This window comes from Pseudomonas sp. URIL14HWK12:I5, assembly GCF_900176445.1.
GTDB classification, from domain to species: Bacteria; Pseudomonadota; Gammaproteobacteria; order Pseudomonadales; family Pseudomonadaceae; genus Aquipseudomonas; species Aquipseudomonas monteilii.
Genome location: NZ_FWXQ01000010.1, coordinates 229,702 through 285,273, shown reverse-complemented (window position 1 = coordinate 285,273; position 55,572 = coordinate 229,702). Strand labels below are relative to the sequence as shown.

Annotated in this window: 58 protein-coding genes and 1 pseudogene (2 of these 59 cut by a window edge); 35 read left to right on the top strand and 24 right to left on the bottom strand. The window is 57.1% G+C overall.

The features are described 5' to 3' along the window. Positions 1 to 518: the 5' portion of an amidohydrolase family protein gene (locus B9A31_RS22660; RefSeq protein WP_027615614.1), read on the bottom strand. Its footprint begins 880 nt before the window's first position; 518 of the gene's 1,398 nt are visible here — the first part of the coding sequence; it begins with the start codon at positions 516 to 518; its stop codon lies beyond the left edge, outside the window. 139 nt (positions 519 to 657) lie between these two features. On the opposite strand from B9A31_RS22660, the gene B9A31_RS22655 reads away from it, so the two are divergent. Next, positions 658 to 1,563 (top strand): LysR family transcriptional regulator, encoded by a 906-nt coding sequence (locus B9A31_RS22655; RefSeq protein ID WP_027615613.1) that lies wholly within the window; start codon positions 658 to 660, stop codon positions 1,561 to 1,563. A 222-nt stretch (positions 1,564 to 1,785) separates the two neighbouring features. Here B9A31_RS22655 and B9A31_RS22650 read toward each other — a convergent pair whose 3' ends face one another. From B9A31_RS22650 to B9A31_RS22640, 3 genes are read right to left on the bottom strand one after another with little or no spacing between them, the layout of a single operon-like run. After that, positions 1,786 to 2,121 carry a LysR family transcriptional regulator gene (locus B9A31_RS22650; protein ID WP_084297385.1) on the bottom strand — a complete coding sequence of 112 codons (336 nt, stop codon included), beginning with the start codon at positions 2,119 to 2,121 and terminating at the stop codon, positions 1,786 to 1,788. Beyond that, positions 2,118 to 2,741 carry a TetR/AcrR family transcriptional regulator gene (locus tag B9A31_RS22645; protein WP_158285999.1) on the bottom strand — a complete coding sequence of 208 codons (624 nt, stop codon included), beginning with the start codon at positions 2,739 to 2,741 and terminating at the stop codon, positions 2,118 to 2,120. The genes B9A31_RS22650 and B9A31_RS22645 overlap by 4 nt, the downstream gene beginning before the upstream one ends. Continuing rightward, entirely contained in the window at positions 2,734 to 3,519 is a 786-nt protein-coding gene (locus B9A31_RS22640) for an IclR family transcriptional regulator (RefSeq protein ID WP_050591046.1), read from the bottom strand. The genes B9A31_RS22645 and B9A31_RS22640 overlap by 8 nt, the downstream gene beginning before the upstream one ends. A gap of 177 nt (positions 3,520 to 3,696) precedes the next feature. On the opposite strand from B9A31_RS22640, the gene B9A31_RS22635 reads away from it, so the two are divergent. From B9A31_RS22635 to B9A31_RS22620, 4 genes are all read left to right on the top strand, one after another. Further along, entirely contained in the window at positions 3,697 to 4,824 is a 1,128-nt protein-coding gene (locus tag B9A31_RS22635; protein WP_027615610.1) for an efflux RND transporter periplasmic adaptor subunit, read from the top strand. A gap of 13 nt (positions 4,825 to 4,837) precedes the next feature. Beyond that, positions 4,838 to 7,984, top strand: coding sequence for an efflux RND transporter permease subunit (locus B9A31_RS22630; RefSeq protein ID WP_027615609.1), 3,147 nt, complete (start codon positions 4,838 to 4,840; stop codon positions 7,982 to 7,984). Then, positions 7,974 to 9,389, top strand: a complete 1,416-nt coding sequence (locus tag B9A31_RS22625) for an efflux transporter outer membrane subunit (protein WP_027615608.1) — start codon at positions 7,974 to 7,976, stop codon at positions 9,387 to 9,389. Before B9A31_RS22630 ends, B9A31_RS22625 begins: the two co-directional genes overlap by 11 nt. A 206-nt stretch (positions 9,390 to 9,595) precedes the next feature. Further along, entirely contained in the window at positions 9,596 to 10,357 is a 762-nt protein-coding gene (locus B9A31_RS22620; RefSeq protein ID WP_027615607.1) for an IclR family transcriptional regulator, read from the top strand. A gap of 91 nt (positions 10,358 to 10,448) precedes the next feature. Here B9A31_RS22620 and B9A31_RS22615 read toward each other — a convergent pair whose 3' ends face one another. Beyond that, positions 10,449 to 11,390: an aromatic alcohol reductase gene (locus B9A31_RS22615; protein WP_027615606.1), complete on the bottom strand. Its 942-nt coding sequence runs from the start codon at positions 11,388 to 11,390 to the stop codon at positions 10,449 to 10,451. Between the two features lie 96 nt (positions 11,391 to 11,486). On the opposite strand from B9A31_RS22615, the gene B9A31_RS22610 reads away from it, so the two are divergent. Both B9A31_RS22610 and B9A31_RS22605 read left to right on the top strand, forming a co-directional pair. After that, a complete protein-coding gene (locus B9A31_RS22610; RefSeq protein ID WP_033694697.1) occupies positions 11,487 to 11,921 on the top strand; it encodes a winged helix-turn-helix transcriptional regulator in 435 nt (144 codons plus the stop codon). 278 nt (positions 11,922 to 12,199) lie between these two features. Beyond that, positions 12,200 to 12,934: an IclR family transcriptional regulator gene (locus tag B9A31_RS22605; protein ID WP_081741873.1), complete on the top strand. Its 735-nt coding sequence runs from the start codon at positions 12,200 to 12,202 to the stop codon at positions 12,932 to 12,934. Positions 12,935 to 12,976: 42 nt separating this feature from the next. Here B9A31_RS22605 and B9A31_RS22600 read toward each other — a convergent pair whose 3' ends face one another. Continuing rightward, entirely contained in the window at positions 12,977 to 13,729 is a 753-nt protein-coding gene (locus tag B9A31_RS22600) for an SDR family NAD(P)-dependent oxidoreductase (protein ID WP_027615603.1), read from the bottom strand. A gap of 396 nt (positions 13,730 to 14,125) precedes the next feature. Beyond that, complete coding sequence (locus B9A31_RS22595; RefSeq protein ID WP_050591045.1) at positions 14,126 to 15,505, bottom strand: MFS transporter; 1,380 nt, start codon at positions 15,503 to 15,505, stop codon at positions 14,126 to 14,128. 292 nt (positions 15,506 to 15,797) lie between these two features. Between B9A31_RS22595 and B9A31_RS22590 the strand changes: the two genes are divergently transcribed. Next, entirely contained in the window at positions 15,798 to 16,727 is a 930-nt protein-coding gene (locus tag B9A31_RS22590) for a LysR family transcriptional regulator (protein ID WP_027615602.1), read from the top strand. Positions 16,728 to 16,770: 43 nt separating this feature from the next. Here B9A31_RS22590 and B9A31_RS22585 read toward each other — a convergent pair whose 3' ends face one another. Together B9A31_RS22585 and B9A31_RS22580 are read right to left on the bottom strand one after the other, a co-directional pair. Beyond that, on the bottom strand, positions 16,771 to 17,454 hold the full coding sequence (locus B9A31_RS22585; protein WP_027615601.1) for a hypothetical protein: 684 nt from the start codon (positions 17,452 to 17,454) through the stop codon (positions 16,771 to 16,773). A 12-nt stretch (positions 17,455 to 17,466) separates the two neighbouring features. Further along, positions 17,467 to 17,991: a flavin reductase gene (locus B9A31_RS22580; protein ID WP_027615600.1), complete on the bottom strand. Its 525-nt coding sequence runs from the start codon at positions 17,989 to 17,991 to the stop codon at positions 17,467 to 17,469. Positions 17,992 to 18,243: 252 nt separating this feature from the next. Here B9A31_RS22580 and B9A31_RS22575 point away from each other — a divergent pair, with 252 nt between their 5' ends. After that, positions 18,244 to 19,413 carry an acyl-CoA dehydrogenase family protein gene (locus B9A31_RS22575; RefSeq protein ID WP_027615599.1) on the top strand — a complete coding sequence of 390 codons (1,170 nt, stop codon included), beginning with the start codon at positions 18,244 to 18,246 and terminating at the stop codon, positions 19,411 to 19,413. 278 nt (positions 19,414 to 19,691) lie between these two features. Next, entirely contained in the window at positions 19,692 to 20,300 is a 609-nt protein-coding gene (locus B9A31_RS22565; protein WP_050591044.1) for a flavin reductase family protein, read from the top strand. Between the two features lie 174 nt (positions 20,301 to 20,474). Here B9A31_RS22565 and B9A31_RS22560 read toward each other — a convergent pair whose 3' ends face one another. Next, complete coding sequence (locus B9A31_RS22560; protein WP_027615596.1) at positions 20,475 to 21,380, bottom strand: LysR family transcriptional regulator; 906 nt, start codon at positions 21,378 to 21,380, stop codon at positions 20,475 to 20,477. Positions 21,381 to 21,494: 114 nt separating this feature from the next. On the opposite strand from B9A31_RS22560, the gene B9A31_RS22555 reads away from it, so the two are divergent. From B9A31_RS22555 to B9A31_RS22485, 15 genes are all read left to right on the top strand, one after another. Then, entirely contained in the window at positions 21,495 to 23,108 is a 1,614-nt protein-coding gene (locus B9A31_RS22555) for an ATP-dependent acyl-CoA ligase (protein WP_027615595.1), read from the top strand. 90 nt (positions 23,109 to 23,198) lie between these two features. Beyond that, the gene (locus B9A31_RS22550) at positions 23,199 to 24,563 is read left to right on the top strand and encodes an MFS transporter (RefSeq protein ID WP_081741870.1); all 1,365 of its coding nucleotides are present in this window, start codon (positions 23,199 to 23,201) and stop codon (positions 24,561 to 24,563) included. Further along, a complete protein-coding gene (locus B9A31_RS22545; protein WP_027615594.1) occupies positions 24,560 to 25,741 on the top strand; it encodes a thiolase family protein in 1,182 nt (393 codons plus the stop codon). The genes B9A31_RS22550 and B9A31_RS22545 overlap by 4 nt, the downstream gene beginning before the upstream one ends. Further along, entirely contained in the window at positions 25,729 to 26,043 is a 315-nt protein-coding gene (locus tag B9A31_RS22540; RefSeq protein WP_027615593.1) for a Zn-ribbon domain-containing OB-fold protein, read from the top strand. Before B9A31_RS22545 ends, B9A31_RS22540 begins: the two co-directional genes overlap by 13 nt. A gap of 132 nt (positions 26,044 to 26,175) precedes the next feature. Then, on the top strand, positions 26,176 to 27,519 hold the full coding sequence (locus B9A31_RS22535) for an OprD family outer membrane porin (RefSeq protein ID WP_033694688.1): 1,344 nt from the start codon (positions 26,176 to 26,178) through the stop codon (positions 27,517 to 27,519). A gap of 58 nt (positions 27,520 to 27,577) precedes the next feature. Beyond that, on the top strand, positions 27,578 to 28,813 hold the full coding sequence (locus B9A31_RS22530) for a dienelactone hydrolase family protein (protein ID WP_027615591.1): 1,236 nt from the start codon (positions 27,578 to 27,580) through the stop codon (positions 28,811 to 28,813). Then, the gene (locus B9A31_RS22525) at positions 28,810 to 29,529 is read left to right on the top strand and encodes an SDR family NAD(P)-dependent oxidoreductase (protein WP_218186626.1); all 720 of its coding nucleotides are present in this window, start codon (positions 28,810 to 28,812) and stop codon (positions 29,527 to 29,529) included. The genes B9A31_RS22530 and B9A31_RS22525 overlap by 4 nt, the downstream gene beginning before the upstream one ends. A gap of 376 nt (positions 29,530 to 29,905) precedes the next feature. Beyond that, entirely contained in the window at positions 29,906 to 31,366 is a 1,461-nt protein-coding gene (locus B9A31_RS22520) for a 2-hydroxymuconic semialdehyde dehydrogenase (RefSeq protein WP_027615589.1), read from the top strand. Between the two features lie 15 nt (positions 31,367 to 31,381). Further along, positions 31,382 to 32,191 carry a 2-keto-4-pentenoate hydratase gene (locus B9A31_RS22515; RefSeq protein ID WP_027615588.1) on the top strand — a complete coding sequence of 270 codons (810 nt, stop codon included), beginning with the start codon at positions 31,382 to 31,384 and terminating at the stop codon, positions 32,189 to 32,191. 12 nt (positions 32,192 to 32,203) lie between these two features. Continuing rightward, complete coding sequence (locus tag B9A31_RS22510) at positions 32,204 to 33,136, top strand: acetaldehyde dehydrogenase (acetylating) (RefSeq protein ID WP_027615587.1); 933 nt, start codon at positions 32,204 to 32,206, stop codon at positions 33,134 to 33,136. Next, positions 33,133 to 34,161, top strand: coding sequence for a 4-hydroxy-2-oxovalerate aldolase (gene mhpE, locus B9A31_RS22505; RefSeq protein WP_027615586.1), 1,029 nt, complete (start codon positions 33,133 to 33,135; stop codon positions 34,159 to 34,161). Before B9A31_RS22510 ends, mhpE begins: the two co-directional genes overlap by 4 nt. Beyond that, the gene (locus B9A31_RS22500) at positions 34,158 to 34,952 is read left to right on the top strand and encodes a 2-keto-4-pentenoate hydratase (protein ID WP_027615585.1); all 795 of its coding nucleotides are present in this window, start codon (positions 34,158 to 34,160) and stop codon (positions 34,950 to 34,952) included. The genes mhpE and B9A31_RS22500 overlap by 4 nt, the downstream gene beginning before the upstream one ends. Further along, positions 34,945 to 35,370, top strand: a complete 426-nt coding sequence (locus tag B9A31_RS22495) for a RidA family protein (protein WP_027615584.1) — start codon at positions 34,945 to 34,947, stop codon at positions 35,368 to 35,370. The genes B9A31_RS22500 and B9A31_RS22495 overlap by 8 nt, the downstream gene beginning before the upstream one ends. Positions 35,371 to 35,389: 19 nt before the next feature. Continuing rightward, positions 35,390 to 35,962: a 3-hydroxyanthranilate 3,4-dioxygenase gene (locus B9A31_RS22490; protein WP_027615583.1), complete on the top strand. Its 573-nt coding sequence runs from the start codon at positions 35,390 to 35,392 to the stop codon at positions 35,960 to 35,962. Beyond that, entirely contained in the window at positions 35,959 to 36,945 is a 987-nt protein-coding gene (locus tag B9A31_RS22485) for an amidohydrolase family protein (RefSeq protein WP_027615582.1), read from the top strand. The genes B9A31_RS22490 and B9A31_RS22485 overlap by 4 nt, the downstream gene beginning before the upstream one ends. Before the next feature lie 34 nt (positions 36,946 to 36,979). Here the strand turns inward: B9A31_RS22485 and B9A31_RS22480 are convergent, their stop codons facing one another. After that, complete coding sequence (locus B9A31_RS22480) at positions 36,980 to 37,492, bottom strand: RNA-guided endonuclease InsQ/TnpB family protein (RefSeq protein WP_256204592.1); 513 nt, start codon at positions 37,490 to 37,492, stop codon at positions 36,980 to 36,982. Between the two features lie 31 nt (positions 37,493 to 37,523). On the opposite strand from B9A31_RS22480, the gene B9A31_RS22475 reads away from it, so the two are divergent. Next, complete coding sequence (locus B9A31_RS22475; protein WP_027615581.1) at positions 37,524 to 38,480, top strand: LysR family transcriptional regulator; 957 nt, start codon at positions 37,524 to 37,526, stop codon at positions 38,478 to 38,480. A gap of 38 nt (positions 38,481 to 38,518) precedes the next feature. On the opposite strand, the gene B9A31_RS22470 is transcribed toward B9A31_RS22475, so the two are convergent. Then, a complete protein-coding gene (locus B9A31_RS22470; protein ID WP_027615580.1) occupies positions 38,519 to 39,127 on the bottom strand; it encodes a cytochrome b in 609 nt (202 codons plus the stop codon). Continuing rightward, positions 39,124 to 40,242 carry a catalase family peroxidase gene (locus tag B9A31_RS22465; RefSeq protein WP_143512081.1) on the bottom strand — a complete coding sequence of 373 codons (1,119 nt, stop codon included), beginning with the start codon at positions 40,240 to 40,242 and terminating at the stop codon, positions 39,124 to 39,126. The genes B9A31_RS22470 and B9A31_RS22465 overlap by 4 nt, the downstream gene beginning before the upstream one ends. 35 nt (positions 40,243 to 40,277) lie before the next feature. On the opposite strand from B9A31_RS22465, the gene B9A31_RS22460 reads away from it, so the two are divergent. Then, entirely contained in the window at positions 40,278 to 40,688 is a 411-nt protein-coding gene (locus tag B9A31_RS22460; RefSeq protein WP_050591043.1) for a winged helix-turn-helix transcriptional regulator, read from the top strand. 245 nt (positions 40,689 to 40,933) lie between these two features. On the opposite strand, the gene B9A31_RS22455 is transcribed toward B9A31_RS22460, so the two are convergent. The 5 genes from B9A31_RS22455 to B9A31_RS22440 all read right to left on the bottom strand — a co-directional run bounded on the left by B9A31_RS22455 (position 40,934) and on the right by B9A31_RS22440 (position 44,479). Then, positions 40,934 to 41,821: a c-type cytochrome gene (locus B9A31_RS22455; protein WP_050591042.1), complete on the bottom strand. Its 888-nt coding sequence runs from the start codon at positions 41,819 to 41,821 to the stop codon at positions 40,934 to 40,936. Between the two features lie 149 nt (positions 41,822 to 41,970). Continuing rightward, entirely contained in the window at positions 41,971 to 42,405 is a 435-nt protein-coding gene (locus B9A31_RS27115; RefSeq protein WP_143503498.1) for a hypothetical protein, read from the bottom strand. 12 nt (positions 42,406 to 42,417) lie between these two features. Further along, complete coding sequence (locus B9A31_RS27215) at positions 42,418 to 42,585, bottom strand: hypothetical protein (protein WP_155953457.1); 168 nt, start codon at positions 42,583 to 42,585, stop codon at positions 42,418 to 42,420. A 439-nt stretch (positions 42,586 to 43,024) separates the two neighbouring features. Next, complete coding sequence (locus tag B9A31_RS22445; RefSeq protein WP_027615576.1) at positions 43,025 to 43,825, bottom strand: SIR2 family NAD-dependent protein deacylase; 801 nt, start codon at positions 43,823 to 43,825, stop codon at positions 43,025 to 43,027. Positions 43,826 to 44,017: 192 nt separating this feature from the next. After that, positions 44,018 to 44,479, bottom strand: a complete 462-nt coding sequence (locus B9A31_RS22440) for a hypothetical protein (RefSeq protein ID WP_177325374.1) — start codon at positions 44,477 to 44,479, stop codon at positions 44,018 to 44,020. A gap of 142 nt (positions 44,480 to 44,621) precedes the next feature. Between B9A31_RS22440 and B9A31_RS22435 the strand changes: the two genes are divergently transcribed. Continuing rightward, positions 44,622 to 44,897 carry a helix-turn-helix domain-containing protein gene (locus tag B9A31_RS22435; protein ID WP_027615574.1) on the top strand — a complete coding sequence of 92 codons (276 nt, stop codon included), beginning with the start codon at positions 44,622 to 44,624 and terminating at the stop codon, positions 44,895 to 44,897. A 357-nt stretch (positions 44,898 to 45,254) separates the two neighbouring features. On the opposite strand, the gene B9A31_RS22430 is transcribed toward B9A31_RS22435, so the two are convergent. The 5 genes from B9A31_RS22430 to B9A31_RS22415 form a co-directional block, all read right to left on the bottom strand. Then, positions 45,255 to 45,620 (bottom strand): hypothetical protein, encoded by a 366-nt coding sequence (locus tag B9A31_RS22430; protein ID WP_177325373.1) that lies wholly within the window; start codon positions 45,618 to 45,620, stop codon positions 45,255 to 45,257. 294 nt (positions 45,621 to 45,914) lie between these two features. Further along, positions 45,915 to 46,151: a hypothetical protein gene (locus B9A31_RS22425; RefSeq protein WP_371262246.1), complete on the bottom strand. Its 237-nt coding sequence runs from the start codon at positions 46,149 to 46,151 to the stop codon at positions 45,915 to 45,917. 143 nt (positions 46,152 to 46,294) lie between these two features. Next, on the bottom strand, positions 46,295 to 47,575 hold the full coding sequence (locus B9A31_RS22420) for a tyrosine-type recombinase/integrase (RefSeq protein ID WP_027615571.1): 1,281 nt from the start codon (positions 47,573 to 47,575) through the stop codon (positions 46,295 to 46,297). Between the two features lie 277 nt (positions 47,576 to 47,852). Continuing rightward, positions 47,853 to 49,052: a hypothetical protein gene (locus B9A31_RS27110; RefSeq protein ID WP_143503497.1), complete on the bottom strand. Its 1,200-nt coding sequence runs from the start codon at positions 49,050 to 49,052 to the stop codon at positions 47,853 to 47,855. Positions 49,053 to 49,510: 458 nt separating this feature from the next. Continuing rightward, a complete protein-coding gene (locus B9A31_RS22415; RefSeq protein WP_084297384.1) occupies positions 49,511 to 50,077 on the bottom strand; it encodes a hypothetical protein in 567 nt (188 codons plus the stop codon). 157 nt (positions 50,078 to 50,234) lie between these two features. On the opposite strand from B9A31_RS22415, the pseudogene B9A31_RS22410 reads away from it, so the two are divergent. After that, positions 50,235 to 50,622, top strand: a pseudogene (locus tag B9A31_RS22410) (site-specific integrase); the annotation flags it as partial. A 71-nt stretch (positions 50,623 to 50,693) separates the two neighbouring features. On the opposite strand, the gene B9A31_RS22405 reads toward B9A31_RS22410, so the two are convergent. Beyond that, positions 50,694 to 51,581 carry a MerR family transcriptional regulator gene (locus B9A31_RS22405; protein ID WP_019097372.1) on the bottom strand — a complete coding sequence of 296 codons (888 nt, stop codon included), beginning with the start codon at positions 51,579 to 51,581 and terminating at the stop codon, positions 50,694 to 50,696. Positions 51,582 to 51,735: 154 nt separating this feature from the next. Here B9A31_RS22405 and B9A31_RS22400 point away from each other — a divergent pair, with 154 nt between their 5' ends. The 6 genes from B9A31_RS22400 to B9A31_RS22375 form a co-directional block, all read left to right on the top strand. Then, positions 51,736 to 52,182 carry a PAS domain S-box protein gene (locus B9A31_RS22400; RefSeq protein WP_019097373.1) on the top strand — a complete coding sequence of 149 codons (447 nt, stop codon included), beginning with the start codon at positions 51,736 to 51,738 and terminating at the stop codon, positions 52,180 to 52,182. A 102-nt stretch (positions 52,183 to 52,284) separates the two neighbouring features. After that, on the top strand, positions 52,285 to 52,707 hold the full coding sequence (locus B9A31_RS22395; protein ID WP_084297383.1) for a nuclear transport factor 2 family protein: 423 nt from the start codon (positions 52,285 to 52,287) through the stop codon (positions 52,705 to 52,707). Continuing rightward, positions 52,704 to 53,456 carry an SDR family NAD(P)-dependent oxidoreductase gene (locus B9A31_RS22390; protein ID WP_019097375.1) on the top strand — a complete coding sequence of 251 codons (753 nt, stop codon included), beginning with the start codon at positions 52,704 to 52,706 and terminating at the stop codon, positions 53,454 to 53,456. The genes B9A31_RS22395 and B9A31_RS22390 overlap by 4 nt, the downstream gene beginning before the upstream one ends. Positions 53,457 to 53,462: 6 nt before the next feature. Beyond that, positions 53,463 to 54,710 carry an NAD(P)/FAD-dependent oxidoreductase gene (locus B9A31_RS22385; RefSeq protein WP_084297382.1) on the top strand — a complete coding sequence of 416 codons (1,248 nt, stop codon included), beginning with the start codon at positions 53,463 to 53,465 and terminating at the stop codon, positions 54,708 to 54,710. Further along, positions 54,707 to 55,516 (top strand): DUF1365 domain-containing protein, encoded by an 810-nt coding sequence (locus tag B9A31_RS22380; RefSeq protein WP_084297381.1) that lies wholly within the window; start codon positions 54,707 to 54,709, stop codon positions 55,514 to 55,516. The genes B9A31_RS22385 and B9A31_RS22380 overlap by 4 nt, the downstream gene beginning before the upstream one ends. Further along, positions 55,491 to 55,572, top strand: the 5' portion of a protein-coding gene (locus B9A31_RS22375; RefSeq protein WP_084297380.1) for an SAM-dependent methyltransferase. Its footprint extends 1,181 nt past the window's final position; 82 of the gene's 1,263 nt are visible here — the first part of the coding sequence; its start codon is at positions 55,491 to 55,493; its stop codon lies beyond the right edge, outside the window. Before B9A31_RS22380 ends, B9A31_RS22375 begins: the two co-directional genes overlap by 26 nt.

Sequence of the window (55,572 nt, the reverse complement as noted above, 5' to 3'; positions counted from 1 at the left end):
TCCCCGGAAACAGGCGCGCCGGAAGCGTGTACCGATCGAATACCTGCATCAATCAGCGCCTCGACTGCTGCATCGGAGTGGGCACCCGTTCGGCTGTTGTGCGAATTGTCGACCACAGTAGTGATGCCCGCGTCGATGCACCCCAAGGCAGTCAGCAGGTTACCGATATACATGTCTGCGGGACGATAGTATTTCGCAAACGAGAAGTGCGTTGCGTTGCAGTAGTCCTCTAGCGTTTCGGCATTAGGATTGATTCGGCGTAGTTGGCCTTCCCATGAATGGCGATGAGTATCGACCATGCCAGGCATGGCGATCATGCCGGATGCTTCTACCACCGTGGCGTCGCCGGGCTCGATATGTTCGCCAACCGCCTTGATACTGTTGCCTTCGATGAGAATGTCGCCGCGCACCAGGTTGCCTATGCCATCGTCCATGCTAAGCACGGTCGCCCCTCGAATAAGAGTCCTGGCGGGATGCTTCGCTGCTGTCTGCACGATGCCGCGATCGTATGCTGTCATTTCTGTACACCTCGATGAATGTCGTTGAGGAAAATGTACGCAAAGCGATAATCCCGAAAAAGACAGATTGATTGTTTTAATCATTCAGAAATCGCGAATAATGAGCGATTCGCTAATCGCAATTCAGTAGGGAAAAATCATGGATCGTCTCCAGGCTATGCAGGTTTTTGTTCGTGTGGCGGAGGCGGGGAGCTTTGTCCACGCGGCACAAACGCTTTCCTTGCCGGCTTCAACGGTCACAAGCAGTGTTAAAAGCCTCGAAAAGCACCTGCAGGTGCGGCTGCTGAACAGGACAACGCGGCGTGTCAGCCTGACATCAGAGGGTGCAACCTATTTGGCTCAATGCAGGGAGATCCTCCAGCTGATCGAACACACCGAATCCAACCTTCTCGATTCGGGAAAACAGCCTCGGGGGCGGTTGAGAGTGGATATGCCCGGGGGCATTGCGCATTTTATTGTGATGCCGAATCTGAAAGATTTTTACCAGCGCTACCCGGACATTTATCTCATGATCGGCGTCAACGATCGCCAGGTGGACCTTATCCAGGAGGGTGTTGATTGTGTCATTCGCACTGGTGAGCTCCTTGACTCGACGCTAGTTGCGCGCCCGCTCGGCCGGTTTCGCTGGGTGACTTGTGCCTCAGCAACCTATCTCCAGGAGAATGGCATTCCTCAGACGCCGTACGATGTAGCTCATCACAAGGCCATTCATTATTTTTCAGGCAACGCCAGGCGCGCAGCCGAGATGACTTTCTGCAAGGAGGGTGAACGAATTACTGTCCCGGTGCAGGGAGGAGCGGCTGTCAACGAAACAGGTCTGTACATCAAGCTGTGTCTGGAAGGATTCGGATTGGTCCAGTTGGCGGAGAATGTCATCTCGGACCATCTGCGGGAGGGGAGACTGATCGAGGTTCTGAAGGACTGGCGCCCTGCGTCCGTTCCGGTGACGTTGCTCTATCCTCATCAGCGCTTTCTTTCGCCCGCTGTACGAGCATTTGCAGATTGGATGGCTGAGATTGTTTGTAAGCACAATCCGAAAACTTAGTCTGTAGAAGTTTTTTTGCTCTGGTGTATACAGTGCCATGGGTGATTTGAACGGCCCATGCATCATGACTGCTGATTAAAGGTTGGCGAAAAAAAAGCCGCCCGGGGAAGGCGGCAACTCAAAGGGCAGATGGGTAGGGGCGGGAGGGGAGCCCCTGCCCATCGACAGTAATGATAAGGGCGAGTAACGAAAGAGTAAAATCAACGAACGTGATAAGCCCTATTAACGATCCAAGGAAGATGTTTCGGTCAGGTTGATGGGTTTAAAAGGATGAGATTGGGGGCGCAGCTGTGAAGATAATGCGCGTGTGAGTTCGTCAAGTGCCGGCGTGATCTCTTGATAGACCTGGTAGGCTCTGGCTGTGGGCTCGATGCCTTGACCATTCAATATGAAAAGTGGATCTTCTAAAATTCGCCGAAGTTTGTTAAGAGCAGCGGTCACGGTGGGTTGGCTTATACCAAGCGACTTTGCAGCTCTTGTCACATTCAGTTCCTGCATTACACGTTCGAATATGACCATTATGTTCAGGTCGACCTTTCTAAGCTCCTGTCTGTTCATGGATTGCTCCGAAGTGCAGAGGGGTCAGGATTGCCTAGGGTGGTTGCCCCTCGAATCCACAACAGGAATAGCGTCAGCGTTGAATCCAGCAGTTCGGTAAATGAATGTTGCTCCAGGCCGTACGAAAATAATCCTAACAAGGCACACTGCAACCACTTTGCTGCCTGTTCTGTGTTCAAGCTATTGTCCAGTTCGCCTTTATTTTGGGCATCCTCCAGCATGTGACACAGCTTGCTGTTGAGGCGATCCTGGATTTGCTTGTTACGCTGATCAATGCGCGGTTCCCATTTGCACATCAGTAGCGCTTTGGTGACTAACATGAATTCTTGGCGGTTGGCCGTTTCCATCAATGCGCGTTTGAGATGGGAAAGTCCGCTGGATAATGTTTCCGGTGCTTCGAGGTAGGCTTCCAATGGCGTACTGTATTCGTTCAGGATCTGTTCAACGAGCATCGCCTTACCATTGTGATGCCAATAAACAGCGCCCCGTGATACGCATGCCTCTCGCGCGATAGCTTCCAATGTCGCCGCTTCATAACCATCTCGTACAATCACAGACAGCCCGGCCTTCAGAATTCTTTGACGGGTCAGTTCAGCCTCGTCGCGAGTTTTCCTAGCCATCCGCTGGCTCCCCGCCTGAGGTCGGCGCATGGCAGCACCCGCCTCTTTCAATCTTGTTTTTAGCGGTCTTCAACGCATCAATCAATTGGTTTTCGCGCCTTGCCGCTCTGCTAACAGGAGCGATCACCGTAATAGCGTAGCTCCCATGCTGGGCGCTAATGTCAATTGACGCCGAATAAACGCCTTCGATGTACTGCTCAGACTCGGTTGCGTAGCCAAGCTCCCGTATTTCCTCTAAGTTTCTGATCAACTCCTGGCGGCCTAGCGTAAGTGGCGTGTGGCTAGGCAGGGTTTGCGGGATCAGTTTCTCAAGGGTGTCAGCCGGGTGTTTTGAAAGGAAAAGCCTCCCGACTGAGGTTGAATATATGCAGCCGTAGACGCCTAACGGAAAGACGATTCGCAGCTCTTTTTTTGCGACTGCGCAATAGATGGTCAGAATTTTCTCGCCCATCAGCGATGATAAAGCAACTGACTCGCCGATCTTTTCTGACATCTCTTCGATAACGGGTGCTGCTTTAGAGACGATGTCAAATTGCGTCAGCGTCATAAGTTCTCCCAGCGCTGAACCCAGGCGGAAGCCCGCGCCTCCCCTTGCTTGTTCAACAAGCTGCTCTTCTTGTAGGGCATTCACAATTCGCTGAACTGTTGATCTTGGCAGGCTGACTTGCTTTGCGATTCCGGCCAGGCTCAACCCCCGGGGGTGATACCCCAAGGCGCGCATGATCGCTGCGGCTCTCGCAATTACCTGGATGCCTGGGTGTCTTTCGAATTCTTCCACCAGATTTCCCCTTCTTCTGCACGAATCGCCTGGCCTTGCAGGCTCATATCTACCCACCCCATCGATCTTGATATCCCCTTTTGGAGAAAAGGCCATTGCGGATGAGTGACACCATCATGGTACACTGATCCGCATCGCGGTACATGCAATTGCCTTTTTTTTTTTCAGGAGACCACCATGCGAAGGCCCACAAACCTTTGGATTCCCTTGCTTTTTCCGCTGTCAGGCATGCTTCTGTTATCCGCATGCAATGCAGAGGCCCCGCACACTGCTGCACAGCCTGTCGAGGTAGGCGTCTATACCGTGCAGGCTGCTCCGCTCACACTCACCACCGATCTACCCGGTCGTACAACGGCATTTCGCGTAGCGGAAGTGCGTCCGCAAGTAAACGGCGTTCTCCAGCAGCGCCTGTTTGTTGAAGGGTCTGAGGTCAAGAAGGGGCAGCAGCTTTATCAGATCGATGCGCGCACCTACCTTGCCCAGCAGGCGCGAGCAGAAGCGAACCTGCACAGCGCGAAGAACCTGGCAGAGCGCTATGAGCGGCTTTTGCAAACCAAGGCCATCAGTCGACAGCAGCGAGATGACGCCGTTTCGGCATGGAAGCAAGCAGAAGCGGACAAGCGCGTTGCAGACATCAACGTGCAGTACACAAAAGTCTTGTCACCGATCTCAGGCCGAATTGGCCGCTCGGCCGTGACTGAAGGTGCACTGATGACTGAAGGGCAAACCGCGCCCATGGCCACGGTCAATCAGCTTGACCCGATCTATGTGGATGTTACGCAGCCAATCACTCGGATTCTCGCGCTCAAGCGCGCCTTGAAATCGGGTGACCTGGTCAGTGCAGGTGAAGATCAAGCACAAGTAAACCTCACGCTTGACGATGGCAGCGTCTATCCATTGGCCGGGACTTTGAAATTTTCAGAGGTGAGCGTCGATCAAGGAACCGGATCTGTCACGTTAAGGGCGGTATTCCCGAATCCTGATCGCGCTTTGCTCCCCGGCATGTTTGTGCATGCCCAATTGAAAGAGGGCGTAAAAGAACGTGCGATGATCGTTCCGCAGCAAGCGGTAACCCGTGATAGTCGTGGTGTGGCCACTGTTTGGGTGGTGAAGCCGGATGGTCGCTTGGAGCATCGCGATCTCTCCACAGTCCGGACCGTGGGCAACGGCTGGCTGATCGATGGGGGGCTTGAGCCTGGTGAGAAAATCATCACCGAAGGGCTGCAGCGTGTGAACGCGGAAAGTGTTGTGAAGGCAACACCTGCGCGCAACGTGAATCTTGGCGCATTGGCTGTGTCAAGGTAAGGATCTCTGTCTAATGTCTCGTTTTTTTATTGACCGTCCTATTTTTGCCTGGGTGATCGCGCTTGTGATCATGCTGGCCGGAGCGCTTGCCATCAAGAGCTTGCCAGTCAACCAGTATCCCAATATTGCAGCCCCGGCGATCCAGATCAGTGTGACCTATCCCGGTGCCTCGGCGCAGACCGTGCAGGACACCGTAGTTCAGGTGATCGAGCAACAACTCAGCGGCCTTGACGGCCTGCGTTATATCAGCTCGGCGTCAAACTCCGATGGTAGCTTGCAAATTACAGTGACCTTCGATCAGGGAACCAACCCTGATATCGCGCAGGTTCAGGTGCAGAACAAGCTCCAGCTTGCAACTCCCCAGTTGCCAGAAGAGGTACAGCGTCAAGGTATTCGCGTCGTGAAGTTTCAGATCAACTTCATGCTCGTACTGGCGTTGGTTTCAACCGATGGACGCCTTTCCAACTTTGACCTGGGCAACCTGATCGTTTCTCAACTTCAGGATCCCATCTCGCGTACCAAAGGTGTCGGCGACTATCTCGTACTAGGCGCTCAGAACGCCATGCGAATTTGGGTTGATCCTGCCAAGTTGAATGGGTACCAGCTCGAACCCTCGGATGTGGTATCGGCCATCTCGGCGCAGAACGTTCAGGTCTCCACCGGATCGATTGGTGGTCTACCGACCCGAAAAGGCGTCCAGCTCAATGCCACGGTGATTGGCAAGACGCGCATGCGCACGGTCGACGAGTTCAAGGAGATCTTGGTCAAGGTCCAGCCTGACGGCTCTCAGGTGCGACTCAAAGATGTTGCGGACGTGGCGTTGGGCAGTGAGAACTATTCCATCAGCGCTGAATACAACGGTAAGCCTTCGGCGGGCATTGCGTTGCGTCTGGCTACAGGGGCCAACCTGCTCGACAGCGTTGCAGCCGTAAAAGAGGCAGCAGAGCGCATCAGGCCTTATCTGCCAGAAGGCGTCGAAATCCAGTATCCGTACGAGACAAGTCCGGTGGTTAGCGCCTCGATAGAGGCGGTCGTGCATACGTTGTTCGAAGCCATCATTCTCGTGTTTGTGGTGATGCTGCTGTTCTTGCAAAACTTGCGCGCGACCCTGATACCGACTTTGGCGGTTCCCGTGGTGCTGCTAGGCACGTTTGGCATCTTGTATGCCTGTGGCTTCACCATCAACGTGATGACCATGTTTGCCATGGTGCTCGCGATAGGCTTGTTGGTCGACGATGCCATCGTGGTGGTTGAGAACGTCGAACGCCTCATGACCGAAGAGCGCTTGTCGCCTAAAGAGGCCACGTACAAATCGATGGAGCAGATCTCCGGCGCTCTGGTTGGTATTGGGCTGGTCATCAGTGCTGTGTTCTTGCCAATGGCTTTCTTCGGCGGATCGGCAGGGATTATCTATCGTCAGTTTGCTATCACGATCATTTCCGCGATGGGGCTGTCGGTGTTGATCGCGCTGATCTTCACGCCCGCGTTGTGCGCCACCCTGCTCAAACCACACTCACCTAAGCCTGGTGGCCAGAAAGGCTTCTTTGGGTGGTTCAACAGGGTGTTTGAAACCAACACAGATCGATACGAGGGCGGTGTCAAGCGTCTGTTGCGTAATCCGAAGCGGTCTCTTGTGGTTTATCTGCTGTTGATCGCCGGCGTCGCTTTGCTTTTCCGGCAATTGCCAACAGCCTTCCTGCCGGGAGAAGACCAGGGCACCATGATGGTGCAGATTCAGACCCCGCCGAATAGCAGTGCTGAACGAACGCAACAAGCGTTGGATCAGGTTCGTGATTACGTACTCGAACACGAGCAGGAAACCGTTGATTCGGCATTTGCCGTGAATGGGTTCAATTTCGCAGGCCGCGGTCAGAGTTCGGGCATCTTGTTCCTCGGACTTCGAACGTTCGACGACAGAAAAACCCAAGCTCAAAGCGTCTTCGCCCTTGCTGAGCGAATTGGCCAGTTCATACCGAGTGTCAAGGATGCGACGGTAATTCCGATCGTGCCTCCAGCGATCATGGAAATGGGTAATGGCGTGGGATTTGACTTGTTCCTTCAAGACAACAGCGCCCTGGGTCATGAAGCGTTGATGGCGGCACGGGATCAGTTCCTTAGTTTGGCAGCCCAAGAACCTTCCTTGCAGTTGGTACGACCTAACGGGCTGAACGATGAGGCGCAGTATCAGGTGACCATCGACGATGAAAAGGCTCGTGCATTGCAGGTATCGATCGAGTCCATCAACGACACCATGTCCGTTGCGTGGGGCTCTGCCTATGTCAATGACTTCATTGACAAGGGACGGGTCAAGAAAGTCTATGTTCAGGGTGAGCAGGATGGACGGATCTCACCTGAAGACTTCGATAAATGGTATGTGCGCAACGCGGTAGGGCAGATGGTGCCATTCTCCGCCTTCGCGACTGGGACGTGGGTTTATGGTTCACCGAAAATGGAGCGCTATGGTGGCATCTCTGCTGTAGAGATTCTCGGTGAACCGGCGCCTGGCTTCAGCTCGGGTGATGCTATGGCCGCAGTGGAACGCATTGCTTCACAGTTACCTGCTGGTATCGGCATCTCCTGGACGGGATTGTCCTACGAAGAGCGGGCGGCGGGCTCTCAAGCACCGATGTTGTATGCGCTTTCTTTGATCATGGTGTTCCTGTGTCTTGCCGCGATGTACGAAAGTTGGTCGGTGCCTGTTTCTGTTTTGCTGGTGGTACCGCTCGGTGTTCTCGGCGCGGTTGCAGCGACGCTTGGACGGGGCCTTTCCAATGACGTTTTCTTCCAGGTTGGCATGCTCACCACCATGGGGCTGGCGGCTAAAAATGCCATCCTAATCGTCGAGTTCGCCAAGGAGTTGTATGAAAACCAAGGACGCAGCCTGACCCAGGCGGCTGTGGAAGCCGCCCGCTTGCGGTTGCGTCCGATCATCATGACGTCGATTGCATTCGTCATGGGCACCCTGCCGCTGGCACGAGCGCACGGCCCGGGAAGCGGAAGCCAGCACTCCATTGGTACCGGCGTTGTCGGCGGTACCTTGGCTGCTACATTCTTGGCGATTTTCTTCGTTCCATTGTTCTATGTGGTCGTCATGAAAATCTTTACTTATAGCCGCTCTAAGAAAGCTGAACGGTTGCAAGGAGTTGGCGATGAGGCTTGAAATATTAGGGTTTGCGATAGTTGCAGCGTTGGGAGGGTGCAGCTTCATACCAGACTATGTAAAGCCAGAACCGCCGGTGCCTGCGGTATGGCCCCAGGGAGACGCTTATCAAGCCTCTTCCATGAGGGCAGCTGCGCTCGTGGGCTGGAAGCAGTTCTTCAAGGATCAGTCGCTTCATCAGCTCATTGACATTGCTCTGGAAAGTAACCGTGACTTGCGCAAAGCCGCTTTGAATGTTGCGGCGTATCGGGCTCAATATCAGATACAGCGTGCTGAACTGGCCCCCGAAGTCGGGCTGGATGGGGGGGCAGGGCGGTCGCGAGTTCCTGCCGACCTGTCGCCTACTCAGCGCCACGAGACGACGGGTAACAATAGCGTTGCAATAGGTCTCACCAGTTATGAGCTCGATGTGTGGGGTAGGGTTCGCAGCCTCTCAGCCAGTGCTGCCGAAAGGTATTTGGCGACTGAAGAAGCTGAACGCAGCGTACTGATTGGTTTAGTCGCTGATGTTTCAACGGCCTACCTTACCTGGCAAACCGATAACCAGTTGCTCGCTGTCACAAAGGACACCTTGGCAAACTACCGGCATAACCTGGACTTGATCGAACAAAGTAGCGCTGTTGGCACTGCGTCAGATTTGGATGTGCGTCAAGCAAGAACCTTGGTCGACAGTGCCCGAGGGCAGGTGCAGGCTTACAGGCGTCAGGTGGCCCAGGATATGAACGCCCTGCGTTTATTGCTGGGTGCTGAGATACCTACTGGTTTGAACTCGAGTGGGCTCGATAGCGACATGCTGGCTGCGCTACCGGTAGGTCTTCCGTCAGATCTGCTGCTGCAACGGCCGGACATTCAAGCGGCGGAGCATGCGCTACAGGCCGCCAACGCCGATATTGGCGCTGCAAGAGCCGCTTTCTTGCCGCGGGTGACCTTGACGGCGAATGCCGGCACTGCAAGCAATCAATTAAGCGGTCTGTTCGACAGTGGCTCTGAAAGCTGGAGTTTTATACCGCAGATTAATTTGCCTATCTTTACCGGTGGCCGCCTCAAGGCCAGTTTGGATTACGCGAAAATTCAGAAAGATATAAATGTCGCCAACTATGAGCAGACCATTCAGGTTGCCTTCAGGGAGGTCTCGGACGGGCTTGCTGGAACGGGAACCTGGCAGGAGCAAGTTCAAAGTCAGCGCGACCTGGTCAGGTCCACAGATGAATACACGCAGATGGCACAGCAACGCTATGACGAGGGAGTCGATAACTATTTGACGCTGCTGGATGCGCAACGTCAGCAATTATCCGCCCGGCAGAAGCTGTTGACTGATCAGCTTGAACAGCTGAAAGCACAAATTCAGCTGTTCAAAGCCCTTGGGGGAGGATGGAACGCTTTGGAGGTTGTCACCGCGCATTGATATAACGGGTAGCAAAGGCGGCGAATCAGAGGTTCGCCGTCACCCCGAAGGGGGCCGGTGAAGGCTGTTCGGATGTTTCGCTGCGCGCTATTTGCCCAGTACCGGCTCATCACCGGTGCATCGCCTCCGCCTGGTATGAGGATTGCCAAACTGGTGCTAACCTGCCCCGCTGACTGAGTTTTGCTCCACGGTAGACGGGAATAGCGATGATTGATCAAGAAAAATCAGGTGGCATACAGGTGATCGCAAGGGCTGCCGCCATCATGCGCACGTTGGGAGATCACCCCAAGGGACTGAGCCTGGCCGGTATCGCAAGGGCGGTCGGCCTGGCTCGCTCTACGGTGCAAAGAATCATCAACGCCTTGGTGGACGAGCGACTTGTAGAGCCGCTTGGCCCAGGTGGGGGGTTCAGACTTGGATCGGCGCTTGGTCAACTGCTGAATCGCACTCAGTCAGACATCATTTCCGTTGTTGGTCCGGTACTGCAGGCTGCATCGGAACGAATGCAAGAAACAGTCATTCTTGCTGCGTTGGCTGGCGATAAAGTGTTTATCTCCTACTGTGCCGTTGCCCAGAGAGAGCTACGTATTGTATTCCCTGTGGGTATGCACGTACCTCTCCATGCTACTGCTGTAGGAAAAATCTTCCTCGCGCAACAGTCGGAAGAAATGTTATCTACGCTGCTACCGGAGCAGCTGGAGCGCTGTGCCCCAATGACGCTTGATCGATCTTCTCTGTTGAAAGAAGTCGAAGAAGTTCGTATGAAATCGTTTGCCACTGATGATGAGGAATACGTTGAGGGCGTGTCCGCCCTGGCCTTGCCAGTTTATACCTATCTTGGCAATTACGCAGTCGCGATTTTAGCACCTTCAACTCGAATGGGGCGTCGTCGGAAGGAATACATGGATGTCTTGCAAGGCATCAAACTGGAGGTCGAGAAAAATATCGGGACAGGGTGTTCAGTATAATTGATTGCCCATGTCCTCTTCTGGGTATGAAAAAGGTCGAGCTATGTCGACCTTTTCTTGCGGATAACGCAACCGTTTTAGCGGTACGTTACTATTTACCTTGCAGGTTTTCCTTCGCCCAATCACGGGCGGTGGTCACGGCAAAGCCGTGTTTATCATTAAAGGTTCCGGCTTTCGGCCATGCCACGCCGCGGCCTTGCGCAAACACTGCCCGATATTTTTTTATATGGTGGGTCGGATCTTTTTTCAGCTCGGACAACAGGTACGGTACAGTCCACTCATTGCGCTTGAACGGGCGGCCCAAAACCTCCTCAAGAATATCTGCGACTTGACCATAAGTGACGGTGTCGCCGGAGAGGTACACAATTTCGTTACGGAAGCGTGGCTCGAAAAACACGATCTCGGCGGTCATTGCACCAATATCGTCCGGCGTCGTAAGTGTCACGCTGTTGTCGAGACTCCCCAGTGCATTGAGTGTGTCATGCTCGAAATCAACAACTTCGAATACGGGCTCGAACAAGAAGCTAGTGAACATGCCGGTTGAAATGATTACCCACTCGGTTTTATCCTGGGCACGCAGGAGTTCCCGGACATCCAACTGAGCATCGAACAAATCTTGTGGGCTGCCACGTCCAATTACTTCAAAGTCGACACCAAACTGCCAGGGGAAGTAGCGTTTGACGCCCGACTTGAGTGCTGCCTTGGCAAGTTTCATCGGGGTTTCTCGACCTGCCACCATACCGGCGCAGCCGATGACGGTGTCGTAACGCGAGAACACCACCGCCAGTTCCTCGATGGAGTCGGTGATCAAATCTGCAGCGACCATTTGAATGCCAAGGCCGCGCAGTTCGTCGATTTCTTTGCGTTTTGTCGGGTCTTGTGAGTTGATGGTCGACTCACGTAGTAAAACACTTATGCTGGAGCCGGGTACGCGGTCTGCTACGCGTGCTAAGTGGCGCAGAACGGCGGAGCCTAATTCGCCAGCGCCTAGTACTAGAATCGATTGTTGTTCGGCTTGGGTTGTTGAAGTCATATAAATCCTCTGTTCGTTTGAGTATGATGGGTTAAGGATTGCATGACCGGCACGGTTATGGAAGAAGGTACATCGGTGATACCGGGAGCTAATGTTATGAATGTTGAAACTCTTCAAGATTCTGAGAAGATCTGCAAAACGCTGAATGAGGAGGACGACGGGCTGCGCCGTGAGATACTGGCCCATGCGGGCAGCCGTTGGTCATTGGGGATTCTTCATTTCCTGGGTGTTTATGGCCGCATGCGTCATGCCGAGATCGGGCGACAGATGGTCGGTGTTACCCAGCGTATGTTGACGCGCACGCTCCGCTCGCTTGAGCGAGATGGACTTGTAAGTCGGTACATACAAGAGACTTTTCCTCCAAAAGTCGAATACGAACTCACGCTGCTTGGGAAAGAGCTGCTGATCAAGATGACACCCATTTGGACTTGGGTTGTCGAACATGTCGATGATTTTCGAGAGGCGCGAAGAAAATTCGATATTGAAGGTGGAGAATTACCACCGTGGCAAAGCGCTGGAGCAGATGAATAGCTCAGGCTTGTTAAGTATGCATTGTGTACTTAGAGGACAGCCCCGCTGATGGCCATGTGCCTTTGAGGCTACCGTCCGTCACGGCCAAGTAGTAACGGTTTAAAAGCGTTCGTTTGACGGGTGACGGACCTTCATTTACGCTAGGTCGCTTGTTGTTCAAGGTGACGGCGTAGTGAGTAGACACGTTAACTGCCTTGCCGCGCCAGTGTATATATTCTTCGAGTCAGTGTGGTGTCCGGCGACTGAGAGATGTAATTGGTTTGTGCCTGGATTAATCGGTGTTTATTTTTGCCTCAGGACTGATGATGTCTGGTTACGGAATACGGTCAGTTGAAAAAGCTTTCCTGGTGCTAGAGGTTATTCGCGATGTCGGCGGAACCGCGAAACTTAGAGATATCGCGCTGGCAACAGAAATGAGTGTGAGTACAGTGCACGGTATTCTGGATACGCTAGTGGCACTTGGGTATGTAATTAGGCAAGGGTTGGATTACAGTATCGGCATACGCCTGCATCATTTGGGTAAGTCATCGGAGCAACGCGAGACTGAATTGCTACGGCTGTTTGAACCTGCCCTGCAGGCAGCAAATAGATTGTGTAAGATGACCACCATATTGGCGGTCGCTTGCGGTACTAAAACTTATGTATCCCTAAAAGTTCTCGATAAGATGGGCAGTGAGGAAGCGCGTCGGGAGTTGTCTGATGCACCCATCACTTTTACCGCTATTGGTAAAATATTCTTGGCGCACGACAGTGCGCTGGCGCGAAGAATAAGCATCCAAACGCCGATAACGTTCGATATGCAGGAAGAGCTGAAGCGGGTTCGTGATCAGGGGTGGGCTATCGAGGACAGCGACAGAAGCCAGGAGCGTTGCCTGGCTATACCCCTGCGTTATAAAGGCGCTCTCGTGGCAGCGCTAGGCATGAAGTGTTTGGCAGGTGACGCATGTGGAATAGATTTGGAATCTCTGGCGAAGCGTATAATAAACGAACTGTACCCGCTGTTGAGTTTGTGATCATTGAAAAAGCCACCTCAGCAGACGCCGAGGTGGCTTTTTTTAAAACTGGACGCCTTTAGACAGGCCGCCATCGATCAGGAAGTTAGCTCCAACGGTGAAACTCGAAAGGGGGCTGGCCAAAAAAGCGGTCGCCGTGGCGATCTCTTTGGGCGTGGCCATCCTGCCGGTTGGGTTGGCGCGAATGAACTCAGCGAAGACCTCGGGTTGCTCGCGTTCGATTTTTCCCCATACACCGTCTTCAAAATAAACGTTTCCTGGGGAAATTGTATTGACGCGGATCCCATCTTTAATGAGCTTCAAAGCCAGCGTTTTGCCATAGTGGATCAGCGCAGCTTTGAAGACGCCATAAGGTTCGGCAAAAATATCGATATCGCGGCCTGATACGCTGGAGATGAGTACCACCGCCGCGTTTGCAGACTCTTTTAGGTAAGGCAACGCCGCATTCACAAATTGAACGGTGCCGAGCAGATCGGTCTTGTAGCCTTTTTCCCATACTTCCATGTCGGGGCCGGCAAGCAGGGCACTGACGTTAGGCACGATTATATCGATCCCACTCAGTGCATCGGCAGACGCTTTAACCCAGTTTGCCACTTGGGCGGGATCCGTTACGTCAACTTGCCAACCGATACAATTGCCCCCCAATTCGTCCTGCAGCCGGGAGACTGTCGCGGCGTCACGTGCGCAGAATGAAACATGGGCACCTTCTGCTAGGAATGTTTCAACGATCGCTCGACCGATCCCCCGGGTGCCGCCGCTGACCAAGATTTTTTTTCCAGCAAGTTCCAAATCCATCATTAGCTCCACGTAGGATTGAGTTGCTGATTATCCTAATGGCAAAAATTCCGGCGTCTACAGAGCCAGCGAATAGACGAGGGAATTTCGGCAGTGTCGAAAGATGCGCAGTCCATTCGTTATCAAAGGTTGATCTCACCGTGGTGTGGCAGGTTTCCACTGGATATTGCGCCCCTTTGCTCGCAGCCCTTCACTGCTCTTGGGCTTTTTCTTCCCATGCCAGCTAGCACACTGCAGGGACAGAGGAGCAGCTTGGTCGGCGCTGGGCCGCCCCTCTGGTGGCACCACGCACGAATCAACGTGGCGTCTATATGTACTGGAAGTTGCGGTCGGCGGTTGACAACAAGGCCATGCTCGCAGTTGCGGTTTAAGGAAGTGAAGCAACTGCCGATCCCGTCATCCTCCCGCTACAATGCTGCTTTCTGTATAGGCGCGCTTGCTCTCCGGTGTTTTCAACGCTTCGCGGTCACGAATACGCTGCTCGCAAGGATAGGTTTCAGGCGTAAGCAGGGTGGTAACGACCGTGACCAGCGCCATGCTACCTAGGTAGAGGGCGATGGGTTCAGGTACGCGGTAATGGGCGAGCAACGCGGTGGCGATGATGGGCGCAAGTCCACCACCGAGCACTGAAGCGATTTCCCTGCCGATGCCTAGGCCGGAAAAACGCAGGCGGGCAGGTAGCAATTCACTGATGTACGATGGCTGAGCGCCCTGGAGAAGGCCCAGCACCAAGCCATTGGCCACTACCAGGCCAGTTACGATCACCCACGGTACGCCTGACTCGAACATCAGGAAAAACGGGTAGGAAAATAGCAACATGGCCACAGCGCCCGCCAGGTACACAGGTTTTCGCCCCAACCTGTCGCAGGCGTAGCCTGCCAGCAGCGTGCAGGGGATCTGCAGCACCATTGAGAACGTCAGCGCCCCCAGCACAAAGCTATTCGACAGGCCGAGAAATTTACCGTAGGCGATCGAAAAAGCGAAAAAGATCCACGATCCGCATCCTTCCCCCAGTCGCAATCCGAAGATCATGAGGATCTCCCGGGGATGGCAGCGCAGCACTTCCTTGATCGGGGCTTGGACAGATTTTCCCGACGCGCTGACTTCTGCAAATTCATGGCTCTCGTCCATGTGGCTGCGCAGATAAAGCCCAACGCCAATGAGTACAAGGCTGAACAAGAACGGGACACGCCAGCCCCAGGTCATGAAAGCCTCGCCCGACACGCTTTCGGCGAGCATGAAGGCACCGGTTGACATCACAAAGCCCACCACCGCACCGCAGGGTGCCCAGGCGGAAAGGCGTCCAGTCTGGCTTTGATGGGTGTTCTCGCTGATCACCAGAATGCTGCCGCTCCATTCCCCACCCGCAGCGAGCCCCTGCACCAGGCGTAACGCAACCAGCAGAATCGGGGCTGCAATGCCGATGCTCTGATAGGTGGGCAATAGACCCATCAGGAACGTGGCAGCGCCCATGGCGCTCAAGGTCAGCGTAAGCACCATCTTGCGTCCGTAACGATCACCCAAATGACCGCAGATCATGCCACCGACCGGTCGGGCGATAAAGCCGAGCGCTAGCCCGCCATAGGCTGCGATAGTGCCTGTGAGTGGGTCTTCATTGATTGGAAAGAACAGTTCACCAAATACCAGAGCTGCCGCCGTTCCATATAAAAAGAAGTCATACCATTCCAAGATCTGACCAATAACGGATATGAAAACAGAACGGACCGCGCGGGGGGAACCTGATTTGGGCGAAACGCCACTTATTGGTGCAGTCATCTTATTCTTCACCTCATAAACGACCTAATAAAAGGCACGGGCACACAGGGTTTTTTTGATATTTCATTTTGTTGACACAGTAGTTTTGCCGTGCGGACAGGGTCAAATGATCAAGCGTTATGTGCGCAATGCATCAGATGAATAAGCCTCTCAGTTGTTGTTCTGACGGCGTGAGTGAGAACCTGGTGAAAAAGTTTCCCCGGCGCCGCGCTGCCGCCGCATAATGGCTCGGCGGCATGCGCTGGGAAAGCAGCACGCTCTCGTGGGTCTAACTTTCAGTACGAGAATTTACATGACGAAACACATCAATCTGGCTACGATCGATTTGAATTTGCTTAAAACGTTCATAGCGATCTGGGAGCACCGGAGCCTGACAATAGCGGCCGATCGCCTGCACCTCAGCCAGCCAGCGGTCAGCCACGCTCTGCGTCGCCTGCGTGATATTTTCGATGATCCACTGTTCGTCCGCACAGCGACTTCAATGGAGCCGACCGATGCGGCGCTGCGCCTATCCGGGCCTATAGAACAGGCCTTGGTCATTATCCAGGGCGCCTTGATGAGTTCGTCGCGCTTCGACCCTGCAACCGCCACGCGCACGTTTCGCATCTCAATGTCAGATATGGCGCAGCTATATGTCCTGCCGCGGATCATGGAGGTGCTGACATGCCAAGCGCCAGGCGTTAGTTTGGAAATTCAGCCGCTGCCGATCGACCAACTGACCGTGGCCCTGCGCAAGAGCGAAATCGACCTTGCGCTGGGTTACCTGGCCGAGCCCACCGAAGACTGTCTGTATGAGAGTCTGCTGGAAGATGAGTTCATCTGCCTGCTGCGCAAGCATCACCCCTTGCAGACGAGCGAGCTGACTCTCCAACACATGCAGACGCTGCGCTATGTGCACGTATCGAGCAACATCACTGGCCACGGTCAGACCGCAGACGCTGCGTTTCGCAAGGTTGGTCTGCAGCGGGGCATAGCGCTGAAGGTTCCCAACTTCACGATCGCGCCCGAAATCGTCGCCAGTACCGATCTTGCCTTAGTAATGCCACGCGCCATAGCGATGCAAAACAACAAGGCAGGCGCGTTTCGTGTGCTGCGCCTGCCTGTGGAGTTGCCAAGGATATCTGTCGGCCTCTATTGCCACAGGCGTTTTTCGTCGGACTCGGGTATCGCCTGGTTGCGCACATTACTGGTGGGTTTGTTGGCGGACACGCCAGCGTCATGACGCTGGCAGACCAGGTTTGGGATTCCCCTGCCGCTCCAACCGTTCAACACTCGCAGGTATGCATGGGGTAGTGCGGGCTTTCGCCTACGAAGCGAGGCAGGCTTAGATAATCCTCCCGCAAGGCTTCTCGTTGCGGCGAAGCCAGCGCATCACGCAATCCCTGCGCCGAGTCGAACACCACCTTGTTGCGCTGCAGTGCGTTGCTACGCGCCACGGGCAACTGGCTACAATAATCGAGTCGCGTGTATACCTCTACGCTGCGTACATTGGGTAGTTTTGCCAGCAAGGGCGGATGCTGGTGCAGGTAGCGCTCGATCCAATCCGCTTCGTCTTCAACGTGCCCTGAATAGTGCACCAGATACGTCACTTGCTCCTCGCTTCTGGGCAGAATCTGCGGGACCGGACTGTCGCCGAAGCGTCGAACCAGCATCACCTGTTGCTCCCATTGGTAACCGGCCAAGTTCGAAGCTTGCACGAAGGTTCCGAGTTTCCCCTCGGTATGCAAGACCGCTTCAATCTGATCAATGGTGCTGAAGTAGAGCTGGAGGACGCAGTTTGGTGTCGCCTCGGCAGCAATGAACGGGTCGGCGTCAGGTAGCTCCAATGGCTGATGGAACAGTAATTGGGTCAAGCCCGGAAGAGCCGCAAGCTGCTCCGCGATATCCGTCATCTCCAGGTGTAAGCCGGGCTGCTGGTTATGAGCCGTCAAGAACAGGCAGTAGGTCATGGCGCGCCTCGGTCAGGAAATCGATGAATGTTGAGCGGCGCCGGATCGCTCCAGGCGGTGAAAGTTCCGTCCGAAGTAGGTCAGGCTTTCACCCTCCGCGCCGAGGTGGATATGCGCGACTTCTACGAACAACACGGAGTGTGAGCCGACTTCCTTGATGTCCACCACGTGGCCTTCAAGGCTTGCCAGTGCATCGCCCAGCACCGGCACGCCAGTGATCCCCTCGTTCCAGGCATCGTCGGCGAAACGCTCTTCAGGCGGTACGGAGGTCATGCCCGCAAAATGCCGGGCCATCCCCTCAAGGTGTCCTGGAAGAATGTTCACGCACAGCGCGCGGTTGGCCACCACGGCTGCGTGAATCGAGCTGTTGCGGTTGACGCAGACCAGGACCGTTGGTGGCATGTCGGTTACGGAACACACGGCGCTTGCGGTCAGCCCCAGGCGGCCATGAGGGCCGGCGGTGGTAATGACATTGACCGCAGCGGACAGCAGGGAAAGTGCTTGGCGGAAATCATCTTTGTTTGTTGTGGTCGTCATGATGTCTCTAGATCCGTTTGCGTAAATGAACGGTTTAATGCTGGGCGTAGCTGTCAAACGGGTCAAATTCATCTTTCGCATTGATGGTATTCGTAGACGTAATGAGCGTGGGAGTTTGAAGACTGAACAAGTCTATTCATTTGAATCATGGCCGCATGCAAGTTTTGAATTTGCTTAACGTTCAGTCTCTCCCCATGCTGATCGTAATCCCACGTCCATCCGGAGAATAAGATGAATACGCAAGTCCTTTGCATGGAGCACTCGGCAGTTTCCAGTGAGTCCGGTTTGAGCGGTAAATTACCGCTTGAAGCAGTCCTCGCTGAAGTGGCCGCCCGCCGCAAGGAGTTCAATGAACGGTCCCATGTTCCCAAGGACATGATCGAAAAAATGAAGGCTGCCGGCATCTTCCGCGCCAGCACGCCAAAGTGCTTCGGGGGTGATGCATTGGCGCCGGCCGAATTTCTCAGAATCATCGAGCGTATTTCTGAGGTGGACGGATCCACAGGTTGGGTGGCTGCATTTGGTTCCGGCAATATCTACCTGGCGTCCCTACCACCGGAAACCCAGGCGCTGATCTATGCTGGCGGGCCAGACCAGGTCTTTGCGGGCGGCCTTTATCCGTTGCAACCCGCGCGTGCGATCCAGGGCGGCTGGGAGATCAGCGGACATTGGCGTTTTGCCAGCGGTTGCAAGGGCGCGGACTGGATTGGCGTGGGCATTGGCGGTACGGCGGCAAATGGTGGCGGAGCGGGTGCCGGTAAGCCGCTGACCGCGGTTTTTCCTGCGAGTGAAGTGGAAATCGTCGAGAACTGGAATGTGGTTGGCATGCAAGGCACTGGCAGCCATGACCTCAAGTTACAGGGCAAGACGGTCGAGCATGCCTGGACTTTCACTCGCGGGACCGGGGCCACAATCGATGAGCCGCTGTACCGATACCCTTCGGTGTCCTATCAGGCCCAGGTTCACGCTGCGGTCAATCTCGGCCTGGCGCGCGCTGCGCTGGACTTGGTCACGGCCATGTCTGGCAGTACCAAAACCGTGACCGGAGCTCCGCGTCTGGGTGATCGCGCCTATTACCGAATCGAATTGGGCAAGGCCGAGGCCAAGTTGCGCAGTGCCCGTGCATTTTTCTATGAGGCGCCGGAAGCTGTCTGGCAAAGCATCCTCGCGGGCGTGCCGGTGAGCGAAAAACAAACCAACTTGCTACGTTTGAGTGCTACCCATGCCGCCCATACCTGTGCCGAGGTTATCACGATGGCGTATCGCCTTGCAGGGACTGCCGCGATCTACGACGACAACCGACTGCAATGGATCTTGCGTGACGCCATGGTGGTCACCCAGCACGCGTTCCTCGGCGAAGCCACTTATGACAGTGCTGGTGCGCTGTTTGCCGGCATCGCGCCAACCACGCCGTATCCATGATGTGCAGAACCTCAGGCTTGGCCAACAGCTGCTTTAGAATGCTGGCCCGGCCGCGGGGTCCCATGCGGGAGTGAGCGCATGGAGGTCTGGCCAGCGTCGGCGATGTTGCTCGTCATCGAGACCATCACTACCGTTGCAGTCATTTCGACCAGCCAGACCAAGGGCGCAAACGAGCTCCGCTCTGAATCCGTTTTGCCTGGCTTGCGGTGCGGGACGGGGGCCGGACTCTCTTATCCAGTCGCAGCCGTCACAGTACGGCTCAATGAGGGTTTATGGGGATGACCACTTTTTCCTTCGTAGACGGGCGTGGGCTGGATCCAGCGACTGCCCACAAACTGGTCGTAGGCTGTGTGGTGCCTCGACCGATCGCCTGGGTGACGACCGTTGATCAAGAAGGGACGGTCAACGCGGCACCCTTCAGCTCCTACAACTACGTGGCGTCCAGTCCAACCCTCATCGCGATCAATATCGAGCACCGTGATGGGCAGCCCAAGGATACGGCGAGGAACATCCGTGAGTCGGGTGAATTCGTGATCAATGTGGTGACGGAGGCCAACATGGAACTGATGCATCGCTGCGCGTGGAGCTATGGGCCCGATGAAAGTGAGGTCGATATGCTCGGCATCGAGCTGTTGCCCAGCCAGTTCGTCAATGCGCCGCGCATCGCTTGCACGCCGGTGCAGATGGAGTGCCGCCTTGACCAGGCACTCATTCTGGGCGACGGCAGCTGTACGCTGTTCGTCGGCGAAGTAGTGGCCTATCACCTGTCAGAGGAGATCTTCGATGGCAAGCATATCGATAGTGCGAAGATGCGCCCGCTGGCTCGCCTGGGTGGGCCTTTCTATGCCGGCTTGGGGGTGATCTTTCACCGGCCTATCGTGCAGTGAAGACCAGTGAGTGCGGTTCGCTTGTGTGACTGCAGTTGGTCTGCGCCAAGGGCAAGGATGCCCTCATGCTTGCCCTTGGCGCTTGCCAGAGCAAGGGAGCTCGGTATGCCGGTCGTTTCGGGGGTTACCGTGGACGTGAAGACATCGCATCAGGCCTCTGGCGGTCACCACGCCTCATCTGCGCAAGGTTTCGAAGATGAATTCCCTGAACCACCGATTGCCCGCGTCAGCGTCGTAGGCACCATGCCAATGAAGAGTGGATTCGAATCCTGGTATTTCCACTGGTAGCGGATAGATCATGAAGTCTTCGGAATGGTTCAGGTCATGGGCAACGCCCTTGGGTAGGGTGACCATCCACCCTGTATGACTGAGTATCTGCGGCACTACTGTGAAATGCGGGACCCGCAACGCGATGTGGCGATTCAGGCCGCGTGCGACCAAGGTGTCCTCGATGGCCACGTGGCTGCTATCGGTGGACGTGACGCTGACATGGGAGAGGGCAAGAAACTGTTCCACGCTGATCGTATCTGCGGGAAGTCCGTCTCGCTTGCGAGTCATGCAGGCGTATTGTTCATGAAACAGGGATTTATACCGGGTTGTCGGTTTTAGCGTGGACAGGTTGCCAATGGCAAAATCCAGCTGCCCCATGCGCATCCGCTCGACCACCATGGCGATGGGCACCAACTCCGATGACAGCTTGATGCGCGGCGCGAGGGTCTGAAGTCGTTTGCACAGTGCTGGCAGGAACACCTGTTCGCCGATGTCTGACATACACAAACGAAACTCGCGGTCGCTGGTGGCAGGATCGAAAGGTTCGGTTTCGTTCAGAGCGTCACGCACAGCCGTCAGCGCCCGTCCGATCGGAAGGGCAATACGCTCGGCAGTCTGGGTCGGCAGCATGCCTTCCGGCGCGCGCACGAACAGCGCATCATCAAATAACTTGCGGAGTCGATTTAAGGCATAACTTACAGCCGGTTGGGTGATCCCCAGGCGTCCCGCCGCGAGGGTCAAACTGCGCTCCTCCATGATGGCTTGAAAAACCCGAAGCAAGTTCAAATCCACGTCATTCAAATTGCGCATGCGGATAAATCTCGTTTATAGACTATATAATTGTTATGAATTTGACTTATAGATTACACATTCATAGACTCCGGAACAACTGCAAGGCGATTTAACAATCTGAGGCGTTGAGTGATGGACGAAAGTTTTAGCGAACAACAAGCAGTTGGCGGAGCATTAACACTTCCGGCGCTGTTGTCGAAACGTATCGAGCGGAGCCCTGATACTGCACTTTTTTCCGACCGAAGCTGCACCTGGACTGCGGTGGAGCTTGTCGAAGTGATCGCAGCGCGTGCGGCGACGCTGGCTGAATATGGCATACAGCGTGGAGACCGGGTAGGGCTGATGTGCGCCAACCGCGCCGAGTTCCTTGAAGTGCTGTTGGCGTGTGGCTGGCTGGGCGCGGTTGCGGTACCTATCAATACCGCCTGCCGCGGCATGCAGCTGAGTCACATTCTGGCCAATAGTGGCGCACGCTTGCTGGTATGTGACGATGCCAATCTAGACGTGCTCGCGGCACTGGATTACACATCGCTTGCTGTCGAAACCGTTTGGGTCGTTTCGCCCCAGAGTGAGCCCAATGCGATGTGGCAGGACCGCATCCAGGTTCAGTCGATGCCGCCTCGCAGTACCTCCAAGGCGCCATCTGCAGTGCTCGAGGATGGCGATCCGCTGGTTATCCTTTACACCTCCGGCACTTCCGGGCTGTCCAAGGGCGTGATCTGCCCTCACGCGCAGTTCTTCTGGTGGGGCGTGAATACCGGTGGGGACCTGCAAGTACGCCCCGGCGATGTGCTGTATACCTGCCTGCCGTTGTTCCATACCAATGCGTTGAACGCCTTCTTCCAAGCCTTGCTGCACGACGCACAGTTGGTGGTGGACAAGCGCTTCTCGGCCAGTGGCTTCTACCCGGCCCTGGCTGAAACTGGTGCCACCGTGACTTATCTGTTGGGCGCCATGGTGCCTATTCTTTTGAGCCGCCCGCAGAGTGAGCAAGAGCGCGCGCACAGTGTGCGTGTCGCTCTGGCGCCGGGCGTGCCGGAACAGTTCCACGCGCCATTCATCCAGCGCAGCGGTATCGGCCTGATCGACGGTTATGGCGCCACCGAAACCAATGCCGTGATTGGAGGGCCGTTGGCGACGCAGCGTCCTGGTTGCATGGGCCGTTTGGCCAAAGGCTTCACTGCTCTCGTGGTGGACAGCCAGGATCGGCCGGTGCCGGATGGCGAGCCGGGAGAGCTGGTATTGCGTGCTGAACATCCTTTCGCTTTCGCGTGCGGTTATTTCGGTATGCCGGACAAAACCGTCGAAGCCTGGCGCAACCTCTGGTATCACACAGGCGACCGTGTGGTGCGCGATAGCGACGGCTATTTCCGCTTTGTTGACCGCTTGAAGGACACGATCCGCCGTCGGGGCGAGAACATCTCTTCTTTTGAGGTGGAGCAGGTGCTATTGAGCCATCCTGCCGTGGAACTCGCGGCGGTATATGCGGTGAAGTCTGAACTAGCCGAAGATGAAGTCATGGCCGCGATCATCATCAAGGAAGGGGCTCGGCTCGATCCACTGGAACTGACGCAATACTGCGAGTCCCGGCTGGCTTATTTCGCCGTGCCGCGTTACTTGGACTTTGTTATTGAATTGCCGAAGACTGAAAACGGTAAAGTGCAAAAATATAAATTGAGAGCGCTCGGTGTTACCGCCACCACGTGGGACCTAGAGTGCTCCGGTTATAGGCTTAAACGCGCCTAATTACTTAGCTTTGACTGCCGTGCAATAAAAAACGATGCAATAACAATAACAACTGCGTTCATAATTATTCAGTCATTGACGGAGACCGCCATGACGGGCACGCATTCGCTTGAACTATCCGAGACCCAGTCGGGAAACAGTCATGTTCCCACTGCGGTTGAAAACCGCACACCGATTGACAAAAAAACCTTTCGCAAGATTGTCTTGGCTTCTGTCACGGGCAATGCGTTGGAGTGGTACGACTTCTTTCTCTACAGCACAGCGGCGGCGCTTATCTTTGGGGATTTGTTTTTTCCCAAAGGCACCGATCCACTGGTCGGTACGATCGCAGCGCTAGCTGGGTTCGCAGTGGGTTTTCTCGCCCGGCCTTTCGGCGGCGTGATATTTGGCCATATCGGCGACAAATACGGGCGCAAGAAAGCCTTGGTATGGACGCTCTCGATCATGGGCGGCGCGACGTTCCTGATCGGACTGCTGCCCACCTACGCTCAAGCGGGGGTGTGGGCGCCGGTGCTGTTACTGCTGTTACGGATCCTGCAGGGCATCGCGGCAGGAGGCGAGTGGGGCGGTGGCGTGCTGATGATCAGCGAGTCGGCACCGCCCGAGCGCCGCGGCTTCTACGCTTCGATCAGTCAGATCGGAGTGGGCGGTGGGTTTGTCTTATCCGCAGGGGCGTTCTATGTGGTCCAGCTGTTGCCGGAGCAGGATTTCCACAGCTGGGGCTGGCGCATTCCGTTCCTTATCTCCATCGTCATCTTCGGCCTGGGCGTGTACATCCGCCGTGCACTTCCCGAAAGCCAGGATTTCCAGCAAGCCGAGACAAGTGGCAAGACGGGGCACATGCCCGTGTTGGAAGTGTTACGCAAACATCCGCGCGAAGTGCTGATGGCCATGGGACTGCGGGTGGCTGAAAACGGCGGCTCCTACCTCATGCTGGCGTTCGCGCTGGTCTACGGCAAGTTTCTCGGTGTGCCCAACGGCGTAATGCTGGCGGGGGTCACGGTGTCCACGTGCGTAGAGTTGGTGGCAATGTTGTTCTGGGGGCGCCTATCGGACCGCATCGGTCGCAAACCGGTGTACATGGTTGGCGCCGTCGGGATGGTGCTGATGGCTTTTCCATTCTTCTGGTTACTCGAGACCCGAGAGCCCGCCTGGATCTGGCTGGCCTTTCTGATTGGCAATGCCATCTGCCATGGAGCCATGATCGGTACTCAGCCGAGCCTTATGGGGGAGCTGTTCAGCACGGAGGTCCGCTATTCCGGCATCGCGCTGGGGCATGAAGTCGCCTCGGTTTTCTCCGGCGGCCTGTCGCCGATGATCGCTACCGCCTTGCTTGCACATTACCAGGCCAGTTGGCCAGTATCTTTGATGATGATGGGGCTGGGTCTGGTCACGGTCATCTCTCTCTGTTTTACCAAGGAGACCCGCGTGCGGGCTAAGGGAGGGCGGTCATGAGCCGGTCAGCAAGTAACGACGCCGTGGCGCTGATCGCGGGCGCGGTGGAGGTGCCCTACAGCCGGCGCGGCACAGGCGAGTCGACGTCGCAATTGCTCGGACGGGCGGTGCAGCGATTGCTGCGCCAGGCGGGCGTGGCCCCGCATGAGGTGGACGGCCTGGGCGTGGCGTCCTTCACCCACAGGCCGGACAACGCCATCGATTTGGCGTGGCGCCTTGGGCTGACCCTGTCCTGGTGCATGGATGACCGCAACGGCGGGGCGAGCGCGATCAATATGCTGCAGCACGCCGTGCGGGCCATCCAGCACGGTGATGCCAACGTGATCGTGCTGGTGGCGGGCGATACGTTCACACCAGAGGATTTCAGAACCCTGGTCGACCATTACAACAAGACCACCGAGGAGTACCTCAAGCCACTCCTGCACGGTGGGCCCAATGGCGTATTCGCGATGCTCACCCAGCGTCACGCTGAACGCACTGGCCTTGGCCGCGAAGACTATGCACAGCTGTGCATTGCCCAGCGAGCCTGGGCGCAGCGTAACCCGCTGGCGGTTTACCGCGAGCCGCTGACGATGGAGCAGTACCTGGACGCGCCCATGGTAGCCGACCCGCTGTGCCGCTATGACTGCGTGCCGGTGGTCAATGGTGCCAACGCGATCCTGCTGACCCGAGCCGACCTCGCACGCAACACTGTCAACGTGGCAGTACGCGCGGTGAAGTCGCTTCACAACGATGATCATCAGGCTGGCGACGGCCTGCAGACCCCTCTGGCCAAGATCGCCGACACGCTGTGGGACCGCTCCAGTACAGGGCCTGATGCCATGGACCTGGCCTGCGTATATGACGACTATCCGGTCATGGCGCTGATCCAGCTCGCTGACCTGGGCTTTGTTCCTGACGACGACTACCGGCGCACGCTACGGCGCATAGGCAGCTTCGAGTTGCCGGTCAATACCTCTGGCGGCCAGCTCTCGGCTGGCCAGGCGGGAACGGCGGGAGGCATGCATGGGCTGGTCGAAGCCATCACCCAGCTGCTTGGCGATGCCGGTCAACGTCAGGTTAGCGATGCTCGCCTGGCGGTGGTGACCGGCTATGGCATGGTCCAGTACCGCTACGGCATGTGCGCCAACGCGGTGGTGCTCGAACGGTGGCAAGGGGGTGTGGCATGGCGTTCATGATCCAGCAATGTATCGGTTGCGGCCTGGCAAGTTTCCCGCCGCGTTACTGCTGCCCGCAATGCGGCGAGGCGCAATGGCAGGAAGTCGCTGCCGGGGTCGCCCGGGTTGCCCAGGCCACCGTGGTGCGCGCGCGGATCGGCATCCCTGCCGGTGAGCTCCTGCACCTGGCCAGCGTCGAGCTGCGCGATGGGCCAGTGGTAATTGCCCAGACTGCCGAGCCATTGCCTCCCGGCACCTTGGTCGAGCTCGCCATCGATGAAAGTCGACGAATCGTAGCCTACCCGGCCGACCACGACTCGTAATCAACGACTGTCCGAGCCGACCTCGCGCGTTCAAGCGTGCGTTGTCGGCCGGCCCCCCAGCTAGTCATTCCCTGACCATGCATGGCCTCAAGGCCTTGCGCGTGGTGCACGTGAGTACCCAGGAGTGTGGTTATGCGTTCAGTTTTCGATTACCGGCTAGTGTCTGGCTTAGGGCTGGCAATGGCTTGTCAGCAGGCCTTGGCAGAAGACCCATGGGCCGAAGTTTCAAACTATTTTCAGCAGGGCACCTTGTCCGGTGTGACCCGGAACTTTTATCTCAATCGTGACTTCCGCAACGGTGGTGCCAACCGCCGCTCAGGCAACGTCAATGGTTATCGCGCGGAGTGGGCCCAAGGCTTGACGCTGGACTACGTCTCCGCGTTCACGCCTGGCGTTATCGGCATAGGATTCGACGCTCATCTGTATGCGGGATTGAAGCTTGACAGTGGTCGTGGCAAGACCGGCACCAACCTGCTGCACGTCAACAACGACGGGGACGTGGCGGACGAGTACAGCGTGGGCGGCGGTGCGCTCAAGCTCAAGTACCGGGAAACGGTGCTCAAGTACGGGTCCATGGAATTGCGCACGTCCCCGGTATTCTTCACCGATGGTGGTACCGGGCGCCTGTTGCCGCAAACGGTGACAGCCTGGCAGCTCACCATCCGCGATCTGCAGCCGCTGACCTTCGATGCCGCCCACATCACCGCCGGCAAGGCGCCTTCGGAGAACCGCAACGACAGCACGTTGCGTTCGCTGTATGGCGCCACGGAGACGGATACGGTCGATTATCTGAGCCTGAATTACGAGCAGGGCGCAGTCAAAGGCTACATCAGTACTCAATTTGCCGAAGATATCTGGCGCCAGGATTACCTGGGGTTTCGCTACTTGCCTAGCCTGGTCGAGGGGCTAACGCCAACCTTGAATTTCAGCCTGTACCGCACGGTCGACATCGGTGCCGCCAATGGCGGACCCATCGATAACTTGACCTGGTCCTTTGCCCCGGGCGTCAAGTTCGGCGCCCACTCCATCATGCTTGCCTACCAGAAGGTGCAGGGCGACACGCCCTTCGACTATATGGCGTTTCGAGACGGGCAAACCACCGTGGCACAGCTGGCTAACAACGTGCAGCTCAGTGACTTCAACGCGCCCAACGATCGGTCCTGGCAGGCTCGTTACGACTATGACTTCAGCGCGCGTGGCGTACCTGGCCTGAGGTTCATGATTCGCTACATGCAGGGACAGGGTGGCAAAGGCTCCAATATCGTGCCGGAGAGTTCCTACTATTCCCTCGGCTTCAAGGATGGGGGGCGCCACTGGGAACGCAATATCGAGATGCAATATGTGGTGCAAAGCGGGCCGGCAAAAAACCTTAGCCTGAAGGCCCGCTATGGCGTGCACCGCGGTAATTCGGCTGAGCCACGCGGTGACATGGATGAGATTCGCCTGATCACCGAATTCCCTTTCAATCTGCTGTAGATACCACTGTTTTCCACCAGAGCAATACCTAATCCGCTTACCGCAAAGGAGCAATGAGATGAGCAATTACATCGATATTCAGGCACGCGACCAGGCTGGAAGTTTCAAGGGTTACCTGGCGCTGCCACCTAAAGGCAAGGGCCCCGGCATCGTGTTGGGCCAGGAAATCTTCGGCGTGAACGCCAACATGCGGGAGGTGGCGCAGATGTATGCCGAGGAAGGCTACGTGGTCCTGGTGCCGGATCTGTTCTGGCGGCTGGAGCCGGGTATCGATCTCGGCTACACGCCCGCCGATTTCGACAAAGCCTTGAGCCTCTACAGTGCACTGGACCTGGACAAGGCCGTGGACGACATCGCTGCCACCTTCGACGCGCTGCGGGCCATGGACGTGGTCACTGAGCCCGGCCTCGGCTTCGTGGGCTATTGCCTGGGGGGCAAGTTGGCCTACCTCACCGCTACCCGTACCGATGTCGCTGTTGCGGTGGGCTACTACGGCATGGGCATCGAGAAGTACCTGGATGAAGCCGATGGCCTGAGCGGCGGGCTGGTCCTGCACCACGGCGAACTCGATGGCATGTGCGACGCCGCGACCCGTGCGCAGATCGCCGAGGTGCTGCGTGGCCGCCCAGGCGTAGAGCTGTATACCTACGAAGGGGCCGACCATGCGTTCGCCCGGCTGGGCAGCGATCACTTCCACAAACCCTCGGCGCTCATGGCCCATGGGCGCACCATCGCAGCGTTGAAGAAGTACATCGGGCCGGACTACAACCTGTCAGACCTGTGGGACGAGCACATCCACCACGAGTTCGTTACCCGAGACGTACCGGCTACCCTGGCGACCATGGTCGACGAGCCTTACGTGAACCACATCCCGACACTGACCGGCGGGGTGGGCAGCAAGCAACTCAGACGTTTTTATCAGCATCACTTTGTCCACGTTAACCCCGAGGACACTAAGATGATTCCGATTTCTCGCACGGTCGGCGCCTACCAGGTCGTCGATGAATTCATCATGTGCTTCACCCACACCTGCGAAATGGACTACATGCTGCCCGGGATAGCACCCACCGGCAAATACGTGGAAATTCCAATGGTGGCGGTGGTCAACTTCCGCGGCAACAAGCTGTACCACGAGCATATCTACTGGGACCAGGCTTCGGTGCTGGTACAGATCGGGGTGCTCGATCCCGAGGGGCTTCCGGTGGCTGGCATCGAAACCGCCAAGAAGTTGCTGGATGAGTCGCTGCCTTCGAACACGCTGATGGCCCGCTGGGCCGAAAGTGAGCACCTGTGAGCACCCTCACCGCAATGGGCAAGGATGTCCTGATTACCGGTGCCAACGGCGGGTTGGGCCTTGCGTTGATCGAGGCCTTTCTGGCCGCAGGGGCAAGGCATGTCTACGCCGCCTGCCGCAATCCTGAGCGTCTGACGTTCGATCACCCGCAGGTCGAGGCGGTGCAACTGGACGTCACCGACCCGCAGCAGGTAGCGCAGGTGGCGAGCAGGGTTGGGGTCGATATCCTGGTGAACAATGCTGGCCTCAATCGGCAGCAGCGTTTGCTGGGCGCCGATGACCCCGACGCCGCTGCCCAGGAAATGGCCGTCAACTACTTCGCCACGCTCGCGATGATGCGTGCCTTTGCGCCGACGCTTGTCGAGCGGGCTGGCGCCATGGTCAACGTGCTGTCGATCCTTGCGCGGGTGGCGTTGCCAGCCATGGGGTCGTTGTGTGCCTCGAAGGCGGCCGCGTTGCGCCTGACCGAGGCCGCTCGTGCCGAGCTGGCTGGCCAGGTGCAGGTGGTGGCGGTGCTCCCCGGTGTGATCGACACGGCAATGAGCCATGGCGTTGCAGGTGCCAAGGCCAGCCCCCGGGAAGTGGCCGAAGCGATCGTGACGGGGTTGGCCAGCGGTGCCGCCGAAGTCTATCCCGACCCTATGGCGCTGGACATTGCCCACAAGCTTGCGACCGACCGGGCAACTGCACAGGCCGACTTCGCCCGGTACCTTTGAATGAATCGCACCGCCAGTTTTGCGCGATCTCACCCAATGGCTGCAAGCCGTGTTGCATGATCGGGCTGACCGTGCCGGCGTCGAGTAGGGGGGGGTGTACTTGATGTCGGCGCGGTACTTCTGAAACAGCAAACTTGCAATTAGAACCCGCTACCCCTTCTGCCAACACGATCTAAAGGCGGCTCACTCTATTTACCGCGTGAAGCGAATAGAGGCTGTGGCCCAGACGAATTGAATTGCTGGAAAGCATTCAACTAAGTAAGTGCACCTTGAACGTAGGTATTCCTGATGTTTATACATGAAGACTGTATTTCTATTATTCTTCTATACCCGGCATCCCTAGACTCAGCGAAAACATCCTGCTCAGGAGCTCGCTATGTCTAATCATTTACTCCGTCACTATATCGCTGGGGCGTTCGTCGAAAGCAGCCGTAAATTCGACAATATCTCGCCTGTCAATGGCGCCCTCCTGGGCCAGGTGTGTGAGGCGGGCAAAGAGGAGGTGAATGCTGCCGTCGAAGCGGCGGCGCTCGCCCAGTCGGGGCCGTGGGGTGAGTTCAGTACTGCCCAGCGGGCTGATCTGCTGGAGCGGATCGCCGATGGCATCGAGCGTCGGTTCGAAGACTTCGTGGCTGCCGAAGTCGCCGATACCGGTCGGCCAGTGCATCAGGCGCGCAGCCTGGATGTTGCCCGGGGTGTGCAGAATTTCCGTACCTTCGCGGACCTGGTGCGACAAGGCGGTAGCGAGCTCTTCGAGATGCGCACCGGCGATGGCACGGATGTCTTCAGTTATACCGTGCGCAAGCCGCACGGCGTGGTAGCCATCATCTCGCCGTGGAACCTGCCGCTGTTGCTGCTGACGTGGAAGGTCGCGCCGGCGTTGGCCTGTGGCAATTGCGTGGTGGTCAAGCCGTCGGAAGATACACCTTCCAGTGCCACGCTGCTGGCCGAGATCATGCACGAAGCCGGTGTGCCCGCAGGTGTATTCAACCTGGTACATGGCTTCGGCCCTGAGTCTGCCGGTGAGTTTCTTACCCGCCACCCAGACGTCGATGCCATCACCTTCACCGGCGAGTCGCGCACCGGCTCAACCATCATGCGTGCGGCTGCCGAGGGCGTTCGTGAGGTGTCGTTTGAATTGGGTGGCAAGAATGCCGCAGTCGTTTTCGCAGACTGTGACTTCGACGCGGCAGTGGCCGGTGTACTGCGTTCCAGTTTCACCAACTCTGGCCAGGTTTGCCTGTGCACTGAGCGGGTCTATGTCGAGCGGTCGATCTACGAGCGCTTTGTCGCGGCGCTCAAAGCAGGCGCCGAGAAGCTGAAAATCGGCTATCCCGACGAAGACGGCGTGAACATGGGGTCGCTGATTTCCCATAAGCACCGCGACAAAGTGTTGGGCTACTTCCAGTTGGCGCTGGCAGAGGGCGCGACAGTGGTCACGGGCGGCGGTGTACCGGCATTCGGCGACGAGCGCGACCAGGGGGCCTTTGTCCAGCCGACGATCTGGACTGGGCTTGCCGATGACGCTCGCTGCATTCGCGAAGAAGTGTTCGGCCCGGTCTGCCACATCGCGCCGTTCGATGACGATGAGCAAGTGCTGCAACGCGTCAACGATTCGGCCTACGGCCTGGCCGCCTCGCTGTGGACCCGCGATCTGAAGCGGGCCCACCGTTTCTCTCGGCGTATCCATGTTGGCATGGTGTGGGTCAATACCTGGTTCCTGCGTGATCTGCGTACGCCCTTTGGTGGCGCGCGCCTGTCTGGGCTTGGACGCGAAGGCGGGCGCCACTCGCTGGATTTCTATTCCGAGCTCACCACCATTTGTGTCAATCCGTAAGGACAGGAGAACGCCATGCATCCAGCTATCGCCGAAGCAGCAGCGTGTCTGCGCCAGGCTCGTGAACAGGGCAGGCCCTGTGTACCTGTACGCGATCTCATCGAGCGTGCGGCCGCCGAGCAAGATGAATCCGCGCTCAAGCAGGCTTACGCCGTGCAGCAATACAACAACGCCGCCGACATTGCCGCAGGCTGGAGGCCGGTTGGTCACAAGATCGGCTTGACCTCTGGCGCCGTCCAGCGCCAGCTGGGGGTGGATCAGCCAGACTTCGGTCGGCTGTTCGCTCAGATGGCGCGAGGTGATGGCCAGCCTATCAGCTGGAGTGACTGCCAGCAGCCCAAGGTAGAAGCAGAGATCGCCTTGGTTCTGGAGCGTGACTTGTGCCATGAGCACCACACCCTGGCCGACATCATCCGCGCCACCGCCTTCGCCCTGCCAGCCATCGAAATTGTCGGTAGTCGTATCGCCAATTGGGACATCAGTTTGCTCGACACGGTCGCCGACAACGCGTCGTCCGGGCTGTTCGTGCTGGGCAGCCAGCCGGTGTCCCTGGGGCAGTTTGACCTGGTCAATTGTGGCATGCGCTTGAGCTTGCGCGGTGAACCCGTATCGGTCGGAGCCGGCGCAGCCTGCCTGGAAAATCCACTGAATGCGGCGTTGTGGCTGGCCAATACCATGGTCCGTCTCGGTGAGCCACTGCGTGCGGGTGACGTGGTGTTGACCGGTGCCCTTGGGCCAATGGTGCCGGTGAGCCCGGGCGATGTCTTTACCGCTGAAATTCAGGGCTTGGGCCGCGTCACTGCAGCCTTTGCTCAAGCCCAGTAAGGAGGCCAGAGAATGAGCCACAAACGCAAAGTCGCCATCATCGGTTCCGGCAACATCGGCACCGACCTGATGATCAAGATCCTGCGCAACGCCAAGCACCTGGAAATGGCTGCGATGGTCGGCATCGACCCGGCCTCCGACGGCCTGGCCCGTGCTGCGCGCCTGGGCGTGGCCACCACCCATGAAGGGGTAGAGGGCCTGGCCCGCCTGCCGATGTTCAATGACATCGATTTCGTCTTCGACGCCACCAGCGCTGGTGCCCACGTGAAGAACGACGCCTTCTTGCGCCAGCACAAGGCCGACCTGCGCATGATCGACCTGACCCCGGCCGCCATCGGTCCGTACTGCGTGCCGGTGGTCAACCTGGAGCAGCACCTGCAGGCGACCAACGTCAACATGGTCACCTGCGGTGGCCAGGCCACCATCCCCATGGTCGCGGCGGTATCGCGCGTGGCCAAGGTGCACTACGCCGAGATCGTCGCCTCGATCGCCAGCAAATCCGCCGGCCCCGGCACCCGCGCCAACATCGACGAATTCACCGAGACCACCAGCAAGGCCATCGAAGTGATCGGGGGGGCGGCCAAGGGCAAGGCGATCATCATCATGAACCCGGCCGAGCCACCGCTGATGATGCGCGACACGGTATATGTGCTCAGCGAGGCCGCCGATCAGCAACAGGTGGCGGCGAGCATCGAGGAGATGGCCGCTGCAGTGCAGGCCTACGTGCCGGGTTACCGCCTCAAGCAGCAGGTGCAGTTCGAACACGTGTACGGCCTGAGGTTGCCTGGGCAGGGCACCTTCACCGGCCTCAAGACCTCCGTGTTCCTCGAGGTCGAAGGCGCGGCTCATTACCTGCCGGCCTACGCCGGCAACCTCGACATCATGACATCCGCCGCGCTGGCCACCGCCGAGCGTATGGCCCTGGCGATGGGAGCCCCGGCATGAACGGCAAAAAGCTGTATATCAGTGATGTGACCCTGCGCGATGGCATGCACGCCATCCGCCATCAGTATTCGCTGGACGACGTGCGTGCCATCGCCGGCGCGCTCGACCGGGCCAAGGTCGACTCGATCGAAGTGGCCCATGGCGACGGCCTGCAGGGGGCCAGTTTCAATTACGGTTTCGGTGCTCACACCGACCTCGAATGGATCGAAGCAGCGGCAGACGCGGTCAACCACGCCAAGATCGCCACGCTGCTGCTGCCAGGGATTGGCACTATTCATGACCTCAAGAACGCCTACGACGCCGGTGCGCGCATCGTTCGCGTGGCCACCCATTGCACTGAAGCGGATGTCTCGCGCCAGCACATCGAGTATGCCCGCGAGCTGGGCATGGACACCGTGGGCTTCCTGATGATGAGCCACATGCAGACGCCCGAAGGGTTGGCGCAGCAGGCCAAGCTGATGGAGGGCTACGGCGCCACCTGCATCTACGTGGTGGACTCGGGCGGGGCAATGAACATGGACGACATCCGCGCGCGTTTCCGTGCGGTCAAGGCCGTGCTCGACCCAGCGACCCACACCGGCATCCACGCCCACCACAACCTTAGCCTCGGCGTGGCCAACTCCATCGCTGCGGTGGAGGAGGGCTGCGACCGCATCGATGCCAGCCTCGCCGGCATGGGCGCCGGTGCCGGTAATGCCCCGCTCGAGGTGTTCATCGCCGCCGCCGACAAACTCGGCTGGAACCACGGCACCGACCTGTACGCGCTGATGGATGCCGCCGACGACCTGGTGCGTCCGCTGCAGGACCGGCCGGTGCGGGTCGACCGGGAAACCCTTGCGCTGGGTTATGCCGGGGTCTACTCGAGCTTCCTGCGCCATGCCGAAGTGGCCGCCGCCCGCTATGGCATCAAGGCGGTAGACATCCTCGTGGAGCTGGGCAAGCGACGCATGGTCGGTGGCCAGGAGGACATGATCGTTGACGTCGCACTCGACCTATTGAAGCCATCGCTGGAGACACGTTCATGAACACCGATATCGCGCGTATCGCTGAAGCCCTTGACCGGGCTGCGCGAGGAGCCGAACCACTGGCACAGTTCAGTAGCAGCACCCCCTTTTCGCTGGACGACGCCTACCGTATCCAGCGCGCCTCCATGCAGCGCCGTTATGCCGATGGTGAGCACTGCATTGGCATCAAGCTCGGTTTCACCAGCCGCGCCAAGATGGTGCAAATGGGCGTCGATAGCCTGATCTGGGGCTGGCTCAGCAACACCATGGTGGAAGAGGACGGCGGCCTGGTGGACGTGGCTCGCTACATTCACCCACGCGTCGAGCCGGAGGTGTGCTTTCTTACCCGCCGCGCTATCGATCGTCCGCTGACCCTGCTGGAAGCGGCCGACTACGTCGAGGCCGTGGCCCCCGCGTTGGAGATCATCGATTCTCGCTACCAGGCGTTCAAGTTCAGCCTGGAGGATGTGGTGGCGGACAACTGCTCCTCGGCGGGCCTTACCGTCGGCCCCTGGTCGCGGGATTTCTCCGGGCTGGACAACGCAGGTGTAGTGCTGCGCCTGGATGGCCGTGTGGTTCAGGCTGGCTCCACCGCCGCCATCCTCGGCAATCCGCTTCGCAGCCTGGTGCAAGCCTCGCGCCTGCTGCACGCGGCCGAACTTGAACTGCCCGCCGGCAGCCTGGTGCTGGCAGGTGCCGCCTGCGCTGCGGTGGCTTTGCAGCCAGGCGTGCATGTCAGTGTCGATGTCCAGGGGCTGGGGCAGAGTAGCTTTCGCGTTCGCGGTGGAAACGGAGGGGGCAGCCATGAGTGATGTCAAGGCCACGGTAGTCGCTGGCAAGGCCACACCGCGCGGGCGCTTCCCGCATATCAAGCGTGCTGGCGATTTTCTCTTCGTCTCGGGTACCAGCTCACGGCGCCCGGACAACAGCTTCGTCGGCGTCGAGGTGGATGCCATGGGCACCACCAATCTGAACATTCGGGCTCAGACCCGCGCGGTGATCGAGAACATGCGCGACATCCTTGCCTCTGAAGGCGCAAGCCTTTCAGACGTGGTGGAGATCAGCAGCTTCCTCGTCGATATGAACGACTTTGGCGGATACAACGAAATCTACGCCGAGTACTTCGACGAGAACGGACCAACCCGCACCACCGTAGCCGTACACCAACTGCCGCACCCGCATCTTCGTATCGAAATCAAGGCCATAGCGTACGCGCCGCGTAATCGCTAATCGCTGGGAGAAAACTGCAATGGACAAGCATCACTTCAGCGCCCCCTTTAACTTCAACAAGTGGATCGACGAGCACGAGCACCTGCTCAAGCCGCCGGTAAACAACAAGCAGATCTGGCAGGACAGTGACTACATGGTCACAGTGGTCGGTGGACCTAACCAGCGCACCGACTTCCATGACGACCCGGTGGAGGAATTTTTCTACCAGTTCAAGGGCAATGCTTACTTGCTCATCTGGAACCAAGGTCGCTACGAGCGTGTTGAGCTCAAGGAAGGCGACATCTATCTGATGGCCCCACACGTTATCCATTCGCCGCAGCGTCCTGAGCCCGGCAGCCTGTGCCTGGTGGTGGAGCATCGCCGCCCGGAGGGGCAATTCGATGCTCTGCAGTGGTCCTGTGCGCACTGTGGCACCTTGATTCGACGCTATGAGTTAAGCCTGAAGAGCATCGTTGCCGATCTTCCACCGGTCTACGACCAGTTCTACAACACCACCGACGAGGAGCGTCGTTGCACGGGGTGCGGCAAAATTCACCCAGGTCGAGACTGGTCGACCTGGCTCAACACCCTGCGTGAGATTCACGGCCTATGAAAATCGATATCCATTCGCACTTTTTTCCCCGCATCACTCAGGCCGAGGCCGCACGCCTGAATCCTCAGCGTGGCCCGTGGTTGCACACCGAGGGGCGTCAGGGGCAGATCATGCTCGGTGATAAGCCGTTCCGTCCGGTACATGACGTGCTCTGGGATCCGCAGCGGCGCGTTGAGCACTTGGATGAGCAGAACTTGGACATCCAGGTGATGTGCGCTACACCCGTGATGTTCGGCTACGACCAGCCCATAGAGAGGGCGCTGCCGTGGGCACAACTGATGAACGATCGTGCCCTGGAGATGACTGCCATAGCACCGAATCGCCTCAAAGTGCTGGCCCAGGTTCCCCTGCAAAACATTGATGCGGCCTGTCGCGAGGCTAGCCGGGCCAAGGCCTGCGGTCATATCGGCGTGCAGATTGGCAATCATGTGGGCAACCACGATCTGGACGAAGCAGGCCTGGTTACTTTCCTGCACCACTGTGCGGTGGAAGATATCCCGCTGCTTGTGCACCCGTGGGACATGATGGGCGGCGAGCGCATGAAGAAATGGATGTTGCCGTGGCTGGTCGCGATGCCGGCGGAAACCCAGCTTGGCATCCTGTCGCTGATTCTTTCTGGTGCTTTCGAACGCTTGCCGCAATCCTTGCGCATCTGTTTCGCCCATGGCGGCGGCGGCTTCGCCTTCCTGCTGGGGCGTGTCGATAATGCCTGGCGCCATAGAGACATTGTTCGCGAAGATTGCCCGCAAGTGCCGTCTAGCTACGTCAAACGCTTCTTCGTCGATTCGGCAGTTTTCGACCCTGGTGCGCTGCGTTTGCTGGTGGATGTAATGGGGGCTGATCGCGTCATGCTGGGTTCCGATTCTCCTTTCCCGCTAGGCGAGCAGTCCATCGGCGCAGGTGTGCTGGAGCATCCTCAATTGAGCGAACAGGCTAAGGCGCGGATCTGCGCGGGCAACGCTCAAGGCTTTTTCGAGATCTGATCGTTCACCAAAGCGGGCAACATGGCTTTGCCGGTTATGGATGGGCTCGACACTGCCTGGTTGCTAGTTGACATCCTCCCCGCCCTATAAGGACGGGGATTCCTACAGGTAGACGGCCATGCCCGACCGCGAGAATGTTCCTCGCCGCGTTAATGTCGCGGTCGTGAGTGACACCACACTCACAAGTCCATTCTCTTATTCCAAGGCCGGTCCTACCTTTCGGACTACTGGGCGGGAGTGCGCCGCAATGCGAACAGGCTTGGGTGGTGTACGCTTCGTTGACTTCACGAAAAATGATGCCTGCGCTATCGCACTTGTAAGACAGCATCGTTTTCAACATGCCCCAACCGGCATCGTGCTCCGACTTGGCCATTTGGGTCTTAGCCAACGCTTTGGGCTTGACGTTGCCAACAACGATCAACCCGCACCGCTGCACAAGCGCGGTTCTGAATTTGTGAAGTGCATCCTTGCGACGGTTCGCGATCTTGGCGTGGATGGCTCGCGCTCGGGTTTTCTTGCCGGCACGCCTCGCTATCCCTCCCCGCACTAAAGTACGGGGTATCTCGCGGAGAAAACCGATGAAATCAAGCGTACTGACGGTCTCGCGTAAACTGAAGTTCTACCAGCTGGTGGTATTTGAGCATGTAGTGCAGAGCGGCTCGATACTACATGCGGCTCAGGTGCTGAACATGACTCAACCTGCCGTAACCAAGGTTATGCATGAGGTCGAGTCGTACTTCTGCGCCCCTTTACTGGTACGTAGCAATCGAGGGGTTCGCTTGACGGAACTGGGCGAGCTTGTGCTGCGCAGGGCTCGTACGATGCTTGCAGAGCTGAGGGCCCTGACCGATGAAGTCGAGGCCTATCAAGAGGGGGGCTCAGGTCATGTCGTGGTGGGCACGTTGATCTCGGCATCGACGTCGTTGTTGCCCCTCGCGCTGCGGCTGCTCAAGGCGCGCGCACCGCATGTACTGGTATCGGTACGGATCGGGCAGTTTGATCAATTGTTCCCCGCATTGATCGTGGGCGAAGTGGATCTTGTAATCGGTAGAGTCCCTGACGACTGGCGGGGGCGGGAAGAGAGCCGTATTTTGTGCGTTGATACGCTTTACGATGAGTATTTGTCGATCGTTGGCGGAAGTCGGCACCCGCTACAAGATCAGGCAGTGTTGAGCTTGGCTGATTTGCATTCATGTCCTTGGATTTTGCCTCCGCCGGGCTCGTTGCTGCGTCGCACAGTCAATGAGCTTTTCGCCGATGCTGATTTACCGCTGCCAGCGAATGTGATCGAGTCGCTGTCGGTGCTTACCAACGTCTCGCTGATGCAGGATCAGAAGACTGTGGGTTTGCTGCCGATGGAAACAGCCCGGCAACTATCTGATCATGGTGGCATTCAAATCTTCAATTTCTCAACGCCTTTACATTTCGGCGGGATTGGTTGCTTTTATGCCAATAACCGTGATCTGGGGCCTGCCGCCAAGCTATTTCGGGAGTGCACGCGACATGCCTCTGAGCGGCATGTCATCACCGATTGACCGCCGTTACCTGGCACACCAAGTGCAAATAGACAGCATCAAGACGTGGCCCGTGAGTCAGATTCAGGGTTGCGGTTTTGTGTTGGAGTGCTGGTGCCTCGGGCCATGCTGGAGAAGACACCGTCTCTGAGAACCCAGGCGTGCATCAACGCGGCGCCAAGATGTCCCAGGATGATCGCGAAGAGCAGCCATGCCAGCGCTCCATGTGCCAGCCGAAACCATGCGTAGAGCACTGGACTTTCAGGGACAATTGCAGGCAGGCTCCAAGTGCCCACAAGAATGACGGGCCAGTTGCCTGCCGAACGCACCGCCCAGCCGAGCAATGGTAAACCGACCATCAACAGGTAAAGCAAGATATGAGATAGATGCGCGGCTGCGACTTGCCAGCGGGGGATGCTCGCGGGCAGCATCGGTACCGGCCGGCATAGACGATTAACCAGACGCGCCAGTGCCAGGCAGAGAATGGCAATCCCCAACGGCTGATGTACATCGATCAACACGGGCCGAAGGGTCAATGACGTCATCATGGCGACCCCGATGAACAGCATGGCCATGATGGCGATAGCCATCACCCAGTGCAGGAACCTTGCGGTCAAGTTGAAATGCTGGGGTCTGGGTTTGTGGGGGATTGGTGCTTCGTGCATCATTTGTTGTCCCTTTTGCCAATGGCGTCGGTGGCCTTTCCGAACCCGATTTCGCGTAGACGTGCATTGTAAGAATGCGAGTAGATGCCCGCTCGCGCTGCCAGCACAGGATCGTTCGAAAGTTCGATGCCTGCTGGCACCAGTGTGGGGTCGAAGTTGATATCGCGACACCCACCTTCGGTCTGGTCGCGAACGCTCGTCACTTGCAGCGTACCGGCAACCACTTGCTGCCGCTCGGTGGGCCATGGCTGTGACGGATCATCGACCGGATCCCCCGCCTCAGCCAATTGCAGTACCAAGTCCCAGTAAACTGGCTCTTTACCCACTCGCTGCTTTATATCTTCGAAGAGGAAATCATGGGATCGCGCCCGATCTTGCACCGGGAGACCCTGGAAGGGTGCGTGGGGTCGCATGAACCAGCGAACGGGCTGTCGTTTGCCATCTGCCGCGACAAGTATGAATGCATTGATGACGTTGTACTGGGCCTGCGCAAAGCTGCTCGGCCAAGGAGCGGTCGCTTTGTACTCGACCGCCTTGCGAGCCTCCGGGTACTTTTCGAAGAACGCAGCGACCCGAGCTGGATCCGGCTGCCCTGTTGCCGGGTCGGGCTCGAAAGCGCTCCTTTGCGCCAGGAATCCTTCGGCATCACGAGTAGGAAAGAAGGGAGCATTGTTCAGCTTCATTCGCCATTGAGACTTGTCATCGGCGTTCAATAGCAAGGCCATGCTGACGGTGGCGGTAGAAGAGTCCGCAGCATGCGGATCTGCGGATCCGATGGAGAAGCGTCCGATGGCCGGGACTTCTTCCTGAGCAAAGACGCGAGCCGTCGAGAGCGACGCTGCTGCTTTGCTGCTACGGAAGCCCCCCGCGAAACAGATCCCCTTGCCATGCGCTCGACGATACCCCGGTTCGAAGTGATCCATTGAATCGCCCAGGAATGTCCGGGTGGTCGTTCGGCCCCCGATCAGTCCGTCGGCCCAGGCGAATGACAACGCCAAGGCCCCGACGATGGATGCGATGCCCAGGAAGGGAATCCACCTTCTGTTGAATTTGATAGGTTGCAAATCACTCACCCTGACCTTGACCGATACTTGAAGCGCACTATAAGTTTGCTGCATCAACTTACGGAAGTACGCACCTTTTGGTTAGTGACATGACAATCTCTCGTTCAAAAGCCACCAAAACCGAGGATTCATCAGCGCTTGACGAGCGCACGCTGACGGCCAAGCTCAGGCGCGGCGACCTCTTTACTGGCAAATGCAAGGCCAGAGAAGTGCTCTCTCACGTGACGAGCTTGTGGGGAATGTTATGTCTGATTGCGTTACTCGACGGTACGCTGCGCTACAGCGAGCTGCGCCGCAAAGTGAATGGCATCAGCGAAAAGATGTTGTCGCAGACCCTTCAACGGTTGGAAGGCGATGGTCTCGTGCGCCGTACTTCATATCCCGTTATTCCGCCGCATGTCGAATACGATTTAACGGCTTTTGGTAAGGACGCCGCGACGCATGTCGCAACTCTTGCTGATTGGCTAGAATTGAATCTCCATAAAATTCCGTCCGCCTAGGTTCTGTACGAAATCCCGAGAAATCCAATCGGTGCCCTTCGGAAGCTGGAATTCTGTAGGGTTACCGGCCATCTACGGAAAGAAATTCTGTGATGGCAAAGCGTTACGAAATCTCGGATGAGGCCTGGACTGTGGTCGCCGATCTTTTCACTGAAAGCCATGGCCGCAGGCGGCCCTGCCTGAGCGACCGCCTGATCCCGTACAAACTGGTTCGGAGCCAAATGGCTCCGAACCAGTAACGTGCCTTAATGCGCTATGAGTTGTTTCTCACTACTTGCCAGCGCCTGCTCATGCTCTTCTTTCATGGCTTTGCGAACGTCGGCGACTTGCTGGTCTGACACCTGCGGTGCTTTATTTCCCCAGCTATTGCGAATGAACGATACCAATTGTGCAGCTTCTTGGTCGTTCAAACGCCACCCAAAGTCCGGCATTACCAGATCGGAAGGCGCCTGCTGGGTTGATGGCAACCGACTGCCGCCAAGAATGACTCTGATCATGGAGCTTGGGTCTTCGGCCAGTACCGAGGGGTTGCCGACGAGACGGGGGAAGACCTCTTCATATCCGTGGCCATCTGTTCGATGGCAGGCAGCGCAATTGTCAACGTAAATTTCGGCGCCTCGGCTTGGTGATTCCCCGGACCACAGGGCCTTCGCAGTGGTTTCGTCGGCCTTGAAGCCAACTTTACTCGAGCCCTGTATCTCAGGCAGCGACTTCAGATAGAGCGCGATTGCCGCGAGATCCTGATCGGTGAGATATTGACCACTGTGTTGAATGACGTCGTTCATTGGGCCGATAGAGGCAAAGTGGGCATTACGTCCGTTTCGCAAGGTATCGACGATATCCTGCTCGCTCCATGCGCCCAAACCGTCGGGGCTGCTTGCCCGCAGGCTCGTTGCGACCCAGCCGTCGATGACCTGCCCGCCGGCGAGGAAGCTGCTATCGCGTTCATCCAGCGACTTTTCCTGGAGTGTAAGGGCGCGTGGAGTATGACAACTACCACAATGCCCCAACCCTTGAACCAGATAGGCCCCACGCGCGATCTGCGTGTTCTCGTAGTTCAGGGGCTCGGTGCTGTGGTCCGTCCCGACGTCCGGTGCAAAAAGCGTTCGCCAGATATCCAACGGCCAACGCATGGACAGTGGCCAAGGGATTTCGCTCTTGCGGTTGGCTTGCGCTACGGGTTCAGGCACTGAGCAAGCCAGCGCCTATGCTGCGACATGCGAGAAGTCTCAAAGATGTGCGGTTCGACCAACTCCGGCAGATCGTCCCAGTCATCGACGCGCTAGTACTCGAGCAGGTAGTCGCGGCTGGCTTGATACCAAGGCGCGACCTCCCACATGACTTTAAGGTCATCGCCAACCGGCTCTGCCGTGCGTGCCTCGACTGTGATGTCAGCGTCATGGTTAAACAGCCGTGGCCAGAAAATTCGGGTACCTATCAACTGCAGTTCTATGCCGTTGATACAGACCCGGCTCTGAATTACCGCCAGCGGATCCGGGCTGATGTCGGTGGCCTGCCACGCAGTCGGCGCGACTGGCTGCAGTACATCCGCCAATGTTACCGGGTTGCCCGGGACCGCGAAGACTTGTCGCAGTGCTTCACAGAGCTCTGGCAAGTTGCGGTTAGTGAGGATCAGTTGACTGACCGAGGAGGCCAACCGGCGCAGATGTTTTGCCAGGTACGCGGCAGCAATGGGCGATTGGGGCAGCTCGGCCAACTGCAGGGCGTGTTACAGTGGAGGACCTTCACTCAGAGGGGTGCACAGATCTGACCAGTCGGCACAGCCATACGGCCCCCGCGCCAAAACATACTTGGCGGTGGTGAGGTCGATACCGAACAGGTCGCGCAGGCGCTTGGCCTGGACTTTGATTGATTCGTGTAGTGTGTTGGGAACCATGAATTTTCTCCCTTGCTCCAGTAGGAGCGACATCGGAGACGCCCACCAGCCGCCCCCGATGCCCGGAAAGGCTCAGGTTGGGAGATTACAGTGATGAGCATGGTTCGATCCGGTTAGCTGCGGCCAGCGAGGCCTTAAAGGTGTGGGCAGCCCGTCGACCATGTAGCGACGTCCGGCTACGCTAGCGCAAAGTGCGCCAGGCTGCAAGCTACGGGGTTTCGTTGTTTTGTTGCCCGCCAGGATCAGGTGCGAAATTAGGCTGCTTACGTTGTGGGGTGTTACGTGAGAGGCCTGTCAGCTCCAATTTCCCTATTGTGCCTGAGAGTTATACCTCCGGACTGATACTCACCGCTGCTGCCACTGCTGGAGAGCCCACCACTTCCTGTACTATTTAAACATCTGAAAAGTTCTGGTGAGAACATTCATGCTGGGCCGACCCTCATGGTGCTGAGCGGGGGTAGACGAGCGCTGTGCTGGCTCTGTTCGTCAGTGCCAGAGCAATCAGCTGTGGCAGTATTTTCTCAGCAGGGACTATCAACATGATCTCGTTCGGCCCATTCATAGATACATCTACGTTATTGACGTGTATGACCACTGCACCAGACGCTAACGCGATATCTGGTAAGTCAGCAGCAGGCCTGACCACACCGGAAGTCCCGATAGAAAGCAGGACATCACACTGTCGTGCTGCTCGGCTGGCAGTTTTCCATGCACCTGGCGGGAGATCCTCACCAAACCACACGATAGCTGGACGCAAGCGGCCATTGCATCGGCGGCAACGGGGTGGTTCGATCAATGCGCCTTCCACTGGAATGATCGGAAACACCAGCGGTTCCACAAGGAATCGATGACAGGCGAAACATTTGGGGTGCATCAGGCTGCCATGAAGATGGAGCACGTCCTGATTGCCTGCCCGCTCGTGCAAATCATCAATATTCTGAGTGATCACAGTGACACTCCGGTCGCTGCCAGATAATCGATAGATCGCTTGATGTGCCGCATTGGGCTGGGCTTGCATGACCTGTTGGCGCCGCCATAGGTACCAGCCCCAAACAAGCGCCGGATTTTCGCGAAATGCCTGCGCGGTTTCTAAACGCTCAGGGTCTTGGCGCTCCCACAACCCGGTCAGTCGGTCGCGGAAAGTTGGAATTCCGCTGCCGGCAGAAACGCCAGCGCCGGTAAACACCATGATATGTTGCGCATCCCGCAGTGCGCCTGCGGCTTTTGCTAGGGTGTTCATGAGTCCTCATCATCCTATCGCGGGCCAGGGAAGGCTGTCAGGAGAGCGGCCGCGGGAGGCATCGGAATTGTCGCTAATTAGGTGAACAGCCGTTACGGGGCCTCGTACCCTTAAAAGCACGGCCCACGCTTGGAAAGCCGAAACTGCGTTGTGGAAGGGCTTCACCGGTAAACGACGCCGTGCGTACCTGCATCAAAAGTGCGCGTACAACTGCGGTTCTTCTGCAGACTTAAGTGGAGGTGCCGCGGTGGTGATTCGCGCTTTTAGGTTGCGTGCCGAATACAGCACATGTGACCGTTTCCGCAGGCGTAAATCGAGATCCCCTAGTTTGTAGGTGCCCACCGCGGTCTCGTAAACCACCGCGCTTTGCGAGGATTCAAGCCCACGGTGGATCACAATCTTACGAAGCTCTTCCAGGCTCCAGTGCGGACGTCCGCTGATGGATGGAGGGCATAGCATTTGTACCTGCGCGATCTCGACGCCCGCTGCCTGGCTGAGGAAAACGTTGAGTTCGTAAGCATCCTCAACCACAGCTGCTCGCTCGCTCTCACCGTTGAGGGGCGACCGCAAGGTCACCCAAAAGCACATCCCCTCAATTTCACAATAAGAACCCGTACGGACAGTACGGGTGTGAGATTCGGACAAATAGATCAAAACGGGCTCCACTGAGCGCTGCATACCCCTAGGCGATCGATCACCAGGGCTGGAAACCTCAAATTATCCCACAATGAACACTATAGATTGTAGCCCTATCGTGTTCGATAGCGCTTCATCATTCCTTTTCTGAGGAATGATGATGGAAATCCGTGAATCCCTGGGTGAGGCACTGCGGCGCATGCGTATGCTTCACCACCTGACCCAGGAAGATTTCGCCGTAGTCAGCAGTCGAACCTACATGAGCACCCTCGAACGCGGACTCAAGTCGCCGACGATTCAAAAAATCGAAGAGCTGGCCGGCCGTATGGGTATTCACCCACTCAGTCTCATCGTATCGGCGTACCTTATCCAAGACCCGGAGGTGGGTTTAGACGGGCTGATTAAACAGATCAGAAAGGAGGCGCTCAAGCTTTGATGGTCGATTCAGCGCCGAAAATGAGCGCTATAGTGTTCTCTCTTCGCTAAATCGATTAGCATCGCGCTGCTCACTGACAACAAGCTTCGGGGAGCAGCGTAGCCATGCGTAGATCATTCCATGGCTAAGGTGACCCCTTCTACATCCAAATGCCTATGGCCACCGCCGCTGCTTTCCGTTTTTTTGATGGCCAGTACAGGCGATCGTGACGAGAAAATCGTGGAAGATTCCTGACTAGCTCTGGCGAAGGCGGCAGCCCGGGAGCCTGGATGGAGGAGGGCGTAGCTAAATAATGGGGTTTTGTCTCTCAGGCTTGGCGAGCGGAGCGTACTCATTGGCTAAGCTTCTAACCCAGTGCTACCCATGCGAACTGCCACCTATCTCGTCCTGAGCGGCTTTGACAACCGCGTCGAGATCAGAAGAGATGAGATCCTTCGGCAGCTGACCTGCCAAATACGAATTGGATGATTCAAACCATAAAGCCATGCTCCAGCCACTCATCCTGGTGGCCAGCGCAGCGATGACGCGCTGCATTCCCCGCTGCGTTACAACCAAGCTGCCTGATTCAATGGCGTAACGCGGGAAATACTCCACACCTTCGTAGCTAATAGAAAAGATCGCACCCTCCAGAAGTCGGTCAGGACAGCTGTCACTTCGCCCCTTAACCGACGCGGGCAACAGCGCATGTAGCTCTGGCCAGGTGAGCCAGTTTCCGCTGGCCATGATCCTCGATTGGGCCTTGGACTGTAGCATGGCCTCTCGGCGGGAGGCATTGCTCGCCTTTCGGAATCCACGCATTCTGCAAAACGCTCCATAAGCCTTAGGGGGAGGGGTGACTACTGGTTAATCCTGAGCTGCCCGCCGAGAGATAAATCACCGCTTATTCAGATTGCTCGGTAGTGGTCGCGATCGACCGCTGGCCCAGGATAGTCGGCGCTCTTCCTCATCCGGTCCAGCTGATCTGTGCGCTGGAACCTTTACCCAAACCGTCTCCGATGGCCGATCAAGGACTCACTGTCAGCGACGACCCGTGTCCTGGAAGTAATCGTCCCGGGTAACCAGGCCCACGTCATCACTCTCAGCAGAAGGCTCACCACTGAACAGGCGCTGAACACGTCGCTCTTGCTTCACGTACGCCAGGGTTTGAAAAAAGCAGTGCTCACAGAGGTGTACCTCAAAGCGCTGACCATCGTGGTCGCTGCCATACCCCCAGTGGGCTTGCAGGGTTCCGTACTGGTAACTGCCCGCAGCCATGCGCGTAGAACTACCGCAGACGTCACACGTGACATCAGTAATGGCCTCAATCTCGACCCGCCCGGTAATTTTCACTCTTGGCTCCTAGAAAAAGGCTTCGATCCCTGTGGACGCCAGGCTGGGAATCGGCAGGCGATCCGAGCTCAACCGCGGTCGCGCATGCCGATGCGTTTAACCGAATGCGCGCGCTCCTGATCATGCGCGTGATAATAGGTGTTCTGGGTCGTACTGAGGTTGCTGTGCCGCAGGTCTTCCTGCAGGTCTTTAGGATTGCGCAGCGGCGCGTCAAAGGTGGCAGAGGTGTGTCGCAGCCAGTGCGCAGACGCACAGCGCAGACTTTCCATCTCATGGTTCGCGCGGCCTTCGCTGCGCATCTTCTCTACGGCTTTATCAAAAACAGCCTGGAGGAGGGCGCGGATCTGTCGGTCAGACAAACCTGCGCGACCCTTGAGCGTTTTGATCAGCGGCGTACTTTCCCCGGGATGAGGTAATTCGGAAAGCCCCAGGAATCGGCGATAACGTTTCAAATAGCGCTCTACGTAAATATCCCGCACGGCAATCTTGGCCGCCTTGTTGCCTTTACCCACCGTGAAGTACCACCAGTTGCCTTCATCATCTAAGCGAAAGTCTCCCATGGTGGGCTTCCAATTCTTTCGACCGGCGAGATCTGAAACCCGCAGGTACATGGCGAACAGCGTGGCAACAATAAACAAGGTTCGCTCATGCCGCTCCGGCTCGGCGTTCGCCATCTCCTCAACGGTATCCAGGACGAAGTCCCACTGCAGCGGCGTGAGCGCCCGCGAAGAAGCAACTTCGAGTTCTTGCGTGGAGAATCGGTTGCCTTTTTTAAGGAGTCGAAAAGGATTCGCTTGGGTGAAGCCATCTTCAATGAGGAACTCATAGAACCGGCTGCAGACCGTGTACACCTGATTTAATGTGCCGTTCGCCGCTTGATAGTGCTGGGTGCCAGGAGATTCTGCAGCCATCGCCTTGCTGGACTTCATGTTGAAGGGATGCCATTTGGGATTAGGCATCCAGGCTTCGCGTGCATCCACCGCGACCGGGTTGTCCAGAAAACGACTGCGGGTCACCGGACCGACCCAGTCAGCTGGCGGGTTTCGGCAGAAATCCAGATAGTCTTGCGCATCCTGGCGCTTCAGGTGATTCAGCGGCTTGCCCTGGACCAGTAGTGCCCACAGCAACAAGCGCTCGGTATGACTGCGGTACGAATTGAACGTCTGCGCGTTGTCGGAAAACGCGCGCAAGAACGCACGCACCGCAGCGTAGCCCCGGTCAGGTTCCAACGTAGCTTCACACTCATTCAAGAAGGACGCGACGCAGGCCAACGGTGAGCCGTACATACTGAAGTCTTGCTCGATGAAGTTGTCGTAGGTTTCGAACAAGGGTTGGGGTGCGCGCGCCATGGAATACCAGCCAGATTTTGAAGACAATAGACTTCCAGTTATGACAGTAATCGGAAGTTCGATGACATTAGAGACGTAAGCGTCAGGCGATCGATAGTAGCGGTGCGTCACTTGGCACGCAATGGTGGCCGATGAAACCTTCTCCTAGGTCAATGTAAGTGGCTTCGCATGGGTGACATCCACTTTCCGGCTTACCACTAAGGCGGAAAAATCATGAAAATATGCCAGTGCAAGGACATGAATGCAGTCGATCAATCCTGATGGTTTTCACAAAAGCTCACATATCAAAATTCGTGGTCGAGTCAGCGGAGAATCGGTTGTGAAGGGCATTAAGCGTCTCGTAAGCCAATCTACCACGCGTCTGGCCAAACCCATAGGTATCAATAGATCTCATAATGCTAGCCGTACGAATACTATCCATGCGCGCCTCCGTAACTTGTTTGATTAATGTTTCATCACAGCCGTCTCTCGCCATCAGATCTGCCGCCACACACGAAACATCCCTCATAATATTACCAATCTGTCTGACGCTTAACCCTGGCCTTCCGTGCACCGTGGTGAAAAGCGCAACATCTGGCAATCGGCCTTGGATAAATGAGACGTCTCGCGCATTCAGATAGCGTTCTAAGTAGGGGGTAAATTCAGCAGGGGCGCTAATTTTAAAAGATCTAGCGGAGTCAAAAACTAAATAGTTCCAGGACGAATCCTTATGGAAGCTAGAACAAGTTGGCTGCCAAAACCTATTTCCTGACATGAACCTGACAGGAACAAGCAGATAAATTGTCATGGCCAAAATAAATAGGGATCGTTCATGCGCAGAGTCATGCTCGCACATGTACCTTGCCGCCCTTAAAAGGTATTCCAGATGTTCCGTTTCCAGTCTTCCTACTAGCGATACACCCTTGCCACCGATACTATTGACGAAAGAAGTTTCCACCTGCGAAGCTGGATTGACCTCTAGAATTGCTTTGGCCGCTAAGTAGTCGAAAATTTGGATGCATATCGATTTAATACCTGCGAGCGCTCTTGGTCCGGCCCCCTCGCTGGTTGATGCACTTGAAAAAGGGCGCCACCAATTATTCATTAACCGTTTTCCATCATCCCCGGAAATAAATCGGCGAAAAGGACTAGCTGCTATCCAGTTATCAGGCGGTGAAGCACAAAATCTGAGGAACTCCTTAAAATCATGCACGCGCAAACTTGAAAGCGGCTGTTGACGCTCGACCCAGGACCAGAGCAGTAACCGCTCAGTCACTCCACGGTAGTATGCATAGGTAGAGCTAATTTCGGCCGGTTGGTCATGTCGAATATAACCAGCAAGAAACAACCTGAGCGCATCAAAAAGAGCTACAGGGTTATCTTCATGGTTGAATTTCTCAATGTACCCACGGATTTCCGGATGCAGCTCAAAGTACTTTTCCAAGGGGAGCGTGATTGTGTCTTGATCAGAATAAATTGGGCGAGGTTCAATCATCACGGTCGTTCACATTGCAAGCCTGAACTGAAGTGTAGCTTAGACATCACCTGAGGATATTCGGAGCGGTGTTCGCATCTATGAGGTGCCGGAGCATTAAGGATTTATCATTTATGAATTTCACAATTGATCTCTAAGTTATTGAGTTTTCTAGATTAAGAGGTTTGGCTTCAGGCTGAATTATCATCTATGAGTAACGTGATTTTTGGGTCGTTCCTCGTCGATTTCGCGCATTTGAGGAGTACGTCAAGGCTGCCGCAGGCAAGCCAATACAGCTAAGTCACTGATTTTTCGAGCGCATCTATGGATTACAAAATTCGCATCTATGGATGCCGGTCACAATTACCGACGACTACGCGTACGAACATCTCTGACAGAGCACATAATTTAACATAATATGCATTATGAGACACCTTGGATAGAGCTACCAGGGCAAGAAGTGGACAGATTTGAAGCCAGGCTCACGAAGGTTCAGGCTCATTTCCCGCTTTGGACTGGAAATCGGCCGGCGTCATCCCATGGCACACGATGAACACATCGCGGCAGCCTTGCTCGCGGTACCACATCACAACGCGCTCAATCATCTGACCCAAAATGTAGATCAGCATGTCGTCATAACCGCCTGGCGAGCTTGCTTCGTACGGATAGCGAGCGTTTGTGAAGACGTTACGATAACGCTCGATCCATTCTTCCTCCTGGTCGAATAGAAGTCGCGACCGGACATCTGCAGGCACTGCGTAAAAAAGCGTGAGTAGATCGTGCTTATCTAGCTTCGGCGCAGCACGACCAGAACGCTTAAGTTCAAGGTGAGCTGCCTTGATCATGCTTGCGTCCAGATCGTAAGTCTCATGAATCTTGCCGTGGTTCCCGTTTGGACGGGCAACGAAGCTTTTAAGCAGGATTTCCATGCCAATTGCCGCATTTAGTTGGGCAATTGCCATCATGTCGTGACCAGTAAGTAGGTACTTTGCAGCCTCGCAATAGCGGTACGCGCTCTCAACCATCCAGGGTGTCAGATGCGATTGCATCGAGATTCTCCAAAGAGCAGCGGTCCAGGAATTGAGCTTTCCCTGGTTCAGCGGATGAGCTACCCTGCCCTTATGATATTCGACCAAGGAATAACTAAACTAAATATTCATTTAGTTTAGTTATATGCGTGGTTTGTCAAGAAAGTAACCTTCCCGGATATTGCAAGCCCCCTACGCCGGTAATGAAGCTACCTTCAACTCCTACCGCACGCATGTCGAGCGTTTGCTGCTTGGGTCGCTGCTGGTGGCTGAAAAACCACTGCTGGCCCTGCGGCGCAGCGATGCCGAAGCCGAAGCCTTTGGTGAAGTCACGATTCCTGCGAATCGACGGCCGGCTGAAAAGCCGCGACGACATTTACGAGGTCCATCCCGCCTGGCGCCCATTCAGCCAGACCGCGCCTAAGCGTGAGGCGAATCCATTCCGCGCTATCAAACAAAAAGGCGTCTATAAGCAGCGCAACACCCAAGAAGTGGCCGGCCGCGCCCTCGCCCGCCTGCAATGGGACTATCTGATCGAGGCGACGGAAGCGTTGGCCGAGGAAGATCTGGTGCCCGGTCGTCGGATTGTCGACAGTGGCGAGGTTCAGACATGACGGTAAAGGGGCAAGCCCTTCGGTCAAACGTCAAGAGCACCGCTGTGCAAGGCATTCAGCATGCGCGGGGCGTCAGCGCCTCCCTCGTCCAGCAGGCATAGCGGAATTCCGTTCAAGGTGGGTTGCGAATCGGCCAGCCCCTCGCCTATCAAGGCCAGCGGGCACGCAATTTCCATCTGCAACGACCGCAAGCGCTTCGCCAAGGTTGGGCTCACCGGTGCGTTGACTTTTATCACCAGTGCCGCAGGCTGCATGGCCGCACACACGATGGGGAGCTCTTCAAGTGGCTGTCCGCAACCGAGCACGTCGATTCGCTGTTGCTCGCTGCTCAAGAGTAGCCCGGCGCACAACACACTGAGTTCGGCTTGCCCCTCGCTACCGGCTAGCAAAACCTGCGGCGCATCGACCTGGTTCACCTGCAGACGCAACAGCAAGCGGGCGCGCAGGAACGTGTCGAGAAACAACCACTGGCTACGCTGGCCTGGCGCTTTGCCTGAAGCCAGGTCATGCCAAACCGGCATCAGCACTTCACGCAGCACGGTGGCCTTCGGCAAGAGAGTGAACAACTGACCATGGATCCCCTCCAGTGCCGGCCCATCGAATGCCTTGGTTGCGCGCACCACGGCCGCGCGCCAGTCGTCAAAGGCCGAATGCTGCTGCGCAGACGCCTCAGGCTGCGCCGCGAGCAGATCGCCGACCTTGCTGACGGACAGGCCGTTTGCCGTCCAGCGCAAGATGTCGCGTATGCGCTGGACATCCCCCACCGTGTACAGGCGATGGCCGCCCTCGGTGCGCTGTGGACGTAGCAATCCATGGCGCCGCTCCCAGGCACGTAGGGTCACCGGGTTGATGCCGGTCATGCTGACGACATCGCGCATAGGTAGCAAATTGGGTGGGGTGGCGTCAGTCATAACGAGGGAATATCCGAGTGGTGAACCATTCTAAACCCATATGCACCTTCTGCGGCGAGCCTCCTTGGTTCATCATGCAACAAACGGCGCCGAAACCTTCTGCACAGAAGCTACGCTGCGCATATCGCATACGAACCGCTGTAGGTGGGCCCCTATGATCAACGCGAAACTCCTGCAACTGATGGTCGAGCATTCGAACGATGGTATCGTCGTCGCCGAGCAGGAAGGTAATGACAGTATCCTTATCTACGTCAACCCCGCCTTCGAGCGCCTGACCGGCTATTGCGCCGACGATATCCTCTATCAGGACTGCCGTTTTCTTCAGGGCGAGGCTCATGACCAGGAGGGCCTGGCAACCATCCGCGATGCGATCCGCAAAGGCCGCCCCTGCCGCCAGGTGCTGCGTAACTACCGCAAGGACGGGAGCCTGTTCTGGAATGAGTTGTCCATCACGCCTGTTAACAACGAAGCGGACCAGCTGACGTACTACATTGGTATTCAGCGCGACGTCACAGCGCAGATATGCGCCGAGGAGAAAGTACGCGAGCTTGAGGCTGAAGTGGCTGAATTGCGCTGGCAACTGGGACAGATCGAGCAATGACAAAAATCTATACAAAGTCGTCTTCCTGTATAGATTAATGCTTGGTTTTCAGCTATACCTGTACAACAAACAGATTTTGTACAGGATTGCCTGGAGCCCAGTATGTCAACGTACCTACAGCAATTCGTCGAGCGCTTCGCCAGCCTCGATGGGGCTAACCTCGACACGCTGGAAAAACTGTACTGCGAAGATGTCACCTTTCGCGACCCTCTGCATCACATACAAGGGCTGCCTGCCCTGCGCGCCTATTTCGAGCAGTTGTACGCCAACGCCAGGGATATCCGCTATTCCATCACCAGCGCCGACGAGGTAAGGCCCGGTCAAGGCTACCTGCGCTGGACGCTGCAGTTTTGCCACCCACGCTTGGCCCGCGGTCAGCCGATCACGTTGCAAGGGTGTAGTTGCTTGCATTGGCGCGACCGCGTGCATTTTCATCAGGACTATTTCGACGCCGGTGCCCTGCTTTATGAACACCTCCCCCTCATGGGCGGTGCAATCCGCTGGCTCAAAGGCAGGCTGGCATGAGCCGCTGCTGGTTGACCGGCGCAAGCAGCGGTATCGGTGCCGCACTCGCACACATCCTCCTGGAGCAAGGCCACCAGGTTGCCTTGGGCGGGCGCCACGCCGATCGACTTGCTCCTCTGGCCCAAAAGTTTCCCGGGCAGGTAATACTGGTCATTGGCGATCTTGACAAGCCTGAGCAGGTCGCCGGGATCGCCGCACAGATCGAGAAGGCCTGGGGAGGACTGGACATGGCCATTCTCAATGCCGGCACCTGCGAATACCTGGAGCCTGGGCATTTCGATCCAGCGTTGGTCGAGCGTGTAATGCGCACAAACCTGCTGGGTGTCAGCTACTGCCTGGCGGCCGCACTGCCCTTGCTTCGCGCCGGCCAGCGCCCTCACCTGGTGGTGATGGGCAGCTCTGTGACCTGGCTGGCCCTGCCCCGCGCCGGCGCCTACGGCGCGTCCAAAGCCGCAGTGCGCTATCTGGTGGAGTCACAGCGAATAGACCTTGCTCACGAGGGCATCGCAGTCACCCTTGTCAGCCCTGGCTTCGTCGACACGCCACTGACCCGTCGCAACGATTTCCCCATGCCGCAGCTGTGGACGGCGCAGCGCGCAGCGCGGTATATCGCCACGCGCCTGCCCCGGCGCCCCCTGGAAATCAACTTTCCCGGCCTTTTCACCTTGGTGTTGCGCTTGTTAGGGGTGCTACCCGCGCGCCTACGTTTGGCACTTGGCCAACGACTCGCCCGTCATGAACAGGAATGATGATCCATGCGTATCGCAATCATCGGCAGTGGCATCGCGGGGCTGACCTGCGCCCATCTGCTGTCACGCAAGCATGAAGTAACGGTTTTCGAAGCCGAGCAATGGATCGGAGGGCACACGCACACCCTCGATGTGGTCTGGCAGGGCCAGCGCTATGCAATAGATACCGGCTTCATCGTTTTCAACGACTGGACCTACCCCAACTTCATACGCTTGCTCGACCAGCTCAAGGTCACCTCGCAGCCGACTGAAATGAGTTTTTCCGTGCATGATCCGGTCATTGGCTTGGAATACAACGGTCACGATCTGAACACACTGTTTGTCCAACGCCGTAACCTGGTGTCGCCAGGTTTCTGGGGCATGATCCGAGATATTCTGCGCTTCAACCGCCAGGCGCTGGCCGACCTGGACAATCGGCGAATCGATAAAGACACCACCCTGGGCGCCTACCTTCAGACACAGCGCTACGGGCAGCGTTTCATCGACCACTACATCGTGCCGATGGGGTCTGCGATCTGGTCGATGTCCCGCGCCGATATGCTCCATTTCCCCCTTGAGTTCTTCGTCCGTTTCTGTCGCAACCACGGCTTGCTGTCGGTCAACCAGCGTCCACAGTGGCGGGTGGTTCAAGGCGGTTCACGCAGCTATATCGCGCCGCTGTGCAGACCGTTTGCTGAACGCATACGCCTCAAATGCAAGGTATCCCGGGTCAGCCGCGATGACGGAGGCGTGAATCTGGTGAGCGCGGCCGGCCCCGAACGCTTCGACAATGTGGTGTTCGCTTGCCACAGCGACCAGGCTCTGGCGCTATTGGAAACCCCAACCATGCAGGAGCGCGCTGTACTCGGCGCCATCGGCTACGCCAGCAACGATGTGGTGCTGCACACCGATACCCGCCTGCTGCCACGCCGAAAGAGCGCCTGGGCCAGCTGGAACTACCGCCTGGGCGGCCCCGAGCAGGCTCCCGCCGCGCTGACCTACAACATGAACATCCTGCAAGGAATCCAGGCACCGACAACCTTCTGCGTGAGCCTCAACCAGACCGCACTGATAGACCCGGCGCAGGTGATCGCGCGCTTTCAGTATGCCCATCCGCAGTACAGCATCGCCGCGTCCGCCGCACAGGCGTGCCAGGCACAACTGCAGGGCCAGCTTCACAGCTACTTCTGTGGCGCCTACTGGGGCAACGGCTTTCACGAGGACGGGGTGGTCAGCGCCCTGAAGGTGGCTGCACATTTCGGAGAGCAATTGTGAACAGCAGCCTTTGCCTGGGCTGGATCAGCCACCGCAGGCTGAAACCGCACCTGCATGCTTTCCGCTACCGGATCGGCATGTTCTACCTGGACTTGGACGAACAAGCCTGGTTAATGGGCCTGTCACGCTGGCTTGGGCGCTGGCGTATGGCGCCGCTGTGCTGGCGCGAGACCGACTACCTGCCAGCTCAGACCCGCCACGGCGTAACCCTGGCGCAGGCCGCACGCTTGCTGGTGTGTCAGGCCACTGGTCACATGCCCAATGGCCCGGTACGGCTGCTGACGCAACTGCGTTGCTGGGGGCTGTCGTTCAACCCGGTGAGCTTCTATTTCTGCCACGACCGCGACGACTACCTGACGGCAATCCTGATGGAGGTGCGCAACACCCCGTGGCGCGAGCGTTTTCATTACGTACTGCCGGTGCAGGAAAACCTTGCCAAACCGTTCACCGTGGCCAAGGCCTTCCATGTTTCGCCGTTCATGCCACGGGACATGGACTATCACCTGCGCTTTTCCCTGAGCGCAGACCATGTACGCATACACATGCAGAACTGGCAGGACGGCCACAAGGTGTTCGAGGCCGACCTCGCCCTGCACCGTCAGCCACTGGATGCAACCGCGCTGCGCGGGCATGTCATGACCTTCCCATGGATGAGCCTGCGCACTGTCTCGGCCATCTACTGGCAAGCGCTACGCCTGTTACTCAAACTCACCCCCGTGCATGACCACACCACCAGCCAGAATGACCTGGCGCTGGGCCAACCTTGCGAGGACCCTGATGATGTCGAATTCCACACTGAGCGTTAGCAAGTTCGCAGGCCTTGCACCCTTGCTTGGCGGGCTGGCACGAGGCGCAGTGCTCG

Bases quoted from the DNA above. Each gene is read 5' to 3' on its own strand.
- B9A31_RS22655 (WP_027615613.1), top strand. From the start codon at position 658: ATGGATCGTCTCCAGGCTATGCAGGTTTTTGTTCGTGTGGCGGAGGCG.
- B9A31_RS22650 (WP_084297385.1), bottom strand. From the start codon at position 2,121: ATGAACAGACAGGAGCTTAGAAAGGTCGACCTGAACATAATGGTCATA.
- B9A31_RS22645 (WP_158285999.1), bottom strand. From the start codon at position 2,741: ATGGCTAGGAAAACTCGCGACGAGGCTGAACTGACCCGTCAAAGAATT.
- B9A31_RS22635 (WP_027615610.1), top strand. From the start codon at position 3,697: ATGCGAAGGCCCACAAACCTTTGGATTCCCTTGCTTTTTCCGCTGTCA.
- B9A31_RS22630 (WP_027615609.1), top strand. From the start codon at position 4,838: ATGTCTCGTTTTTTTATTGACCGTCCTATTTTTGCCTGGGTGATCGCG.
- B9A31_RS22625 (WP_027615608.1), top strand. From the start codon at position 7,974: ATGAGGCTTGAAATATTAGGGTTTGCGATAGTTGCAGCGTTGGGAGGG.
- B9A31_RS22620 (WP_027615607.1), top strand. From the start codon at position 9,596: ATGATTGATCAAGAAAAATCAGGTGGCATACAGGTGATCGCAAGGGCT.
- B9A31_RS22615 (WP_027615606.1), bottom strand. From the start codon at position 11,390: ATGACTTCAACAACCCAAGCCGAACAACAATCGATTCTAGTACTAGGC.
- B9A31_RS22610 (WP_033694697.1), top strand. From the start codon at position 11,487: ATGAATGTTGAAACTCTTCAAGATTCTGAGAAGATCTGCAAAACGCTG.
- B9A31_RS22600 (WP_027615603.1), bottom strand. From the start codon at position 13,729: ATGGATTTGGAACTTGCTGGAAAAAAAATCTTGGTCAGCGGCGGCACC.
- B9A31_RS22595 (WP_050591045.1), bottom strand. From the start codon at position 15,505: ATGACTGCACCAATAAGTGGCGTTTCGCCCAAATCAGGTTCCCCCCGC.
- B9A31_RS22590 (WP_027615602.1), top strand. From the start codon at position 15,798: ATGACGAAACACATCAATCTGGCTACGATCGATTTGAATTTGCTTAAA.
- B9A31_RS22585 (WP_027615601.1), bottom strand. From the start codon at position 17,454: ATGACCTACTGCCTGTTCTTGACGGCTCATAACCAGCAGCCCGGCTTA.
- B9A31_RS22580 (WP_027615600.1), bottom strand. From the start codon at position 17,991: ATGACGACCACAACAAACAAAGATGATTTCCGCCAAGCACTTTCCCTG.
- B9A31_RS22575 (WP_027615599.1), top strand. From the start codon at position 18,244: ATGGAGCACTCGGCAGTTTCCAGTGAGTCCGGTTTGAGCGGTAAATTA.
- B9A31_RS22565 (WP_050591044.1), top strand. From the start codon at position 19,692: ATGACCACTTTTTCCTTCGTAGACGGGCGTGGGCTGGATCCAGCGACT.
- B9A31_RS22560 (WP_027615596.1), bottom strand. From the start codon at position 21,380: ATGCGCAATTTGAATGACGTGGATTTGAACTTGCTTCGGGTTTTTCAA.
- B9A31_RS22555 (WP_027615595.1), top strand. From the start codon at position 21,495: ATGGACGAAAGTTTTAGCGAACAACAAGCAGTTGGCGGAGCATTAACA.
- B9A31_RS22550 (WP_081741870.1), top strand. From the start codon at position 23,199: ATGACGGGCACGCATTCGCTTGAACTATCCGAGACCCAGTCGGGAAAC.
- B9A31_RS22545 (WP_027615594.1), top strand. From the start codon at position 24,560: ATGAGCCGGTCAGCAAGTAACGACGCCGTGGCGCTGATCGCGGGCGCG.
- B9A31_RS22540 (WP_027615593.1), top strand. From the start codon at position 25,729: ATGGCGTTCATGATCCAGCAATGTATCGGTTGCGGCCTGGCAAGTTTC.
- B9A31_RS22535 (WP_033694688.1), top strand. From the start codon at position 26,176: ATGCGTTCAGTTTTCGATTACCGGCTAGTGTCTGGCTTAGGGCTGGCA.
- B9A31_RS22530 (WP_027615591.1), top strand. From the start codon at position 27,578: ATGAGCAATTACATCGATATTCAGGCACGCGACCAGGCTGGAAGTTTC.
- B9A31_RS22520 (WP_027615589.1), top strand. From the start codon at position 29,906: ATGTCTAATCATTTACTCCGTCACTATATCGCTGGGGCGTTCGTCGAA.
- B9A31_RS22515 (WP_027615588.1), top strand. From the start codon at position 31,382: ATGCATCCAGCTATCGCCGAAGCAGCAGCGTGTCTGCGCCAGGCTCGT.
- B9A31_RS22510 (WP_027615587.1), top strand. From the start codon at position 32,204: ATGAGCCACAAACGCAAAGTCGCCATCATCGGTTCCGGCAACATCGGC.
- mhpE (WP_027615586.1), top strand. From the start codon at position 33,133: ATGAACGGCAAAAAGCTGTATATCAGTGATGTGACCCTGCGCGATGGC.
- B9A31_RS22500 (WP_027615585.1), top strand. From the start codon at position 34,158: ATGAACACCGATATCGCGCGTATCGCTGAAGCCCTTGACCGGGCTGCG.
- B9A31_RS22495 (WP_027615584.1), top strand. From the start codon at position 34,945: ATGAGTGATGTCAAGGCCACGGTAGTCGCTGGCAAGGCCACACCGCGC.
- B9A31_RS22490 (WP_027615583.1), top strand. From the start codon at position 35,390: ATGGACAAGCATCACTTCAGCGCCCCCTTTAACTTCAACAAGTGGATC.
- B9A31_RS22485 (WP_027615582.1), top strand. From the start codon at position 35,959: ATGAAAATCGATATCCATTCGCACTTTTTTCCCCGCATCACTCAGGCC.
- B9A31_RS22475 (WP_027615581.1), top strand. From the start codon at position 37,524: ATGAAATCAAGCGTACTGACGGTCTCGCGTAAACTGAAGTTCTACCAG.
- B9A31_RS22470 (WP_027615580.1), bottom strand. From the start codon at position 39,127: ATGATGCACGAAGCACCAATCCCCCACAAACCCAGACCCCAGCATTTC.
- B9A31_RS22465 (WP_143512081.1), bottom strand. From the start codon at position 40,242: ATGCAGCAAACTTATAGTGCGCTTCAAGTATCGGTCAAGGTCAGGGTG.
- B9A31_RS22460 (WP_050591043.1), top strand. From the start codon at position 40,278: ATGACAATCTCTCGTTCAAAAGCCACCAAAACCGAGGATTCATCAGCG.
- B9A31_RS22455 (WP_050591042.1), bottom strand. From the start codon at position 41,821: ATGCGTTGGCCGTTGGATATCTGGCGAACGCTTTTTGCACCGGACGTC.
- B9A31_RS27215 (WP_155953457.1), bottom strand. From the start codon at position 42,585: ATGGTTCCCAACACACTACACGAATCAATCAAAGTCCAGGCCAAGCGC.
- B9A31_RS22445 (WP_027615576.1), bottom strand. From the start codon at position 43,825: ATGAACACCCTAGCAAAAGCCGCAGGCGCACTGCGGGATGCGCAACAT.
- B9A31_RS22435 (WP_027615574.1), top strand. From the start codon at position 44,622: ATGGAAATCCGTGAATCCCTGGGTGAGGCACTGCGGCGCATGCGTATG.
- B9A31_RS22430 (WP_177325373.1), bottom strand. From the start codon at position 45,620: ATGGCCAGCGGAAACTGGCTCACCTGGCCAGAGCTACATGCGCTGTTG.
- B9A31_RS22425 (WP_371262246.1), bottom strand. From the start codon at position 46,151: ATGGCTGCGGGCAGTTACCAGTACGGAACCCTGCAAGCCCACTGGGGG.
- B9A31_RS22420 (WP_027615571.1), bottom strand. From the start codon at position 47,575: ATGGCGCGCGCACCCCAACCCTTGTTCGAAACCTACGACAACTTCATC.
- B9A31_RS22415 (WP_084297384.1), bottom strand. From the start codon at position 50,077: ATGCAATCGCATCTGACACCCTGGATGGTTGAGAGCGCGTACCGCTAT.
- B9A31_RS22405 (WP_019097372.1), bottom strand. From the start codon at position 51,581: ATGACTGACGCCACCCCACCCAATTTGCTACCTATGCGCGATGTCGTC.
- B9A31_RS22400 (WP_019097373.1), top strand. From the start codon at position 51,736: ATGATCAACGCGAAACTCCTGCAACTGATGGTCGAGCATTCGAACGAT.
- B9A31_RS22395 (WP_084297383.1), top strand. From the start codon at position 52,285: ATGTCAACGTACCTACAGCAATTCGTCGAGCGCTTCGCCAGCCTCGAT.
- B9A31_RS22390 (WP_019097375.1), top strand. From the start codon at position 52,704: ATGAGCCGCTGCTGGTTGACCGGCGCAAGCAGCGGTATCGGTGCCGCA.
- B9A31_RS22385 (WP_084297382.1), top strand. From the start codon at position 53,463: ATGCGTATCGCAATCATCGGCAGTGGCATCGCGGGGCTGACCTGCGCC.